The sequence below is a fragment of the Streptomyces sp. NPDC049915 genome (assembly GCF_040656475.1).
Classification (GTDB): Bacteria; Actinomycetota; Actinomycetes; order Streptomycetales; family Streptomycetaceae; genus Streptomyces.
This window is the reverse complement of sequence record NZ_JBFAMH010000024.1, coordinates 1-55,004: the sequence shown is the minus strand read 5'-3', so window position 1 is coordinate 55,004 and position 55,004 is coordinate 1. Positions and strand designations below refer to the sequence as shown.

Here is a 55,004-nt window from a genome sequence, read left to right as displayed (position 1 = left end):
GGCGCCACCACCGAAGCCGATCTCGTCGTCGGAGCCGACGGCGCCTGGTCGAATGTCCGTCGCCTGCTCTCCGGCGCGATACCCATCTACACCGGTGTCACGTTCGTCGAATCCGGCCTCGACCACGCGGATACCCGCCACCGCACACTCGCCGAACTCACCGGCGACGGCACGATGATGGCCCTCGACAACAACCGCGGTTTCGTTGCCCAGCGCAACAGCCACCAGCACATACGCGTCTACATCGGCATGCGCACCGACGAGCACTGGTACCAGAAGGCCAGCGTCGACCTGTCCGATGACCGCGCCGTTCGCGAAGCACTCCTCAAGGAGTTCACCGGCTGGAACCTCGACCTGCTCGGCTTCATCACCGACACTGACCGCGGGTACGTCAACCGGCCCCTGTACGCCCTGCCCGTGCCACACACCTGGCAGCACAAGCCCGGCATCACCCTCCTCGGCGACGCCGCGCACCTAATGTCCCCCTTCTCCGGCATGGGCGCCAACCTCGCCATGCTCGACGGCGCCGACCTCGCCCGGGCCCTCATCACCCACACCACCACCGACGAGGCCGTCCGCGCCTACGAGGCCCTGATGCTGCCCCGCTCAGCGGAAGCAGCCGAAGGCGCCGCCGAGGGAATCGACAGCGCCTTCGCACCCGACAGCGCCGCCCAAGTCCTTGCACACATAACCCGTTGAACGTCTGACAACACGAGAGTTGTCAGCCCCTCTACTGGCCGTATGTGCCTGATCGATCATTCAGGCTGCGGCCTGCGCAGATGACCGCGCGGGCCGGCCGGACCCCTCGGAACAGGCGACTCCGCCACTTCATTGAGTGAGCAACCAAGTGAGGAATCGAAGTAGCCCTGGGTAATTTCACGGCTCTGTCCGCAGTTCCGTGAACCCCCAGGTCAGGAGCGGGAACGAGGGATCGTTTAGGCAGGGTGTTTCCTGCCATGGCGAGCAATACGGTCAAGGATTTGCGCTTTCCCAGGATCGATGTGCGAGTGGAGCGTGTCAGCGACTCCACCGACGTCCTGGTCGTAAAGGTGGTGTCCACTGCTCCTCCGGGCCGGTGCCCGGACTGCCGGAAGCGCGCGAGGCGCGTGCACAGCCTGTACCAACGCAGCATGGACGAGCGGTCGTTGGGTCCTCGCCGCGTCATAGTCCGGTTGCGGGTGCGCCGGTTCTTCTGTGATCGGAGGACCTGTTCGCGTCGGACGTTCGTCGAGCATGTCGGCGGGCTGACCGAGCGGCATCGCCGGTCGAGCATCGGGCTGACTGGCTGGCTGCGGTCATCGCGGTGGAGTTGGGCGGCCGTCCGGCCGCGCGGTTGTGTCGCCAGCTGCGGCTGACCACGGGCCGGACCCGGCTGCTCAGGCTGCTGACGGCACCGCCGGTGCCGGACCGCGCCCCGCGGGTGCTGGGTGTAGATGAGTTGGCCTTCCGCAGAGGCTGCACCTACGGCACCGTGCTGGTTGACGTCGAAGCGGGCCGGATCGTGGACGTGCTGCCCGACCGCACCGCGGAGACGTTCGCGGCCTGGCTCAAGGACCATCCCGGAGCGGAGATCATCTGCAGGACCGGGCCACCGCCTACACCAAGGCGGTCAAGCAGGCCGCCCCGAACGCCCTGGAAGTGGCCGACCGCTGGCACCTGTTGCAGAACCTGTCTGCAGCTGTGGAGAAGACCTGCCATCAGCACCGCTACTGCCTGCGCAAACATGCCGAGGAGGAGATGGTGACCGAGGTGCCGGAGCCGCCTCCGATGCTGTTACCCCCGGAGCTTCCCCGCACCCAGATCAACGAACGGACCCGTCACCGTTACGAAGACATCCACCGCCTGCTAGAGGAACGGTGGACGATCAGCGCCATCGCCCGTCGTCTGAACCTCGACCGTAAGACAGTTCGCCGCTTCCGCGACACCGAGCTCGACGAACTGCTGGCCTCTGCCCGGGAGTAGGGCCGCGTGCCGACTGCGCGGCGGATGGCGTTGCCGAGGGCGGCCGGGACATGATTGCAGGGGCTCTCGCTCATCGATTTCGCGCCGAAGGGGGCGAGTTCGTCGAAGGTCTCGGCGAAGTAGACCTCGTTTCCGGGACGTCGTGCATCTGGGGGATCATGTAAGCGCGGAGCACCGGGGTGAGCAGGTTGCCCTTCTCGTCGAGCATGACCTCCTCGGACAGCGCGGTGCCGAGGGCTTGGGCGACACCGCCCTCCCCCTGGCCGCGGCACTGCTCGGGATTCATCACGGTGCCCGCGTCGGCGGCGTGCACCGATTCCAGGATGCGCACCGCGCCGGTGCAGGTGTCGACGGCGACGCGGACTCCGTGAACCTTCCAGGCCAGTGAGCGGAACTCGCCCAGTTCGTCACCGCGTGCGAATGCGCCGTCACCGCCCCGATGGGCCGCCGGGCAGGCGCGCATGGCCTCGGCGGAGCCGACGATCCGCTTCGGGCTGCGGATGCCGTCGGGGAACATCGAGCAGTCGGCGGGCTCGCTGCCAGTGATATCGGCAGCGACGCGAAGCAGCAGTGTGCGCAGAGCGATCGCCGCGGCATGCACGGCTTTGCCCGCCACGGTGGTGCCCGCCGAGGCGAATGCCCCGGTGTCGTAGATGGCCCCGTCGGTGTCCGAGTTCGTCAGGCGCACTCGTTCCAGCTCGGTCGACATGTCGGTCGCGACGATCTGGGCGTGCACGGTCGTGGTGCCATTGCCGAACTCGCTGGTCCCCACGCCGGCCACGTAGGTGCCGTCCGGCTTCACCGTCAGAGTGATCTTGGAGACATGACCGAACGGCGCCATCGTCGCGATCATCGCGACCGCCAGGGGCTCTCCCATGGCGGGTCCGTCTCTCCTTGTCGTCGTCGGTGGTAAGCGAGAGGGTGCCAGGCCCCTCCCCCTCATGGTAAAGGAGGAGCAAAGCACGCCGGTCAAGGCCATGACAGCCGCCACGGTGCGCCTGTTTTCGGACTTTCCCGCGCCAAGGGCCCGTGCGCCGCCGTCGCAGCGCCCGGCCACCCTATGCTTCTACTCGCCTGTAGAGAACGGCCGGGCGTCCCCGGTTGTCCCCACGGGCGTGCCAGACGTACGCACATGAAGGAGTGGACGCCCCGATGGTGTTCAAACGGCTGCTCGGCTCGCTCGGTATCGGCGGGCCCTCGGTGGACACGGTCCTCGACCCGGCACCCGCCCTGCCTGGCCGAAATCTGACGGGGCAGGTGCACCTGCAGGGTGGAGACGCCGACTTCGACATCGACCACATCACGCTGGAACTCGTGGCGCGCGTCGAGGCCGAGCACAACGGCGGCGAGAGTGAAGGCGTGGTCGCCTTCGACCGGTTCACGGTCGCCGGCGGTTTCCGGCTCACCGCGGGTGAGCGGCGGAGCGTCCCGTTCAGCGTGATGCTGCCCTGGGAGACCCCGATCACCGAACTGTACGGACAGCCGCTGGGGATCGTCGTCGGCGTGCGCACCGAACTGGGCGTGGCGGGAGCCAAGGACAAGGGCGACCTCGACCAGCTGACCGTCGGGCCGCTCCCCGCCCAGGAGGCGATCCTCGAAGCCCTGGGCCAACTGGGCTTCGGTTTCAAGTCCGCCGATCTGGAGTACGGCCGGATCGGGGGGACGGGCCAGCAGCTGCCCTTCTACCAGGAGATCGAGCTGACGCCCGCCCCGCAGTACGCACACCAGGTCAACGAGATCGAGCTGACTTTCCTCGCCTCCCCCGCCGGTCTGGAAGTCGTCCTGGAGGCCGACAAGCGCGGCGGCCTGTTCTCCTCCGGCCACGATGCGCTGACCCGGTTCACGGTCGGCCACCACGATGCCCGCGACTGGTACACCGAAGTCGACGGCTGGATCCGCCGGCTGGTCGAGCACCGAGCCGCATACGGCTCTCACTCGGCGTACGGGCACGGCGAGCCGTACGCCGGCGACCACGGGTACCGCGAGCACCAGCACCACGAGCAGCACCGCTCCGGTCCGGGCATCGGCACCGCGGTCGCCGCCGGTGCGGCAGGGCTGGCGGTCGGCGTCGTGGGCGGCATGGTCGCTGCCGAAGTCGTGGACGAGATCGGCGACTTCTTCGAGGGCGACGATGACGACGAGGGCTGAGCCCAGCGGCCGGACGGTGCGTCAGGCGCTGATCGCCTTGAGGAAGTGCTCGGCGTCCTCCCGGTCGGCCAGCCGCCCCAGGTTGAGCCACGAACCGTCCGTGAAATGCAGGAAGAAGTGACGCCGGCCCGGTTCCCGATGGATCCGGGTCCCGGCCTGCGCGAACTCCGCGACGATGTCGAAGTCGTCGGCCTTGGTCGGCGACAGCCGTCGCCCTGGCGAGGCCGCCAGGCAGATGCGGTCGTCGGTGAGCAGCAGCAGGCGCCTGTGGTTGGGCGACTGTCCGTACCAGCGCAGCAGCAACTGGCCGGCGGTGAGTTCCCAGTTCCCGTCGAAGACGTCGTCGGACGGCCGCTGGAGGCGGTGGCGCTCGCCGTCCCGGTGCTGTGTCGTCGCGTCCCGGTCACGCCGGCCCCGCGGCTCCCGCCGTCCAGGCTTGGGACCCAGGAGTTCGTCGAACTTTTCGACGAGGAACCACGGGATGATGATCGCCGCCGCCAGCACTAGCCCTACGTAGTACAACCAGTGCCGTCCTGGTTTCAGACGCTTCTTGCCCGCCGCCCGGTGAACGTCCTTGGGCGGCTGTGGAATGTCCTTGCGCAGGCCGCACCACACGAGGGTCGAGGGTTCCTCGCCCAGTATCGTGCGTGCTCGCCGGTGCACCTTTCGTTTCGCCATGGACCGGCGTTTCCCTGCCCGTCCGAGCCGCCCGGGGTGCCAAGGCTGCTCAGTCGGTGAACATCTGCGAAAGGCCCGGAAAGTGCGCCGCGTGCAGCCGGGAGGCCGGAGAGCCCTGCACGATCCGCCAGGGCCACCGCGCCCGCGTAGAGATGTATCTGGCGGCCACGCGGATGTGCAGCACCCCTGACAAGGTCGTAACGGCCGTGCAGAAGGGCGTCGAGGTCCGGAGGGAGAAGGCCGCTGTCCGCCGACGTCCCGCCCCATTGCAGGAACAGGCCAAGCGGGGCGCGCAGAAGGCGGCTGCCGCGGAGACCGACCGACTGGCTTTGTCCACGAGAACGGGTTCTGGCTCACTTTCCGTGGAGGGCTGACTGACCGTAATGTCATGCGCCGCAACGCTGGCCTGTATGGCCAGCAGGAAGGCGCCGCATTGAGCTAGTACTACGACATGGGTGACCAGACCCTGTGGAACCGTCCAACGGGGCCTCCCAGCTTTTCATGAGCCAGGTGAGCGTCTACCAAGCCGAGCTGGGTCTGCCGTCCGGCATCGGACCCATGCAGGCTGACGAGTGCCAGATCGCCCCCCTCGCGTTCAAGGCGCTCCGTGGAATTGCAAAGTCCCTATCCCGCCGACGGGCGACTGCCGGCCCAACCCATCGGCAGTCGCTGCCGCTAGAGGTAACCAAAGCCAGTGACGAGCGCGTCCCAGAGGCGTCATCTGGGCGTCACGCACCCGAGGGGACCGGTTTCGGCCATCACGTCGCTGTCGTACATTCTTCCGGTCACCATTCTCTGGGCGCTGGGGTTGTCGCGGATCCGATGGACGCCAGGGGTTCTCTTGGTGACGGCGAGACTCCGGTGGATAGAATGTCGCCTGCTGCTCGCGATGGCGATCGGTGAGGTCGATGGTGGGGGCGGGGGCGCCGTGATTGAGCTGCAAAAACACACAGCCCAGGGCGGTTCTGTACGAGGCCCTGAACGCGCGTTCGCTTTTCCTGGCCTGCGGCGTTTACAGCTCGCCCACAATCTCGAACGATCATCACAAAGTGGTCCACGCAACAGCCGTGGGCCCTCTCCCTTTCCCATTGCGTTCGCGACTGGCGTCCGCGTCTGAGGCCAGGAAGTGGACGGGCAGCGAAAAAAAGCGGGTGCTTCGTTTTTTCAAGACAAGAGAAGTGTGGAGTGTGATGCCATGAACCGAGTCGGCAGAGACCCGCGCCGGTCGGCCCCAAGGCTTGTGGAGCCGCTGGCGCGCATGGGGTTATCCCTTCTCTTACTGGCAGCCGGCGCCGTGGGAGCGACCGCTGGACCGGCCGCCGCTTCTGCCGCCGACGGCACGCTGACGGTTGAGGTCCTGCGCGACTTCTTCGGCACCGGCGTGATCAACGCGACGATGGACGTGCCCCAGCGGGGCATGAAGGTGGAGATCTCCGACCCCGCCGGGCACCATGTCACCGGCGTCACGGATGCCACCGGAAAGGTCGTGGTGTCGCGGTCGACCATGCTGAGCGGCGGCCAGTACCGCGTCGACGTCAGCATCCCGGCACCGTACAGCGACTATCTGCAGGCGGCGCCCGCGTCGACGGCGGGGAACCACTTCGACAGCTTCACGTCGTTCGTGGATGTGTCGGACGGAAAGAACGCCTCGGTGGTGACGGGGGTGTGGGATCCGGCCGACTACACGCTGCCGGACTCGCGGTATTTCGTACCGGTCCATAATGGCGCCAACGGAACCGACAACCGGGCGTTGGTGGCGTTCGGGACGAAGACCCGGGGCACGTGTCCCACCGATGTGTCGTGCCCGGCCACGCTGGCCACGCAGGCCCAGGTGGGCACGACGTTCGGGCTGGCGTACGACAAGTACCGCAGTCGGCTGTTCCAGAGCGCGTTCGCCCGCCGGTACGCCCCGTACGGGCCGAAGGGCGCCGGCGCGATCTACACGGTGCCGGTCAGCGGCTCGGGTGCGCCGGAGCTGTTCGCGCGGGTGCCGGGCGCCGCGGTGACGCCGCACGACACCGCCGACATGATCAAGGATCCCGGGTTCACCGACGCACCGGGCAAGGAGAGCATCGGTGGCCTGACCCTGTCGGAGGACGGCTCCACGCTGTACGCGGTGAACCTGCTGACCCGCAGCCTCGTGAGCTTCGATGCCACAGGGGCCACCGCCTCGGTGCCCGAGGCGACGGTGCCGATCCCGAACCCGGGGTGCGCGAGCCCCGGCGACTGGCGGCCGTTCGGTCTCTCCGTCCACGACAACACGCTGTACGTCGGCGGCGTCTGCAACGCGGAGAGCACGCAGCAGCGCGCGGACCTGAAAGCCGTCGTCTACACCTACGACGGCAAGCGGTTCACCACGGTGCTGAGCCACCCGCTCACGTATGAACGCGGCAGCGTCTTCGGTTCCGGCGACAAGGCCACCCACTGGAACCCGTGGAACACCTCCCTGGCCACGTGGGACGACCGGACGTCGGGCAACGCCTTCATCGATCCGCAGCCGGAGCTGGCCTCCCTCGCCTTCGCCCGCGACGGTTCGATGGTCCTGGGTTTCCGCGACCGGTTCATGGACGTGCTCAGTTGGGGAGGGCTGGACCCTCGCCCGGGGAACAACACGGCGGAAAACGGCATGTCCGGTGGTGACATCACCATGGTCTGCGCCACTCCGACCGGTGAATACCAGTGGGAAGGCACCGGGAGCTGCCCCAACCACGCCACCCCCGCCAACAATGGCGGCGAGCCCGCCGATGCCGTCGAATACTTCCCGGGCGACTTCTACGCCAACGCGCATCAGGAGACCGCGCTGGGGTCGGTGGCCTATATCCCACGGCAGCAGTGGGTCGTCAGCACGGAGTTCGACCCGGTCGCCGACGTCGCGACGTCAGGGACCGGTTACCACGACATCACGACCGGTCAGGGCCCGGGCAACGACCCGACCCACAACGGGTTCCAGTTCGTCAGCCGGTTCCAAGGCGGGTTCGGCAAGGCCGGCGGGCTCGGTGACATCGCGTTCGCGGCGGCGAACGCGCCGATCCAGATCGGTAACCTGGTGTGGTTCGACGGCGACCACAACGGGATCCAGGACCCGGCGGAACCGCTGCTGCCGGAAGCCACGATCAACCTGCTGGACGCGGGCGGCAAACAGGTCGCCACGACCAAGACCGACGCCGCCGGCGAGTACTACTTCGGTGGTGTGGGCGCCGCGTACGAGCTCACACCCGGGGCCAAATACACGGTGCAGTTCGATGTGTGCACCGCGGACACCAGCAAGGTGTCAAGCCAACCTCCGGCGAGCGCGCTGCGGTTCACGCTCCCGCGAGCCGGAGCCAGCCGTGCGCATGACTCCAATGTGACCCCGCCGACCAGCGGGCAGTTGTGCAACGGCTATGCGGCTGTCACGGCGCCGGACAAGCCGGGCGGGGTCGATCACACGATCGACGCCGGGGTGTACATCCCGACGGCAACACCGACCCCGTCCCCGACTCCGACACCGACACCGACACCGAGCTCACCACCGGCGTCGCCACCGGCCTCCACGCCGCCGTCACCCGCGCCGTCTGCCAACAACCCGGGCCTGGCCGGTGGGGACACGGGTTCCCTGGCACACACCGGTATGTCCGGGCTGCCAGGGATGATCTCCCTCGTCGGTCTGCTGGTGGGTGCGGGCGTGGTCATCGCGTTCGTGAGCCGGAAGCGTCGCGCCCAGAAACACTGAACGAACGGAACAACAGTGATCTGCCTGCCCGCCATCCGGATGGCGCGGTCGGGCAGATCACGTCTCGGCCGGTCCACGAGGGCCGGCCTTGGCGTTGTCTGTCCCTGGACTGCCGAGTGCCGCCCGAGACCGCATGGCGGCCGAGCAGTGCGGTGACCTGAGAGGGTGAATCAAAAGAGTGTCTGCGTCGAGCCGCGTGCGGAGCGTGAGAATCCAGCAAGCTTTACCGGGCCGTGCGGCCGGTCGGCGCCGATGGCTGCGTCCCCGCTGGGCGGCGGCCGTCATCGGCATGGTGGCCGTCGCCATGGGTGCCGCGTTCCTCCTCGTCGGCCACGGCTCCAGCTCCAGCGGTCCGCGCGCACTGACGTCAGATGAGGCGAACCGGCTGGCGATCACGCGGTTCCGTAACTACGAGGCGCGCGGCCGCGCGGTGACGATCACTATGCCAGGCACCACCGGTGGGCTGACCATCACCGGGGCCGTCGACTACCGAGGCAAGCTCGGCTACGGCGTGGTGCACGGCACCGGCCGCAACACATCCAGCGACGGGCTGATCGAGTGGACGGCCGCCTCGGTGTTCGTCCACCCGATGGCGAACGTCCCGGCGCACGCACCCGCGTCGCCGCCCCGCTCGGGCTGGTACGGCCGTCCGCTGCAGTCGTCCGGCAGCGCACTGGACACTTCGCTGACCATCGCGCTCAGCCTCGGCAGCGACCGGCCGGACAACGCCCAACTGCTGCCGCAGAACGGCGCCGCCTGGTGGGGACGAGACCAGGTGGACGGGCATCGGGTGGACGTCATGACCGGGCCGTCCTCCCGGGACCGCTCCGGTACGGCGGGCAACGTGCGCTACTGGGTCGGCTCGGACGGCACCATGTACCGGGTCCGTGTCAGCGTGGGTTCCGAGTCACAGCCGGTGGACATCGATTTCGACACCCAGAAGTACGTTCCGGTCAAGCCGGTACCCGGAGTCACCCCGACGCGGTAGCCGCTGCTTGGAATGCTCATGGCGTCTGCACCCGCGCGCCCGTCGCGAGTAGGGACGCCGACGGCAGCGGGATGCCTGCCGCGTCCGGTAGGGCCGGAACGGCGGGGACGGCGGTGGCGCCCGTCGTGGTGGCGCCCGGGAACTGCGGTTGTGGACCAGGCGCCGCGACCTCGGTGAACGGGATGCCACCGGGTGCCGTCGGCATCGCCCACCTGCCGGCCGGCGAGGGCGAGCTGGCCGGAAGCGGGCAGAACGCGGTTGTCGCGAGCCGGGCGGGCACTGTGGTGCGCAGCTCGTTGCCGCGCAGGCAGTTGCCCCGTCCCCGCGTGGCGGCGGGGAACGTCCAGCCGACGTCGACGCCGTTGCCGGTGAACGTGTTGTCCACGATCTGGTTGCCGACCGGAGGTATGTCGGCGGTTGCGGTGATCACCAGCCCGGCGTTGCTGTTGCCGGCGATGCGGTTGCGGATGAACTGGTTGCCACTGCCGCCGTCGATGCCGATGCCGGTGCCCCACCCGCCGTCGGCCTGCTCCGGGGTGGCCCGCTGCTGGTTGGCAGCGATCAGATTGCCCGCGATGAAGGCGCCCTGCTGCGGGAGCAACTTCTCCTGGTGGTCGGAGTCGGTGGTCAGGCCGACCCGGTTGCCGACCAGGCGGTTGCCGACCACGTACATGTCTCCGCTGGCGTTGGTGCCTTCGTAACCGACCGCGTTGAGTTCGGCGACGTTGTCCCGCACCACGATGTGACACGGCTTGCACTGCCCGACATAGATCCCCGAGTCGGCCCCGCCTGACGCGTACGAATGCTCGATGACACCGTTCTGCGCGGAGAACGCGTAGATGCCGTACAGACCGTTGCGGGTCGCGGTCACATACGAGACCAGGAACGACTTCAGGAAGGTGACGGGCTCATCGCCGGTGTCGTAGCCGCCACTTCGCCCCGGCAGCCCGGCGGCCGCCTTCGCCGAACCGGTGACCAGGACCCCGTTCTGCGTGTTGTTCTCCACGGTCAGGTTCTCCACGGCCACCCCGGGCGCCGCGACGACGACACCGTTCGGCTGCTGCAACCGCCCGTCGATGACGACCTTTTCCCGCGACTCACCTCGAAGAGTGATGCGAGCCGTGGAGATCTTCACCGACTCGTGGTACACGCCCGGCGCGACCAGCACCAGGTCACCGGGGTGAGCGAGAAACACCGCATCCGAGATCGTCGGGGCATCGCCAGGTACTCGGATCGTCACATGCGCACCGGCCGGCCGTCGGCCCTTGCCCGATCCGCCATCGCCGCTGCTGCAGCCAGCCACAAGTGTCAGCGTGCCCAGTACCGCTGCCAGCACGCGAAGAGCTAATCGAGGCATGATCCCAGTCTGGCATGACGCCCAATTCGACGCCAGAAACGCAAGGTTGACCGGCATCCGCGATGCCGGTGTGGCACCCTGCACACCATGCACCGAGCCGATCAACACCCGTCGCGCCGCTCGTTCCTCGATGTCACCGGCGCCATGGTGGCCGCCGGTCTGACCGCCGGGTGCACATCGGACTCCGCTCAGCCAGGCCAGCACGCCCCCACCGCATCGGCTACGGCCGTGCCGGTTTCGGCGACGGGCCGGCACCAGGCAGGCATCACGCTCCCTCAGCCGGCCCAGCCCAACCTGCTCGCCGTGGTGGCCGACCTCGGTGCCACCGTGGCCGCCGGCCCGTTACTGGCCGAACTCGGCCAGGCCATCCGCACACTCACCACGGGGACCGACCCGCGGCTGCTGGGCCTGCCGCCGGGCGACCTGACCGTGACCGTCGGCGTGGGCCCCCGACTGGTACGCACGGCCGGTGCCTCGCTGCCCGGCGCGACCGACCTCCCGCGATTCTCCCGCGAGCGGATCGCCCCACAGGCACGCGACGGTGACCTGCTGATACAGATCTGCGCCAGCGACGCGCTGCTCTTACCGGTCGCCGCCGCCGCACTCCTTCACCAGGCTGGCGACCGCATCCACGAACGCTGGCGGCAGTCCGCACGCCGCGGTACGAACGTGCCCGTCGGCAACGGTCTTACCGCGCCACGAAACCCGCTCGGTTTCATCGACGGCATCGTGGGCCCGCACACGACCGTCGAACAACAACGCGACCTGTGGCTGGCCGGGCCCCCCGCGGTCGCCGGCGGCACCCTTGCCGTAGTGCGGCGCATGGAACTCGACCTGCCGCGGTTCGCCGCCCTGTCCGTGGCCGAGCAGGAAGCGGTCTTCGGGCGGCGGCGGGCCAGTGGTGTCCCCCTTTCCGGCGGCCCGGTCGCCTCGGGCCCGGACCTTGGCGCCAAGACACCGGACGGACGCTATCTCGTCCCCGTGGACGCCCACGTGCGCAGAGCGAACCCCGCCGTCGTCGGCGCCGGCCTCATGCTCCGCCGCTCCTACAGCACCGACGAGCCCGCCCCCGGCCTGCTCTTCATCAGCTTCCAGAACGACCTGCGGACCTTCACCGCCACCCTCACCCACATGGACACCTCAGACGCACTGCTGCAATTCACCACCACAACCGCCAGCGCGACCTTCCTGATCCTCCCCGGCTTCGACCGGCAACGCCCCCTCGGCTCCCAGCTGTTCGGCTGATCAGGCCGTACTCCTGGTTTCGGCCTGATCAGGCGGCTGGCCGGCGGCGGCTCGACTAGGAGGGAGTCGGCTCCCCGATTGCCACCGGGATTACATCCGCGACGTGACCTTCGCCGAAGACGCCTCCCAGCTCCGGACAGGCACCGCACCCCGCGCTATGACGACCTGTCGCATGCCTCCCCGGCCTGACCCGGTCGCTGCACGTCGACGCCGTCTCTCCCGCATCCGGTGGGTGGGCCGGAGTTGCCGTACGTGGTCAACTGCGGCGACGGAACAGGCCGCAGCGGGGCCTGCCCAACTCCTGGTCGTCCTCCGGCTCCGGTGGCATGGCGGCCTGGAGACGAGCGGCTTCGGCGGTGGCTTTCTCACGGGCGACGTCGCCGGCGTGGCAGTCGCCGCACACGGACACGTCCCCGGCCTTCCAGGCAGTCCTGTGCGCGGTGGTCTCTTCCCAGCGCTGGTCGGTGAACTTCTGCCCGCACCGCTTGCACACGGGGCGCTCCGCCTCCCGCTCAGCGGCACGGCGCAGCTTGTCCTCCGCTTCGGCGCGGGCCTCCTGATCGCGGGAGAGGGCATCGCCGTCGGGGTTGTCGAGCGCGGCCGTCAGCGTCTGCTCGCCCGTCCGTCCCAGCCGCCGCCACACCGCCGCGTCCGCGCCGTGCTCCTGGAGCTGCTCCAGGGTGGTGACGACGACGGGCACCGCCTGGCTGTAGTCCTTCGCCGTGATCGCCCCGCGGTAGAGGCTCTGGTATCGGCGCGGCGCCCAGTAGCGGCGGCAGGCCTCCTCGAGGACCTGCACGGTGTTGGCGACCTTCGCCTCGGTGGTGTCCGCGAACACGAACGCACCGGCACCAGGCCCTCCCGGCCGGTCGGCGGGTAGACCCGCCGCCATAGCCGCTTCTCGTGGTCGACGTGCTCGATCGCGTCCGGCCGGGAACGGACCAGGTCCATGGTGTGCTTGTCCGCGTCCCTCGGCAGCAGCCGACCCCACTCCCAGTAGCGGCGCAGCTTGGTAACCAGGTCGTGGGCGTCCTCGGTGCGGCGGTTGATCTCCAGCAGCAACACCGGCACCCCCGCCGTCGGTGCCCGCACCACCAGGTCCGCCCGCTGCACGAAGCCGTCTGCGAGCCGGTGACCGATCTCCGTCTGGAAGCCGAGCCGGTGGCCGATCCCAGCACGGTGGAGTTCGGCGGCCGTCGAGGTGACCGCCGCGGCGTGGTCGTCGTAGCTGATGCCGACCAGCTCCCCGGTGACCGGGTCGTACTTCTCCTCGCGCAGTGACGAGACCCGTATCCCCTCCGTCTCCAGCAGCTTCTTCGCCTCGCCGAGCCCATGGCCCAGGAGCTTGGTAAGAAGCCCCGTGGCGGCGAGGTGGCCGTGATCGTCGGAGACATGACGGCCTCTCGGGCTCCAGGCACGTTCAGTCTGGTCTATCTCGTCTATAACGCCATCACCTGCCTGCTCTCCCAGGATGAACAAGTCGCGTGCTTCCGCAACGCCGCGAAGCTCGTTGAGCCGGGCGGCCGCTTTGTGCCCGAGGTATTCGTCCCCGAACTGCAGCGTCTGCCGCCAGGCGAGACCGCAAGCCCGTTCCACATCGGTGACCAGCACGTTGGCTTCGACACGTACGACCTGGTCAACCAGCACTTGGTCTCACACCACTACACGATCACGGACGGTCGAGGCTCCACATTCCTCTCGCCTCATCGGTACGTCTGGCCTTCCGAACTTGACCTGATGGCCAAGCTCGCCGGCCTGGAACTGTCCGAGCGCTGGGCCGACTGGAACGAGACGCCTTTCACCGCGTCCAGCAGATCGCACGTCTCCGTGTGGCAGAAGCCGCCTGTCTGTTCCGTATCTGTTTGATTACCGAACAGACCAGCCGAACGTCTTGCCTAGCTTGGTGACGAGTACGACCTCGTCGAGTACTGGCGCTACACGCCGGTAGTGCCATCGATGCGTTCCCGTACCAGGTCGGCGTGACCATTGTGGCGGGCGTACTCCTCGATCATGTGGACGTAGATCCAGCGAAGGTTGACGTCATGCTCCATGAAGCGACCCGTATCGGTCAGAGCATGCCCGGCGCAGTTCTCACGGGCCCGGGCGATCTCCGCGCGCCAGGTGGCGAGGGCGTCGCCCAGGGCGGCTCCCTCAGCCACATCGAAACCACCGTCGGGGCCATCCGGGTCGGCCTGCGGGTCGTAGATGGGCGGAGCCTGTTCTCCGGCGAACACGCGGCGGAACCAATTCCGCTCCACCTCCGCCATGTGCTGGACCAGGCCGGTCAACGTGAAGCCAGACGGCGGCACGGATGCCTCGGCGGCCTGCTCGTCGTCCAGCCCCTCGCACTTCATGGCCAGTGTGGTGCGGTGAAAGTCCAGCCAGCTTTCAAGCGTCGTGCGCTCGTCGGCGTTCAGGGGCGGCATAGGGCGATCGATGGCACTCATCGGTCGATTATCGCCAGCGTCCGAAGCCGTCAACAGGCGGGGCCTCACTACAGGGCGAACGTTGCCTGATGCGGCACTAAGGGCTTGCAGATCATTAACACGTTGTCTTGATCATGCTGCTGGGGTCGCCGCTCAGGGCTTGAACCCGAGCCTGGAGGGCTGTGAGGGCGGAGGGCGGGGTGGCTGCCGGCGGGATGACGATGCCGTGTGCCTTGAGCAGTGTCCTGATCTTCAGCAGGGTGCGGTGCATGGCGGTCCGGCTGCTGTCGAACAGCACGGCGAGGGGTTCCGCGGCCAGGGCGACCCGCAGGTGAAGGATGGCCGCCAGGACCTGGTCGGGGAAGGCGAGTCGGGGCGGGCGTCCGCGCTTGACGTCGCCATCGACGGCCAAAGTGTCGGTGAGGTCGCCGAGTTGCTGACGGGACATGCCGGTCAGGGCGGGATCGCACAGGAGAGCCTGGTCCCACTCCGGGGTCGGCTTCTGCGGAGTCCGGGGTGCTGGGATGGCAGGGCACGGCTGGGGGTGTACGGCATAGTTCCAGTCGCCGTGGAAGGGGTGTCGTGTCAGTGGCAGGGCCGCCATCTCCGCGTCGCCGATCTGGATTCCGGTGGGGTAGATGTTGGTATCCAGCTCGGCCATGACGCGCAGTCCGGTGCGGGTGGTGGTCGCGGCGATGGACTGGACGATGACTTCGTGGCTGGTCAGCGGGCGGCCGCGCCAGTTCAGGGTGATGTGCGAGAAGAGCCGGTGCTCGATCTTGTTCCACTTCGATGTGCCCGGCGGAAGGTGGCAAACGGTGATCGTCAGTCCTGTTTCGGCCGCGAGCCGGGCGAGTTCGAGCTTCCAGGCCCGGGTGCGGTAGCCGTTCGAGCCGCCCGCGTCGGCGGTGATGAGCAGTCGTGTCGCCTGTGGGTAGGCGGTCCGGCCCTGGCCGGACCACCAGCGGCGGATCGATTCCACTGCGAACGCGGCGGTGTCGTGATCGGTGCCCACGTTGACCCAGCCGATGTTCGCCGCGAGATCGTAGATCCCGTACGGGACGGCCTTGCCCAGCTGGGGGTCGGCGAAGTCATGGACGTTCACCGGCATCGGATCAGCCGCAGGCCGCCACTGGCGGCCGTTGTTCTTGAACGGCATGACCGTCAACTCGCTGACCTCCGTCTCCCTCGAACCGCCGCTCCTGCTGGTGTGCCTGACCACCGGCGCACGCACCACCGAGGCCGTCACCACGGCCGGGACGTTCGCGGTCAACATCCTCTCCGCCCGTCAGGAACACCTGGCGATGCGCTTCGCCAAGCGCGGCGCCGACCACTACGCCGGCCTCGACGCCGTCCACGGACGGCACGGCACCCCCATCGTCCCGGACGCGTTCGCACACCTGGAATGCCGGGTCGAGCGGTCCTTCGAGGCCGGCGACCACATCGTGGTCATCGGTGAGGTGCTGGACGTATGGGAGCGCGAGGGCGAACCCCTCGGCTTCCTCGGCGGCAAGTTCAGCGACATCGTCGCACGCGGGCACGAGCCCGAGCACTGGTTCTTCTGACCGAACCGCTCCCGGTCCGTCTTTCGAAATCCCCGTACCAAGATCCCTGGTCAGTGGGCCTCGGTGACTGTTGCAGCAGTCGCCGAGGCCCCGGGGATCGGCCTGTGCCCCTGGTCAGGACATCTGTCCTGCCGCCTTGGTCTCTCGGCTTCAGGAGTCGACATGGCACATACCCCCGCTCAATCTAGTGACCTGAGTCGGAGATTCGTCGTTGGTTCGGTATGAGTCGTCCGGGTCCGAAGATTCCGCCGTTGTCGGTGACCGATGCCCAGCGGGCCGTGCTGGAGGGCTGGGTGCGTCGCCGCACGACGGCTCAGGCGCTGGCCCAGCGGTCGCGGATCGTGCTGGAGTGCGCCGACGGGCACTCGATCATGGAGGTGTCGCGCCGGCTGCGGGTCACTCCGGACACGGTCCGCACCTGGCGGCGGCGTTTCCTCGAACGGGGCCTGGACGGCCTGTCCGACGAGCCGCGGCCCGGTGTCCCGCGGAAGATCACCGACGCGGACGTCGAGCGGGTCATCGTCAAGACGCTGGAGGAGAAGCCGAAGAACGCGACCCACTGGTCGACGAGGTCGATGGCTGCGGCCACGGGCATGTCGCAGTCCGCGATCTCGCGGATCTGGCGGGCGTTCGCCCTCGCGCCGCACCGCTCGCAGACGTTCAAGCTGTCCACGGACCCGCTGTTCATCGACAAGGTCCGCGACGTGGTGGGCCTGTATCTCGACCCGCCGGAGAAGGCGCTTGTCCTCTGCGTGGACGAGAAGTCGCAGATCCAGGCTCTCGACCGGTCCCAGCCCGTGCTGCCGATGGTGCCCGGCGTTCCCGAACGCCGCAGTCACGACTACGTCCGCGCCGGCACCACCACCCTGTTCGCCGCACTGGAAGTCGCCACCGGCAAGGTGATCGGCTCCCTGCACCGGCGCCACCGAGCCGTCGAGTTCAAGAAGTTCCTGACGAAGCTCGACAAGGAGGTCCCCGCCGACCTCGATGTCCATCTGATCCTGGACAACTACGTCACTCACAAGACGCCCGCCATCAAGCAGTGGCTGCTGGCGCACCCGCGCTTCCATCTCCACTTCACACCGACGAGTTCGTCCTGGCTGAACCTGGTGGAGCGGTGGTTCGCCGAGCTCACGCAGAAGAAGCTCAAGCGAGGCGTCCACCGTTCCGTCCAAGCCCTGGAACGGGACATCCGCAGCTGGCTCGCCGACTGGAACGAACACCCCAGGCCGTTCATCTGGACGAAGACCGCCGACGAGATCCTCGACAAAGTAGCCGCCTACTGCCGACGAATCTCCGACTCAGGTCACTAGCAAGCGCACGGCCCATACCCGTCTCCCCGTGATCGCCGCCTCCAGCCTGGTCGGCACCGCGATCGAGTGGTACGACTTCTTCCTCTACGGCACCGCCTCCGCACTGGTGTTCAACACCCTGTTCTTCCCCGCGGCGGACCCCGTCGTGGGCACCATGCTCGCCTTCTCCACGTACGCCGTCGGCTTCGTGGCCCGACCGGTCGGCGCCGCCGTCCTCGGCCACTACGGCGACCGCAAGGGCCGGCGCACCACGCTGATCGCCAGCCTGGTCCTAATGGGCATCTCCACCTTCCTCATCGCCCTGCTCCCCGGCTACGACACGATCGGCGTGGCCGCACCCGTCCTGCTCATCCTGTGCCGGCTGGTGCAGGGGTTCGCCCTCGGCGGTGAGTGGGGCGGCGCAGTACTGCTGGTCTCCGAACACGGCGACAGCAAACGGCGGGCATTCTGGGCCTCTTGGCCCAACGTCGGCCCCCCGCTCGGCAACCTTCTCGCCGCCGGCGCCCTGGCCCTGCTCAACGCGCTCATGCCGCAGCAGGCGTTCCTCGCCTGGGGCTGGCGCATCGCGTTCGCGTTGTCCGCACTCCTCGTCCTCGCCGGCCTGTGGCTGCGCCTGCACGTCGCTGAGACCCCGCTGTTCGAGCAGGCCGCGCGTCAGCAGCCTGACAAGCCGCAGCGCATGCCGATGGGCGTCGTGATCCGCGACCACTGGCGCGCCGTCGTGCTCGCCGCGGCCACCCGCTTCGGCGAGAACGCAGGCTTCTACATCTACTCCCTTCTGGTGATCACCTACGTCACCAAGATGCTGGAGCTGCCCGATAGCGTCGCCTTGACCGCCGTGATGGTGGGGCAGGCCGTCGCGGTGGTGGCCATCCCGCTCTTCGCCATGCTCGCGGACCGCATCGGGCGCAGACCGATCTACCTGACCGCGTCGGCGGCCACCATCGTGTGGGCCTTCGTCTTCTTCGCCCTCCTCGACACCCGCAACACCGCGGCCATCGTTACGGCAGTGGCCGGCGGCCTGCTGATCTTCGCCGCCTACAGTTCGGTGATCGGTGCCTTCTTCTCCGAGCTCTTCCCCACCGCGATCCGCTACACAGGCGTATCCCTCGCGTACAACCTCGCCTCCGTCCTGGCCGGTTCGCTCGCGCCGATCATCGCGCTCGTGCTAGACGCGAGGTTCGCCACCGGCTACGCGATCGCCGCCTATCTCGCGGCCATGGGCATGGTGTCGCTGATCGCCGCGCTCATCGCGAAGGAAACCCCTTCCACCACACTCGACACGACCGAGAGCATCGACGAGAACAACACACCAAGCGCGCAAACCGCACCAGCACAGCCCTGAGACGCGATCAGGCACCGTGACATCAGCGCGCTGAAGGCCTGGTCCGACGCCACCCGGTAGTGGCGCCTGGACCAGGCCTGTTCCGCGGTGCCGCAGGTGAAACATGTGCGCATGATCTCCGGCCGAGGTGGGGCGGCTGGTGCTGTTGTGCGGCCGGTGGGGCGGCGTGAGGAGGTGGATCGATCCGAAGAACCACCCACAGCCCCAGCTCTCCGGCCAGATCGGCGACGGACTGCGCCTGGGCGCGCATGACATTCCAGTCGACGCGATTCCAGTCGGCGGCCGCGAGCGTGCCGGCAGGCGAGGAGGACATCACGTACTTGCCCGGCTAGGTGATCGCGCCTTCCGGAACTGCACCAACCTGGCGCCGGCACCGCCGGCCTCGCGCATCAGCCGGCGGATCTCGTCACCACTCGCCCGCAGGTTCGCGGAGTCGGTCGGGTCCTCCGTCACCGTGCTCTGCGCGACGGCGAGCCGTAGCGCCCTACGCATTGGGGCCACAGCAGCATCGTGACTGATCGCTTCAAATGGCGAATGAGTGCTTGAGTTGGCGGGCAGAGCGGTCCTCCTTCCCCGTGCCAGGGTGAAGCCGTGCTGGTGGCGCCGATTGCCACGGAAGGGTGTGCCGGTCAGGGAGCGGGGACGGGGCCGCCGGGCCGGAACCGCTCCACCCCGACGATGTGGCGCACCTTGACCGGGCGCACGATCACCGCGACCCGCTGCTCCCCCGGCATGATCCACTCGAAGCGCTCGCTGCCCAGGTACTTGCGGGCCAGCCGGTCCATCCGGTCGTGCGCCTCCTCGCCTTCGATGAAGCGGGCCACCACGCCACTGATCTGCACTCGGTCGAAGGGATCGGTGGCGTCCGCGTGCGCGAGATAGACGCGGGGGTCGCGGCGCAGGTTTTCCTCCTTCACCCGACCCACCGAGGTGTTGAACGTCAGCTCCGCCTCTCCTTCCAGATCCACCCACATCGGGCTGACTTGCGGTGCTCCGTCGGCGAACACGGTGCCGACGTACCAGATGTTGGGGTCTTGCAGCCGCGCGCGGACGGCTTCGTCGAATATCGCAGTCATCCCGGGAGGCTACCAACCAAGATCGGCGGGACAGAGCCGTGGATTCCGGCGGGTGAAGCCGATGCCGGGAGCCGTCCCCGCGCTCCTGCCCTTGCTTGTCGAGACTTCGCAGCCCGCTGGTCACCGGCGCTCGTACTGTGCCGGTCGACTCCGCCAACCGAAATGCTCAGCCTTGCCAAGTCTCGCGTGAGCCGGAGCGCAGGAGTTGTCATCGGTAGAACCGGGTGAGCGGGCGTATGGGAAAAGTCGAAGCAGTCTGGTTGTCACGAACGAGGCACTCGACTGCTCACGAGAACTCATTCAGCAGGCCTTCTGTCACCAGAACGACGGTCGGGACGCCCTGGCCAACGGCAGACGTCTGGCGCGTCACAGAAGACGCGCCAGGGCCGCTTCGGACGGGTTCCCTGCCGTCGCCTGATACACGATGATCACCTGTTGCTCGGCGCCGCCGACGGTGAGCGCCTGCCTTCGCAGGGCGAGGCTGCCGACGACGGGGTGCGCGAAGCGCTTGAGTTCGTCCCGGGCGGGCCGCGTCTCGTGCCGCATCCACAACTGACGGAACTCCTCGTGCGTCTCCAACTCGGCGATCAGGCGGAGGGTTTTGGGGTCGCGTGGGTCGGCTTCGGCGCGCAGGGCCGCTGCGGTCTGCGCGGCTACCTCGGCCCAGTGGGGGAAGAGCCGGCGGGACGCCGGGTCGAGGAACACCGCTCGGACCAGGTTGCTGCCGGGCTCATACATCGGGGCGAGCGCACGGGCCTGCTTGTTCGCCGCCAGCACGTCGAAGCACCGGTCGCGCACGTACGCAGGGCGGTCCGCCCACGCGTCGAGCAGCCGGTGCACTTCCGCGGAGACCTCGGTCCGCGACGGCGGCACGGGGGCGGGGGTGGCGAGGGCGTGCAGGTGAGCGGAGGCGTCAGCGTCCAGTTTCAGCGCCCGCGCGAGGGAGCGCAGCACCTGGGGCGAAGGGTGCCGGTCGACGCCCTGTTCTAGCCGGACCAAGTACGGCTCGCTGATTCCGGCGAGCCGGGCCAGTTCCTCCCGGCGCAGTCCTGCCACCCGGCGACGTCCGCCGGCGGATACCGCCGCATCCGCCGGAGCAACCCGTCCGCGCCGGGCCTTGAGGAAGTTTCCCAGGAGATTGTCGGCCACCATGCCGCGAGGGTAACCCTGCAAGGGTGCTGGCTGCCGAGGTGCAAACGACGCAGGCTCGATGCCATGAAGACCTGGTTCATCACCGGCGCGTCCCGCGGCTTCGGCCGTATCTGGGCCGAAGCCGCTCTCGACCGCGGCGACCGCGTCGCCGCCACCGCACGCGATCCCGAGACCCTGCGGCCCCTCCTTGACGCCCACGGGGACGATGTCCTCCCGATCCGCCTTGACGTGACCGACCGCACCGCCGCGATCGCCGCGGTGCAGCGGGCCGCCGAGTTCTTCGGCCGCCTGGACGTGGTCGTCAACAACGCGGGCTACGGCCTGTTCGGCATGGTTGAGGAAACCACCGAGGAAGAGGCTCGCGCGCAGCTCGACACCAACCTGTTCGGCCCGTTGTGGGTGACGCAGGCGGCCCTGCCGTACCTGCGGGCCCAGGGCAGCGGTCACATCCTGCAGGTCTCCAGCCTCGGAGGCCTCGCCGCCTTCCCCACACTCGGGCTGTACGTCAACTACCCTGCTTCGGCTCACGGATACGTTTCTAGCAGGTCTGGAATGCGGCCGGGTCAGAACCGGGGGCCGCTTGCTGTACCCCGTGCAGGCCGGGTGCCGCCACCCCGGCCCAAGGTGATGCTCGTCAGCCCGCGGGGGTGCCAATCTGGTTGCGTTCGAGCACGGAGCGCAGCTTGGAGAGGGCCTGTGCGGCGGCCGTCGCTGAGGAGTTGTCCAGAGTGCCTCCGATCAGCTCGGCCACGTTGGCGGTGAAGGTTTTCTCTGCTGCGTCGACGAGCTGGGTGCCGTGGTCGGTCAGGGCCAGCAGCGAGGAGCGGCGGTCGGCTGGGTTCGGCTGTCGGGCGGCCCAACCCTGCTTCTCCAGGCGGTCGATGGTTTTGCTGGTCGCCCCGATACCGATGGCGAATTCGGCGGCGAGGTCCGCCACTCGGGACCCGGGGTGGTCGCGCAGGTAGCGCAGGGCCTCGTACTGCGAGGTGACGATCCCGTGCTGCTCGCGGAGACGGTCGTTGAGGGCGTTGTACAGACGCGTCTCGCATCGGACCAGGTCGGCGAAGAAGCCCGGGAGGTCGGCCGTCTCGCCGCTCGATGTGGATGCCATGGCATATAGAGTACGTTAGATTCCAAGGCATATAGTTCCATGGAAGTAACCAGTGGCGGGAGCGTACCTATGAGCAAGGAACAGCGCGCGAAGGTCGACGCGATGCTGCGGCAGCCCCGACCCGAGGGTCCGCGGTCGGTCGAGGCGATCCGAGCCGGATTCCGTGAGCTGATGGCCCGGATGATCGTGCCCGACGGCATCCGCACCACGCGGACGACGCTCGGCGACCGACCCGCACTGTATGTCGAGCCGGACAACGGGCCGCGCGCCGGGACGATCCTGTACTTCCACGGCGGCGGCTGGGTGTTCGGCTCTCCCGAGACCGCCCTGTCGCTGACGGGACACCTCGTGGCCAAGACCGGCTTCGGGGCGTACTCGCTGGACTACCGGTTTGCCCCCGAGCACCCGTTCCCGGCCGCAATCGAAGACACGCTGAGCGCCTACCGCGCCCTCCTCGACAGCGACAAAGACCCTTCGACCATCGTGTTCGCCGGCGACTCCGCCGGCGGCGGACTCACCGTCACCACCTGCCTCGCCGCCCGCGACGCGGGCCTCCCACTGCCCGCCGCCATCGTGGCGTTCTCCCCGGGCCTCGACGCCACCCGAACCGGCGAGAGCATGGACACCAAAACGGGCATCGACCCGATCTTCACCCGCGAGGCCGTTGAACACACCGGAGCCATGTACCTCGCCGGAGCCGACCCGCATCAGCCCCTGCTCAGCCCGGCCGTCCTCGCCGACCTGACCAGCTTCCCCCCGATGCTGATCCAGGCAGGCACCAACGAGATCCTGCTGGACGACTCCACGCGCCTGGCCGCGCGTGCGAGGGCAGCCGGAGTGGACGTCATCCTGGACATCACCGCCGACGTGCCGCACGTGTTCCAGTCGTTCGCCGGCGTCCTGGACGAGGCGGACGAGGCACTGGACCGCGCAGCACTCTTCCTCGGCCAGCGCATCCGCGCCGCGGGCGCAGCGCACACGTCAGCAGGGCAGGGCCGGCCCCGCCCTCACTCGGGCCGCGACCTCTAAGTGGGCGGTTCGTAAGGCGATGTCCGTTTCTGGCTGAGGTGGGGGCAAGGATGCTGGTGGAGGTTGTGTCGGCTATTGCTTCCTGGCGAAGTTGCCGGTGTCGGCCTCGGTGAGGATGCCGAGTTTGACCAGGCGTTTCAGCTTGGCGCGGGTGCCCTCGACGTTTTTCGCCACCAGTTCGTGGCCGAGGGCTGCGCAGACGTCCTTGGCTCGTAGCGGTCCGGTCGCGTGGTTGAAGGCGGCGAGGATGCGGGGGTAGTCCGGGTGCTCGGGCAGGTCCGGCGCGACGGCCGGGAGTCGGTCGGCGAGGCCCGCGACGGTCTTGCGGGTGATCGCGAGGTGCTCCAAGTGCGTCTCGGCCTCCCGCAACCGAGTCTGCAGGTCGTCGATCTGTGCGCGGAGGTCGTCGGCCAGGGCCCGGGCGGCTTCTTCCTGGAGGTCCAGGGCATCGAGCAGCGGCCGGATGTTCACGCTGCCACCGCCTGCGCCGCGCGCCAGGTGGGGGCGTTCGCGCCGGTGAGGCGTCGGGTCATGACGTGGGTCATCGCCCAGTAGACGCGGGAGGCGGAGGAGGAGGAGCGGTGCTCGTAGTCGCGGACCAGGCGCCGGTGCAGTATCAGGATCCCGTAGGTCTGCTCGACCCTCCACCGCTTCGGCTGCGGCACGAACCCCTTGTACTGCGGGTTGCGTGCGACGATCTCGACGTCAATTCCCAGGCCGACGCCGTGCATGACGACCTGGTTCTTGAAGCCCTGGTCGACCAGGGCCTTGCGGACGGTTCCGCCGGCGTGCTCGGCGACCTGGTCCAGCAGGACGATGCCCGCGGCGTTGTCGTGGGTGTTCGCGGCGAGGACGACGACCGCGATGACCAGGCCGAGGACGTCCACGGCCAGGCCGCGTTTGCGGCCGGGCACCCGCTTGGCCGGATCATGGCCGGTCGTGGAGGCAGGGACTCCGGCGGCCACATGGACACTCTGGGTGTCCAGCACCACCAGGGTCGGGTCCTCTAATCGGCGAGCGCGTTCACGAACCTGGCAGCGCAGGAGTTCATGGATGACCTGGTCGGTCCCGTCGTCCCGCCAGGCGGCGAAGTAGTAGTAGGTCGCGCTCTTCTGCGGCAGGTCGTGCGGGAGGTAGGCCCACTGGCAGCCGGTCCGCCCCTGGTAGAGGATCGCGTTCACGATCTCCCGCATGTCGTAGGCGCCCTGGTGGCCACTGACCGAGCGGTGCCGGTCCTTCCACGCGGTGATCACCGGCTCGATCAACGACCACTGCTCGTCCGGTAAGTCACTCGGATACGGCTTGCGTTCACTCACCCGAACACATCACCAGATCAACCACCGCGGGCCGACAGATTCCGCCCCGCCGCCACACCATCAGGCGACAGCAGATCCACTCAAAGACTCACGAACCGCCCACTTAGGCTGCCCGCCCTGACAGCGCGGTTGGCTTCTCAGAGGGCGGTATGTGACGTGATGTCGCATCTGTAGTCACCGGAACGTGTGGAGCGACGGCATCAGTGCTGACCAGAGAGCCCGGCCGCGCCGGAGTGTCTGCGTGAGCGAGCGCCAGCCACCCGCCGGCCGTGAACACGGCGAGCCCGGCCGCCGTAAATCATAGAACCGGAGGCCTTCCGGTGCCCTGACGATCCTTGGCCTCCTCCGCTTCCGGCGTGAGTGTTCGAGCTGGAGCGGCGGTTGCTACGCGAGGTGTGGACGATGCAGAGGTTGACAGGTGAAGCACAGCGGGCGCACTGACGCAAGATCCATGGTGTGCACGTCCAGGATGCGCTCAGGTTGACCTTGTCAGGGTCGAACGGAGATCCACCCCCCACAAGCACAGGAGCACCCTTTTGACGTCGACGAAGTCTGTGATGAAGAAGCTGCCCGAGGTCACGCTGGCGTTCTGGATCATGAAGATCGCCGCGACGACCCTGGGCGAGACGGCGGGCGACCTGTTCTCCCAGACGCTCAAGTTCGGCTATTTCCTCACCACGATCGCCCTGTTCCTGATCTTTGCGGTGACGCTGGTGGTGCAGCTGCGGTCCTCGCGGTACAACCCGTTCTTCTACTGGACCGTGATCCTGTCGACCAGCATGGCCGGCACGACGATGTCTGACTTCATGAACCGCGACGCCAGCGACAAGTACCTGTCGGGCGGCGCCTCTTCGCTGGGCTGGGGCCCGCAGGGCCTCGGCCTCGGCTACCCGGAGGGAGCCGCGATCCTCGTCTCCATCCTCCTGGCGATCTTCCTCGCCTGGAGGATCAGCGGGATGACGTTCCAGATCCGCGACATCGTCACCTTCAGGGGCGAGGCCCTGTTCTGGGCGGCGATCCTCGTCTCCAACACCCTTGGTACCTCGATGGGTGACTTCCTGTCCGACAGTTCCGGACTCGGCTACCTGGGCGGTGCGGCGTTGGTGTCCAGCGCGCTGGTCGTGCTGGTCGTCCTGATGAAGGCGCCCGCCGTCCCGAACGTCCTCCTGTTCTGGATCGCCTTCGTCCTCACCCGCCCCCTCGGCGCCACCGCCGGCGACTTCCTCACCAAGCCGGTCGCCAAGGGCGGACTGAACCTCGGCACCGCGGGCTCCTCGGCCGTGCTGTTCGCGGTCCTGTTCGGCCTGATGGCCTACACCCACATCCAGGAGCGCAAGGCCCTCACACCACGCCTTGAGACTGTCAGCCCGGAGGGCGCAGCGGCCCGCCAGGAAGCAAGTCAACGGTAAGGCTATGGCCGCGGCTGGGTGAACAACCCCTGCTCGGATTCGACAAGAATCCCGCGCTCGGCCAGCCGCTTGAGCTTCAGGCGGACGTTGTTGATGTTGTTGGGCGCGATCTCCACGTCCATCGCCTCGCACACCGCCCGTGCCCGCAGCGGGACATCGGCCGCAGCGACCACCGCCATGAAGGAGCCGGTGCTCCGCCGGGTTGCGGCGAGCCGGCCCGGCTTGCCCGTAGAGCTCGTCGGGACACTGGCGCTGGATGATGACGAGGAGGCACGGATCCGGCTGGCCTGCCACCACGGGCTGGCTCCGCCGTATCTCCTCCTGGACATCTTCGTGACCCGGCCGGCCCACCGCCCGCACCTGCTGACCCTGCCCGCGTTCCCCCGCACCGGCCTGACCCACCTCATCGGCCACCCGGACCCCGTCCTCCTCTGGCTGATGAGGAACCCGTTCCTCGTGACCGCGTGACGTATCTGACGGTCGCGGTCCAACTCGCCCTGATCCCGGCCGTCCTGACCCGGCGCCGGTGGATCCGCGAAGCCGTGCTGCTGTTGATCGCCGGCATGCACATCGGCATCATGTACGGCATGGGGCTGGTCTCCTTCGGCCTGTTCATGCTGGCGGCCGACGCGGCCATGCTCACCGACGCCGACTACCGGGCCGCCGCGCGCCTGGTACGCGGTGCTCGCCGCCGCCTGCGGCAGCGACGGGAGAACACCGCGCCACCGGCCGAGCCGCCGTCCGGCCAGTCACCTCCGGTACCGCCGCAGCGCGACGCCACCGCCGGCGACCGCGTCACCGCAGCCAAGGAGGAAGCGAAGGTATGAAAGGCCGCTTCTGGTGGGGTGTGGTGGCCGCGTTGTGCGGGTGGAACGCCTACGACCACCTGACCGCCGGAAACGAGCACCTCCGCGGCGCGTCGGAGGCCGTTGTCGCCCTGTTGCTGGTCATCGGGCTCATACACGACGCGTACACGGCGCGCGCCGCCCGCAGGCTGACGGACGACTTCGGCGCCTACCTGCGCGCACGGGAGGACCGGGCGGGTGTCACCCTCGTCCGCCGGGGCACGGACGGGACCTGGCTCCCCCAGCACGCGCACAACGCCGACGAGAAGTTCCCCCTGGCCTCCACCCGCAAGGTCCTCATCCTGTGCGCCCTGTCGGAGCGGATCCACCAAGGAACCGTCTCCGCCGACGAGCGCCTCCCGCTGCGCGAGGTCAGGCGCTTCCACCTGCCGGGCACGGACGGCGGCGCGTTCGCACAGGCCTACCCCGACGCCGGCCGCCGCACCGAGATCAGCATCCGGGACTGCGCCGACGCCATGATCCACCGGTCCTGCAACGCCTCCGCCGAGTATCTGTGGCGCCGTGTCGGCGGCCGTCCGGCCCTCGCCGCTCTCGCCCGGCGCCACCACATGGACGCGCAGGGTCCGGTGTACTCGGGGTACGGCGAGTTCGTCGCCGCCCTGGCCCCCTTCCTGCCGCGAACCTGCGCTGCCCCGACGACCGGCTCGCCGACTACTACGACCGTCTGGGGGCGCGCCCGCACCGCTGGTACCGGCCGCTGCTCCTGCTGCCCACCGCGGGGCTCCAGCCGCGGGTCTTCCGCCGCAGCTGCTCGGGCACACCCAGGGACTGGGTCACCCTCTTCCAGGCCGTCACCGACTCCCCGGCCGGTGACAGCCCGCTGGCGTTCGCCCGCGAGGTCCTGCGCTGGCCGATGCGGAGCAACCCCGCGAACACCAACGTCTACCACGAGGTCCTGGCCAAGGGTGGCTGCCTGCCCGGCGCCGTCACGCAGGTCTACGCCCTGCACTCCCGGACATCCTCGGGCCCGGCCATCATGGCCTGCTTCCTGAAGGACCTCCCCTCCGCCCAATGGAAGATCCTCTCCGGCACACCTCGCCAGGACCGGTACATGGTCTCCACGATGAATCGCACCGGAGCGTGAACATGAGTACAGCGACCCCCTCGGGTGCCATGCTGCTCTACGACGGCGACTGCGGCCTCTGCCACTGGTCGGTCACCCGCCTACGGAAGCTGACCGGCACCACGGTCCGTCTCCTGCCCTGGCAGGCGGCGGACCTGGAGGCCCACCGGCTCACGGAACGCGATGTCACCCGGGCCGTGCAGTGGATCCCCGCACACGGCCCCGTCCGGGCGGGACATGCCGCTTTCGCCGCCTGGCTGAGCACCGCGGCCGGCACCGGCTGGCGGGCGGTCGGCCGTCTGCTCACGGTGCCTCCGATCAGCTGGACGGCCCGTGGCGTGTACCGGCTCACGGCCGGCAACCGCGGTCGCATCCCCGGCCCGTGGCGCCAGGGCGCCTCCTGCCGGATCGACCGGTAACCAGGCCGCGAGGGACCCGGGCGCTGGGCCCGCCGGTCCTCGGCCGCCGTCCGCGCCCGCCACCCGGGTCGGCGCCACTCGTGCGCACACCGGACGCGGTCGGCCACCGGCTCGGGCTCGTCGCGGGCGACCTCCTCATCGCCCTCCCGCCGCTCGCGCTCGGCCCCGACCGGCCGGAGGAGGTGGTCTCTTCGTCGTACCCGAGGGACCAGCGTCCGCAGCCCGCCTACTAAGACCGTGTCCTACATGGTCAGTTAGTCGTTGACCGGGTCATGGGGAGTGGACGATGGGGATGGATCGTGCCGGACGGCTTGTGGGAGTTGGCAAGGCCGTTGCTGCCGCCCGCGCGGGTTCGCCCGCAGGGTGGCGGGGTCGCGAACATCGATGATGAGGCGGTGTTTGCCGCGATCATCTACGTCCTGGTCAGCGGCTGCGCCTGGCGGGCGTTGCCGCCGTGCTTCGGAGCGTCGAAGTCCACCGTGCATCGCCGCTTCTCCATCTGGTCTCGGGCAGGAGTATGGGGGCGCTTGCATCAGAAGGTTCTCCAGCTCCTTAACGAGCAGGACATGGTCGACTTGTCTCGTGCGGTCCTCGATTCAGCCCACGTGAGGGCTAAAAAGGGGGCGAACTCGCAGGTCCGAGCCCCGTGGACCGGGGTAAGCCCGGTTCCAAGATGCATGTCCTGTCCGACGCGAACGGACTGCCCCTACGGGTCGGGCTCTCCGCGGCCAACACCCACGACAGCCTCGCCCTGAAGCCGATGGTGTCCCACTTCCACATGGGACACGAATCCCACGCGGCCGACTCCAAGCCCGTGCGCCTTCATGCAGACAAGGCGTACGACATCCCTCACCTGCGGCGATGGCTATGGGGCAAACACATCGGCGTCCGTATTGCCCGCAAGGGCATCGACTCCAGCGAGCGGCTCGGCCGACGCAGGTGGGTCATTGAACGCACGATGTCCTGGCTGACCGGCTACCGCCGTCTCAACCACCGTTACGAGCGGAAATCAGGCAACTACCTGGCCTTTCTCGGGCTGGCATCCGCCCTCTGCTGCTACAAGCGGTTCCTCAAACTGACCATGTAGGACACGGTCTAAGAGCCGTCTTGACCTGCGAATAAGAGCCGTCTTGACCTGCGAAAACGCCCTCTGAGGGTTTCCGCCTCGCCCGGAGAGACGGCATGCCCACTCCTACAGCCCCTCCTCCCCCAGCCCATCACCGCGAGCCACCAAGCATCTCAGTCAGGCCAGGCAACGCACCCGGGGCGAAACTGCGGGTCTGTCCGTCGCGCGAACCATCCCAGCGGGCCGCCCCGGACGTGCGCACACCCCCGCCTGCCGGCCGGAGGCGAGACGATCCTGTCGCTTGCGGCCATGTGCCGAGGACCTCATGGCCCGCGGCGCAGGAACGGGTGCCGGCGACAGCGTTGACACGGGAGGCGAACTGGGAGGGGTTTGGCTGCGTGGCGGCCACGACCGGGGTTGGACGGTCTGCCTGATTACTTGCGTCCGACTGGGCGGTTTCCGTGACGTATCTTCAACGGAAAGTGACATGTGGGGTTAGCGTGACGGCTGCCGTCAAGTGATCGTCGGCCCGAACCACGCTGGTCGTTGCCACGGAGCGGGCTGCCACGCCGAAATGAGTTCGCTTATGCACCTCGCTTTCCGCCGCACTCTCCTCAACAGGGCCGTCGTGACGGCGTGCGGGCTGTCGGCACTGCTCGCCGCTTCCGTGACGGCCGGCTCCCCTGTCGCCGGCGAGCCGCGTCCTGGCGGGACGGACCCCTTGCCGGGGGCCGCGGTCGTCACCCTCACCACCGCCAAGGTCGGCGCGCCCGGTAATCCCTCGGTGGGCGTGGTGCCGTTCCAGGACGCCCTGTACCGCTCGTGTGCCGACGCCCCCTCCCCGCAGGAGTGCCTGCGCGTCGGCGGCGTGCGCCACCGATACGAGATCGGGCAGCTCGAAGTCACCGTCGAACAGTGGGTGGCGTTCCTGAACACTGTGGATCCCGACGGGCGCAACCGCCTTCGTCTCTATGACGAGAGCGAGAGCTCGGCGGCGTGGCCGAAGTACGGCCAGATCAACCTCTCCCCCAGTGCCGGCAGGGGCCGTCATTATTCGGTGGCCTTCCCGCAGTGGGCTCACAAGCCCTACGGCTTCGCCGACTTCCTCAGGGCGGCACGCTTCGTCAATTCGCTCTACAACGGCCGACTGATCTCCAAGCGGTCCGCCAGCAAGGGCGGCTTCAACTACGTCACCTACCAGGTCCGGCTGTCGCCACGGACCGAGCGCGGGATGTACGACCTGGCCCGGCCGACAACGACCCGAGTGCAGCGCACGGGGTTCGTCCTGCCGAGCCAGGACGAATGGATCAAGGCGGCCTACTACGACCCGCGCGGCGGCGGTACATACTCCTACTGGAAGTACCCGACCAACCCGGGAGTCTTCGGAGACGGAGCCGCCACCGCCCCCAGCCCCACCGTTCTCAACCCGGCCACCGGCGACGTCACCAATGCCGCGACCCAGCCCCTGGCCTCCTACCTCGCGGACGGCAAACCGGCACCGAGCTGGTGCCCCGGACAGCTGACCCCCCAGGTCTGCTCGACGGTCAACCCGTTCGGACTCGACCCCACCCTCTACGCCAAGGCCTACCAGGGCAGCCTCAGCACCGTCGGCGGCGCGAGGACTCCCTCACCATGGGGCACCCTCGACCAGGGCGGCAACGCTGTCGAATGGACCGACACGATCACAGCGCCCCCCGCCGGGCAAAGCTCCGCGCGGGTCTGGCGACGCCTCCACGGCGGAATCTCCAACGCACCGGCCTACCAGATGTGGCCCTCCGCCGTCGGCCTGCAACCCCAGGACAACGTGTTCTACAACCACACCTACCCGTGGCTCGGCATCCGCATCGGAGTGATCGGCGACCTGAAGCCCGGCTCGCCCCAGTAAAGAGCCCTGCCCGGGCCCTTCCGGCGAGGGCCACCGCGACCGCCGTCACCACGGCCTGCAGGGCGGCGGTCTGCCGCCGGTAGCGCACGGTCGGGCCAGCCACCTGCTCGGCGAACATCGTCTTAGATCGTGGCAGTTGACCAGGACTGCCTTGAGCCGGAGTGGTTCGGTCTCGGTGAGGGATTCCGGGCGGCTGAGAACCCATTTGGTCACCAGGCGGGGCGCCGGTGACTGCGCAGTGACCGGCCGGGGTGAGGTGCGCTTCTTCCTGATGTAGGCGCTGACGATGCCATAGCTGCCTTTGTAGCCGAGCGGGACGATCTCCTCCCAGTGCTTCCGGGTGGTCGGGACCTGGGGGGGCATCGCCCCGAATCGGGTTGCTGCGGACGTCGCGTCACGGCTATGACTCCTGACGTGACGACGAGCCCGAGTGAATCCGTGTCCTCCTGGACCCACGTCGAGGACTTCCTGCGCGACCACGGCGCCGACCGCATCACCCACCCCGGCGGCACGCTGCTGGCCCATCTCATGCGCGTCACACGACTGTTGGCCGAGTGGGGTGCCGATCTCGACGTCCAGGCAGCTGGGCTGTGCCACGCCGCCTACGGCACCGACGGGTTCGGCCAAGCCCTCCTCCGGACCACCGAACGCGCCACACTGGCCGACCTCATCGGCGAGCGCGCCGAAGCGCTGGTCCACCTCTACGGCAGCTGCGACCGGGACGCCGTATATCCGCTCCTCGGCGGGGATGCTCCAGTGGTCCTCCGCGACCGCTTCACCGGAGACGAGCACACCCCCTGCGACGCCGACCTGCGTGCCTTCATGGAGATCACCGCCGCCAACGAACTGGACGTCGTCGCGCACAACAAGGACCTGGCCGCCCGGTACGGCGCCGCCCTGTACGGCCTCTTCACCCGGTCGCGCGACCTGCTCTCCACCGCGGCATGGGCCGCCTGCACCCGGCAACTCGGGCCCGGCGCCCGCCCGTAGCCGCGCCGGGCCTGTGCGTCACGGGCATCGACCGTCTGGCCGGCGTTGATCTGCTCCATCCCGGCGGACAGGCCCCTCGTACGCGGTGCTGGACGGTGCGAATTCACTGGTCGGCAGAGGCGCCGGTACGGAATGCTGCACACGTGATCGCGCGAGAAGCCGCAGTTCGGGCCGTCGAGGAACAACTGGAGCGCGACTGTCAAAGGTGGCTTGCCGGGGGTGCAGAGGCACTGCGCATGGCTGTGACGGACATCGAAGAGCACGAATGGGTGTGGTTTGCCTACTGGACTTCCGAGGAGTCCGTGCGTACTCGGAATCCGGAGTTCATGCTGGGAGGCAAGCGCATCATGTCGACGAAGTCGGCGTTGGCGTCGAGTCCGCCGAACGTGTCGTCGACGAAGTCGGTGATCAGGCGTCGGCGTTCGTCGTCGGAAAGCTTGGCGAGCTTGCGCATGAGGTCCATCTCCTCAGGGCTGGAGCCGCGTTTGGCCACCGCGCGCAACACAGCGCGCCGCAGTCGCAGCGTGCGGATCCGCACCTCCAGGGCATCGGCATGTGCGGCCGCGACCTCGGGCACCGAGACCTCCCGGTCCAGCACCTGCAGGATGACGGCAACAGCGCGCGCGCAATTCCTCTGCTGCTGCGCCGGCCTGGGCCCTGCCCGCCTGGTAGGTGGCCTCCCACGCTTCAGGGTCGCTCTGCTCGGCGTCCAGGAGGCGCACCGCGGCCGGATCGGAGGCCAGGATCTGGGCACCGTCGGCCGCGGGGTGTGGGTGGCCGTGGGCGAGCGGGTCGACCACCACCATCGTGCGGGCATCGGCCGCCAGGTCGGTGTTGGTGCCGGCGCGCAGGGCGCCGTCCAGGTAGCGGCGGCCGTCGACGGTGACAGGGGGCTCAATCCCCGGGAAAGCGCTGGACGCGGCGACCGCGCGGACCAGTGGGACGCCCGCGGCGGCGTCCCATACGACTGGCTCGCCGCTCTCGGCGTCGACGGCCGGGATCAGCAGAGGGCGTCGCGGCCAACTGTCGGCGGCGATCAGTGCGGCACGCTGGGCGATCAGCTGGTTCTCCGCCTGCGCGTCGACCGTTTCCAGGGCGATGCGGCCCACCCGACGACGCGCATCGGTGCAGGATCCAGGCCCGGCTCGCCGAGGACGGCGAACACCGCGCCCGTCACTGCCGGGTCGGGGCGGCGGTAGAGGCGCGGACGTAGCGTTGGCGGAGCGCCGCACGGTGGCGAGGCGGGCCGGGTCCTGCCCCGTGGCGATGACAGCGCCGACGATCGCCCCGGCTGAGGTGCCCACGATGAGGTCGGCCTCACCCAGGTCGACCCCGAAGCTCCGTCGGCCCGCCGTCAGTCCGGCCGTCCGTGCGGTGCCAAGACGCCCGTGATGCTCAAGGAGATCCGCCGCCACGACGTGCTCTCCCCGCTGGACATGGCCCGCAGTGCCTCCAGGCGAAGACACTGGCTTGCCGGCAACGCGAGCTCCGCTTCTGATCGCAGGAGCATCCCGGCTTCTGCGCACAGAACCCGCAGGGAACGGCGTTGCCGTCTTGGCGGCCGGCATCGGCTTTGCGTTGCCCTGCTTCTCGCAGGCGGTGCGGATGCCGGCCAAGCATCGTTGGAAATCCGGCGCTTCCTGCTACAGGCCGCAGGATCCGCGGTCGAGGTGGAAGTAGCGGGCGTTGGCCCAGCGGCACAGCCGGATGCCGACGGTGACGCCGATGATGGTGACCAGGGCGGGCAGGTATCCGCCGGCGACCTGGACGATCGGGATGGCCGGGCATCCGCCGGAGATCGCCCAGCCCGTCCCGAAAAGCACCGCGCCGGGGATCACACCGGCGTGGATGCGTCCCGGTGTGCGGCGGACGCGCAGCAGGGCGAACGCGCAAATGATGATCACGACCGCGCCGGCGAAGGAGAGCAGCATGCGCAGGTCCTGGAAGGTGAACATGCGGTTCAGCTCGGCGTAGTCGCCGAACCCGATATTGGAGACGGTGAAGCCGAGGGCCAGGCCGGTGATGATGTTGGCCAGCAAAATCGCGCCTCTGGTACGCATCAGATCACCTTCCACAGCATGAACGACACCGCGACGGCGGTACCGAAGAACACGGCGGTCGCAACGAGGCTGACCGGGCGCAGGCGTCCGCAGCCGTTGAGGCCGTGGCCGGAGCTGCACCCGCCGGCCAGCCGGGTGCCGAAGCCGACCAGGACGCCACCGACGAACAGCAGGACGAGCATGGTGATCGGATCGGCCGTGACCACGTCCCGAAATCCCGGGCCCATGTCGAAGCGGAGGTGGAAGCGTCCGGAGGTGACCGCGGCGATGAAGCCGCCGAGGAAGATGGACACCAGCAGGGCAGCCTGGGTCACCAACGGGGCCGGACCAGTGCTCGTGGCCGGTGTGTCCTCACTCACCGTCGGTTCGGGGTCCGTTGCGAGCGGTTGTGGTGCCCCGTATGCGGCCGGCGGCGCCGTGGGGACGCCGGGGCTGGTGCCGAAGTGCTCCGCCGTTGCCGCGGTGAGGGCCTCAGCCAGCGCACGGTCGTCGGTGAACTCCTCGTCCATCTGCTCCAGGCGCCGTTCCCTGCGCCAGTGCAGTACGCGATCCCACGCGGAGGACACGCCGAAGGACCGGTCCGTGGTGAGGGCGTAGTTGATCGTGATCAAGGCGAGCCCGGCGGCGCCGGCCCACCAAGGCCAGTAGCCGCTCATGCGGGGCCTCCCATCCATTCGGTGAATCGAGCCCACCAGCCGCGCTTCGGACGGGGGTCTTGGCGCGCGTGCCGTGACGGGTGGTTCGGGGGCTGGGGAAACTCTGGAGACGGTGATGTCCGGTGGGGCGGGACCGGGGCCGGCGCGGTTGCCGGCGTCGGCTCGAACCAGGTGCCGGCATGTGGTTCCGCGGCGGCAGGTCCTGGCGGCTGTGGTGGCCCAGAGGGTGCCGCCCGCTGCCAGGACGCGCCCTGCTCCGACCACGCAGAGTGCTGGGTCCGCCCGGGTCCCTGCCCCGGGTCGGTGGCGCCGGAGCGTCCCGTGTCGGTGGCCGGATCTTCGAGGTGCCGCGCGCGGGCGCCGTTGGGTAGCAGGCTGAGCGGCACACGCTCACCGGTGAGCGACATCTGGTAGCGCGCACAGCCCCGCCAGTGATCCTCGCTGTCGCAGTAGTAGTCACGCCAGCCCTGCAGACTCGCCCTGAGGAAGGGGAAGAGGGGGCATCCTGCGGCGTGCGAGCAACCCACGTTGCTCCCTTCTGACCGGCGCACACCACCTGTTCTGTGAGGCGGTTGCCGTTCTCGGTTCATGCCTTTGCCGCGCCGGGCCGACGATTTCAAGAGTGACGCGGTGATGGCCTGTCAATGTCGCTGTCAAGGACCTCCGTTTCTCGGCCGGGCGTGATCGAAGCATCGGTTCGGTGTCATGAGCAACTTCCCCTCCACATCCGACCGTGAGCACGTGGCATCGCAGGGTGACAATGGCCATGCGGGGTTTAGGTCCTCATATCGCTCATGGTTGGATATATCGACACCGGCGACGGGGCTTTCCTGAGTACTGACTCAGCCTCACGAACGGACTTTTTACTGACGTCGGTCAGCTGTTCGTGGAGGCCATGTACATGCGGGCACCCTTTGTGGCGAGTGTGTGAAGTCCAGCTGTGACGAAACTGTTGATATTACTGATCCGTACATCGGGATCAGCGCCAATGGAGGAAACCATGTGTCAACGTGCTGTCTGCGGGTCGTGCCGGAAGGCGACCTACGAGGGCTGTGGACGGCATGTTGAGCAAGTGCTCGCCGACGTCCCGACGCCTGAACGGTGCACGTGCGCACCGGCGCCGTGCGCAGACGCACGCACAGCGGAGCCGACGCCTCGAACGAAGCCGGTGCCGGTCCGTCCGGGTACGCAGAACGGCTGGCGGGCCCGGCTCACCGCTTGGCTGAAAAGCCCGGCGTGAGGTCAGCAGGAGCTGAGCGTTGGCTCACTGGACGGGCGGCGCGTCGTCGTCCGCCCCTCAGTCCGTAGCGCGGCTCCAGGACGACGGTCCCGTCCAAGACCTGGCCGCGGCGCGGGCCGGTTGCTGCTGCTCGTCATCGCTCATGCGACCAGTCGGCCATGGGAGCCTGTGGACGGAGGCCGGTGTCCGCGAGGTCGCGCCGGACGTCGGTGTCCCGATGTCCGTCCGTACAGTGGGGGCATGACGACGTCCTCCGTCCCCGATCCGGTGCCGGTGCCGACCCGGGTGCTGCTGTCCGGGGACCAGGAGGTCGTCGCCCATCTGTGGTCCCGGCGTCAGGCGCCTGACGGCTGCAGGTACGAGGTCGGCCTACCGCATCTTCGTCCTCGAAGTAGGTGCGGAACCACATCGTCATGCCGCCGTCCTGACCCACCACCTTGACCAAACTCAAGCCCATAGGGGCCCCCGCTGTCCTTCCCCGGTCAGCTTCAGCGTCCGCGCCAGCGGGTTCCACGACCGCTCGGCGTAGAGGGCTCGGCCCCATCCCCCTCCCCCGGTGTCCGCCCGTCATCCACACGGCCGTCGCCCTGCGCCGACCGTGTCAGGCGCGCTGGAAGAACTCGACCTCGGCGAGGGCGAGTCGGCGACCCGGCGCCCGGCCGGCCGGGGAGCGCAGGGTCAGGCTGACCGTATGGACCTCGCTGAACCCGGTGGGGAACGTCTGCGGGCCCGCCTTGTCGGCCAGGGTGAGCTCGCTGCGGTGCTCCTCGCCGTCGTGGGTCGTCACCACGAGGTCCATGCGCAGGGCACGCGCCTGGCCGGCGTACTCCTGCGGGTCCGGGGAGGAACCGTTGGTGACGATGACGTCGACCAGCCGGAACGGCGTGCCGAAGGTGTACGTCACCGTCGCGCCCGGCGCGGGTGCGGCCCAGTAGCTGTTGCTCACGCCGTCGGTGGTGTTCGTCGCCGGGTGCCCCGGGGACTCGGCGCTCGCCGTCGTCCGTTCCGGGGTGACCTGCCGGGCCTTGCCCAGCTTGTCCCGCGCGTCCTCGAACAGGGCCCGTCCGGCCGGGAGCAGCAGGAGACCGCCGGCGCACAGGGCCAGGACCACGGCCAGGACCACCAGCAGCCGCACCGCCCTGCCCGAACCCGACCGCACCCCCCGGCGGAACGGCCACACGGTCCGCCACCAGGGCAGCGCCTCGGGCGGCGCGACGGGGTCCAGCCGGGCCGCGCAGCGCCGGCAGAAGCGGCGGCCGGGTGGATTGGGCGCCCCGCAGGAGGGGCAGGGCGGCCCCGTCACGTCGTCGGCCGCCGCCACCGGCCGTACGACGGGACGGGGGGCCACCGCCTTGGCGGGGAGCACCGGCTGGACCGGGGCGGGGGCCGGGTCGGGAGCGGGCGCGGGCGCGCTCGGTGCCACGGGTCGCGGGGCGGGCGGCGCGGGCGGCGTCGGCGTCACGGGGTGCGGGGCGGGACGCGCCGCGGGCCCCGTCGTGCGAGGCCGGGCGGGACGCGCGGCGGGTGCCGGGTCCGCGGCGGGGAGCGTGGTCCGGTCCCCTGCCCCGGCGGTGCCGCGGAGCCTGCCGCGGGTGCGCGACGGACTGGCGTCGGGCGGCGCGGAGGCGGCCGACGCGGCGGGCGGGGCCGGTTCGGACGGGGCGGAGGCGGGCGGCTTGGCGGGCGGGTCCGGTTCGGACGGGGCGGTGCGGCCCGCGCCGGCGGATGCCGTGGACCGGTCACCGGCCGCGAGCGGCGCGGCCCGGTCGCCGGTCGGCGGCAAGGTGGCCTCCGGCGCCGTCGCGGGCCCGGCCGGGGACGGCCGCGGCACGGACCCGCCGCGCGACGGCCCGGCCGCCGGCGGCTCGTCGGGGTCCGGCGACGACGGCTCGCCGGGAGCCGGTGCGGGCGGCCGGGCGGTCGTGCCGCGGGCAGCCGTGCGGTTCGACCAGCCCAGGTAGGCGCCGCAGTTGCCGCAGAAGTCGTCGGTGGGGTCGTTGGACGCCCCGCATGCCGGACAGGCGCGCACGGCGTCACCTCCCTTCGTCGTCGGTGGGCGGGCCGGGCAGGACCTCCAGTCGGCAGACGGTGTGCACGGGGCACATGACCGTGACCACCTCCTGGACCCGGTCCGGGTCCACCCGCCCGCCGTCTTCGGGCCACACCCGGACCAGGACCTCGGCGGGGGGCGGCGGCGGCAGGTCGGCTCCCGGGGTGGCCGACCACACCGCGGCGCCGTCGCCGCCGACCTCGGCGTACACACCGAGGGCGAGCCGCAGCGCCTCGACGAGGCCGCGCCGGGTGCCGCGCCACCGGTGCAGTTCCACCGCGCGGCCGACTGCCTCGCGGCGTCGCTCCACCGGCCACGCCGGATCGTCGGCGGCGCCCACCCAGGACCCCAGCCAGGTCAGGAAGTCGGCCGGGGTCACCCGCGGGTCCAGATACGCGGGCAGGTTGTCGAGCGTGGCGAACACCGGGGCGAGGACGGTGTCCAGTCCGGCGGTGAAGCGCTGCGCGAAGTCGTCGTCGGCGTACAGCGCGGGCAGGTGTCCGCCGATCGGGTACCGGCTCGGCAGCCCGGGTATCGCGGCGCGGCTCATCCGCGGGCCCCCGTCCGTGCGGCGGTGGCGGACGCGCTCATCCTCGAGGTGGCTGACGTGCTCATCCCCGCACCTCCCCCCGGTCCTGCGGTTCCACCGCGGTGACCGCGACCTGGTGCTGGTAGGAGAAGACCAGTGCGCCCGCGGCCACGTCGATGCGGTCCGTCGGCGCCCCGCGCCGCCCGGTGACGGGGTCGGCGGGGAACAGCAGGATCTCCTCGATCAACGCGTCACCGGCGGCGCGTTGCAGCACGCCGAAGACGTCGCCGTACTGGACGGGCCGGCCGAAGGGCCAGCCGGCGCCGTCGGGGCCGCCGGTCAGCGGGTTGAGGTGGCGGTACAGGGCGGCGAGACAGGCGTCGCGGACGCGGTCGGTGGCGGCGGGCGCCGCGGCGAGCCGGGCGACGACGGTGACGCCCTGGTAGACGGGCGGTTCGACGACGAGCCGGGTGCCGATCAGCCGGCGTTCGTCGAGCTGCGCGGTGACCGCCCGCAGGACCTGGTCGGACGGGATGAGCTGCTCGAAACGGAGCCGGTCGTCGCCCTCGTCGGCGACCGCGTCCGGCACGACGAGGACCCGTACCGCGCCCGCGCCGCCGGCGGGCAGGCAGCGCACCCGGCGCAGGGAGGGGGCCGCCTGGCGGGCGATGGTCTCGTGGTCGTCGGCGGTGACCGCGCGTTCCTGCATCCGCAGCGCGTCCGGCGCCCGCAGTCTCGCGTTGGCGACGGTCTCGCCGGCGACGCCGCCGCTGGCCGCCTCACGGTTCACGACCCGGGCGATGTACGGGACGGAGCTGCGCAGGACGGAGATCGCGCCACGGGCGACATTGCCGGCGGGGCCGCCGCCGGTGCGGTAGCGGGCCACCCGCACGACGGCGCCCTTGGGCGGCACCGCGCCGCACTGGCGCAGGGTGCCGTCGGCTTCGCGCAGCGCGGGCGGGAACGTGAACTCGCCGGTGGTGGCGTCGATCCGGACATGCCGGTCGGCCGGTTGCGAGCGGCCGAAGTGCTCGACGCTCTCCCAGCGTTGCCAGCCGTCGACGGAGGACACCTCCACCACGGGCGGCTCCCGGTCGAGGAGGACGGGTGGGCGGCCGATGCGGAACGTCTGCCCGGCGACCCCCTCGGAGGTGCCGAGCGGCACGTCGGTCTCGGTCTCCGCGTGCTCGACCGTCATGGTGCCGCCCACGGTGAACACCGACGCCTCACGCACCGTCGGGGACTCGGAGTAGAACGGCTGGCCGGGCTCCGGCTCGGTGACCCGGCAGCGCAGCCAGCCGGCGCGGACGCCGCCGATCACGGACGCCGTGTGCCCGGCCGGCACGTACACGATGACCTCGCCGGGGCGGTTCAGGCCGCCGGTGGAGTCCTCGCCGGTCTCGCAGATCCGCCAGCCGGAGCCGTCCCACGCCTCCCACACCAGCGGGGGCTGGCGCGGGTCCACGCCGATGCCCTCGACGCGGCTGTCCAGGCGCACGGCGACCACGCACCGCGGCACCGCCGCCGGCAGGCCGAACAGCAGCGCGTCGCCCGCCTCCGGCGCCGCCTGGAAGGCGGGCACGTCGCGGCCCTCGGCGAGTTCGCCGGTGCGGTCGCTCTGCTCGCCGGTGCGGGGCGCGGTGACCAGCCGGACCAGTTCGCTGGGCACGATGCGCAGTTCGTCGGTGGTGGTGAACGTGACGGCCGCATCCGCCTCGCCGCCGGCCGTGGTCACCTCGGTGCCGGCGGGCAGCGTCACCGTGTCGGGCTGCGGCGCGGACAGCCAGAAGTCGACGTCGGCGACGGCCGCCGCAGGCGGGAACAGGCGGATGCCGAGCAGGTCGAGGAACGCGGTGTAGTTCTTGTCCGGCACCCGGTTCAGCCGGTACAGCAACTGGTCGACGAGGTAGGCGAACGTCTCGATCAGGGTGACGCCCGGGTCGGAGACGTTGTGGTCGGTCCACTCGGGGGCGCGCTGCTGCACGTACCGCTTCGCCTCGTCGACGAGCTGCTGGAAGCGCCGGTCGTCCAGGTTGGGGGAGGGCAGGGCCATCAGGCGGCGCCCCATTCCTCGGCCCCCTCCTCGGAGGGGATCGTGTAGAAGGGAAAGACCAGGTTGCGCCGGTCGTTGGTGGAACGCAGGGTGTAGTGCACGTCGATGTACAAGGTCCCGGCCTCGACCGCGTCGTAGGCGACCACCACGTCGTCCACCGCGATGCGCGGCTCCCAGCGCTCCAGTGCCTCGCGCACCTGCCGGGCGATGCGCCCGGCGGTGGCGCCGTCGCCGGGCGCGAAGACGTACTCGTGGATGCCGCAGCCGAACTCGGGGCGCATCGGGCGCTCGCCGGGCGCGGTGCCGAGGACCAGCCGGATGGCCTCCTCGATCTCCCGTTCCCGCTCGACCATGGCGATCCCGCCGGTTGGTCCGACGCGCAGCGGGAACGCCCAGCCGCGGCCGATGAACCGCTCGCTCATCACTGGCCCCCGATCAGCACGGTCGGGTGGCCGGCCGAGATCATCGCCCCGCACGAGGTCTTGTCGCCCATGCGCGCGGCCGGCAGCCCGCCGATGAGGACGCCGCTGCGGGCGAGGGCCGCCGGGTCCGGCGTGACCACGTTGCCCGGGCCCAGCGCCAGGTGCGGGGGCACGGCGCAGGTGTGCAGGCTGCCCGCCACGGCGGCGGGTCGGCCACCGATGAGTACGGTCACGACCGCCCTGGCGGCGCCGGGCGGCGGGGTGGCGATGACGCCGCCGTGGTTGGTGGGGTCACCGCTGCGGGCTGCGGCCGGCATGCGGCGCTCCTTTCGTCGGTCCGACCGTCCGGACGGTGCACGGGATCGGTCGAGGGGTGTGCGGGCTCAGTCGAGTCGAGGGGTGTGCGGGCTCAGTTGATGCGGATGAGCTTGGCCTTGAGGACGCCCAGCAGGCCGCCGTCGACGGTGACCTCCGAGCTGCCGGACACGCGGACCTTGCGGCCTGCGACGTTCACGCCGACCCGGCCCTGGATGTCCACGTTGCGGCCGGACACACTCACGTCGCCCCGGCCGGCATCCAGCGTGATGCCCTTCCTGTCGAGCCGTACGGAGGTCAGTACCTGCCGGGTCCGGCCGGCGTACACGGTCAGCTCGATGCGGTCCCGCCGGTCGTCCAGGAACACCTCGAGGCGCTCGTCGGCACTGCGCAGCCGGACGCCGGAGGGACCCGGCGCCCGGGCGTCGAGGAGCTCCACCCGGTGTCCCGAACGCGACACCAGGGAGCGGCGGTTGACCCGGCCGCTGGTGCCGTCGACGAGCGGCACGTCGTGCGCCGAGGGGGTGTCCACGCCGTTGTACAGGCCGCCGATGACGTACGGGGCGTCCAGCAGCCCCTGTTCGAAGCCCACGAGCACCTCGTCGTTGACCTCGGGGCTGACGACACCCCCGCCGCCCTTGCCGCCCCACTGCACGGTCCGCACCCAGTCCGTGACGTAGGTGTCGTCCAGCCAGGGAAACTTCAGCCGTACGGCGCCGCTCTGCGAACCGCCCGGCTCCCGTACGTCCGTCACCACGCCGATCGCCAGACCGGGCATGCGCGGGCTGCGGGCCGGGGCGTTCGCCCCGGTCACCAGGCCGGCCAGGGAGCGGTCCGGGCTGGCGCTGACCCAGACCGTCGTCCGGTACCCGCCGTGCGGCTCCAGGACGTGGTGGACGGCCGTCGCCGTATACCGGCCGGAGAACGCCTGCCCGACGTTGCCGAGCGCGACCGGCAGGCCCGCCCGCAGCCGCGGGTTGCCCTCCACCACGGCCTCCAGCTCGCCGAAGGAGGCGCTGACGTGGGCGGCCGTCGCGTCCGCCGCGGCCGTCGTCTCCGCCTGCGTCCGGTACGGCGTGTCCGTGACGGTGAGCTTCGACGACCTGCCGAACCGCGCACTCAGCGCCGGGCTCAGCCCCGGCACCACCGTGTCGCTCTCCACCGACGGCGCGCGGGCCACCAGCGGCCGCTTCGTCGTGACGTCCCAGCCGCGCACCTCCACCTGCGAGGCGCCGTCCGCGGCCGACAGCGAGGCCCGCAGCGCCAGCAGGTTGCGCCCGTACTCCAGCACCATCGGATCGCGGGTGGCCGGGGTGGACGGCGCGGGCGCCCCCGACGCCTTCCGCGGCGGTGCGAAGTGCAGCAGCCCCTTGTCGTCGACGTGCACCTGCGCGCCGCTCTCCTGCGCCAGGTACTGCAGGAAGTCCCAGTCGGAGACGTTGGCCTGCGAGAGCTGCCGGTAGGTGACGGGCGCCGCCTCTACCCGGCCGCACGCCAGCCCGGCGCCCGCGGCCACCTTGCGGACGATCGCCTCCGCCGTCATGTTGCGGTACGCCACCACCTTGCGGCCCCGTTGCAGACGGTGCGCCCGGGAGTAGGCGCGCACCACCGTGAACGAGCCGGTGCGGTCGCGGTCGACCTCCAGGCCGGTCACCTCGCCGTCGAACAGCCGCTCCCGCGCCTGCCCGGAGACGGTCACCACCGACACCCGCACCGGCGTTCCGATGGTGATGCCGGTGGCCCGGAGGAATTCGTGGTCGGGGTCGCGGAAGGTGAGCACCGCCGCGTCCGGCAGCCCCATGTTCTCGTCGACCACACAGCTCACCAGCTGGGCGGCCCAGATCCGCGGGAGTTCGCCGGGCGTCTCGATGACGGGGTCCGCCGCGAATGACCGGCCGCCCCGGGCCTCGGGTGTCGTCACTGCTCCTCCTCGGCGCCGGCGTCGCGCAGCCCGGGCACCACCAGTTCGGTGCCGGGCACGAGCGCCATCGGGTCGTCGATGTCGTTGGCCTCCGCGATGACCCGCCAGGCCGTCGCGTCGCCGTACTCCCGCCACGCCAGCAGCGCGAGGCTGTCGCCGGCGACCACGGTGCGCGTGCTGCGGGCGGTGCGCGCCCCGGACGTCGGGTTCTGGCCCGGCGGGTCGACGCTCGCCTCCTCGATGGACAGCGCGCAGGTGGCCCGCAGCGGTTTGCCGTCCACGTCGAAGAGCGTGTACGTCACCGACAGGCTCGACAGCACGCCGTCGAACGAGGTGGTGCGCGCCGTGCCCCACTCGAACCGCACCCACGGGCTGGCCGGCTTCTTGCGGCCGAGGCTGGCCGGGGTCGGCACGCACGCCTCCATCAGCGTCTCCACCGCCAGCTCCACGGAGTTGTCGTGGGTGGCGGTGGCATCCAGGAACACCTCCAGGCTCAGCTCGCGCGGGCCGCTGCCGACGAACTCGGGCAGCGCCGACTGCCCGGCCATCCGGGACGGGGTGCGCCGCCACTCGGTGGTCTTGCGCAGCTGGAGCGTGGACGGGTTGAACTGGAGGTCGAGCTGGGCGATCGTCCCGCCCGGCTTGGCGCCGACGGAGGTCGGGGGCTCCTTCAGGGTGAGCTGGGCCCGGGCCCGGCTGGAGCGGACCGCTGAGAACATGCCGTGGCTTCCTTTCCGGGGGCGGGCGGCGGTCGGGTACGGGTGGGACGGCGTCCCGGGGTCGGGGGCGGGTCAGGAGGGGCGCAGTCCCTGGTGGGCGATCTCCAGGGTCTCGATGGCCGCCTGGGAGCTGGCGGGGTCGAAGGAGGGACCCTGCCAGCGCACGGGGACGATCCCGAGGACCTGCCAGCTGATGATCCGGCTCAGATCCGGTCTCAGCGCCACGATCTCGCCGTCCTTGGGCTCCACTCGTTTCAGCGTCTCGTCGAGCCAGCGGGCGATCTTCGCGGTGTCCGCGGTGACCGGACGGGTGAGCGTGATGTTCGACCAGGACACACGGCTCGGGAGCTGCCAGGTGAAGCCGTTGTTGCCCCCTTCGGCGTACGTCTCCATCTCGACCTCGGCGCCCATGCCGGAGCAGGTGTTGAAGGCGCCCAGATCGCTGCCGCCGATCGCGAGCCGGAAGAACACGCTCGTTGCGAAGATGCTGTCGGTCATTCCTCGTCACTTGCCAGTCGGGGGTCGTCGGTTGTGCGTCGTGTGGTGCATGTCGTGCGTCGTGTGGTGGGTGGGGTCTGTCGTGTGTCGCGGGCGCTTCTCAGCGGCGTCCGTCATGGGGGCGGCCGGTGCGCTCCCGGCCGCGGCGCAGTTCGGCGCGCAGCAGCCGGGCCACGGGGTCGATGAGCCGCCGCGCCAGGTCGTCCAGGTCGAGACCGGCCTCGGCCCGCGGGTTCTCGGGGCGACGGGCCGCCGCCTTGCCCGCACCGGTGGAGGCGGGGGCGGGGGCGGAGGACGGGAGTGAGCCCGTCGACGCCGACCGCGGCCGGCCGCGTGCCGGCGTCTCCTTCGCCGGTACGCCCCGGACGGACCCGGCGGCGCCGGTGGCGTCGCGCTGCACGGGCGCAGCCGTGCCCGGCGAGGCGACCCGTGCGCGGGCCACGGGAGCTGGCCGCACCGGGGCCGGCGGCGGACGGTCCGCGAGCGGCGGGGCCTGCGGGGCCGTCACCGGCAGAGGGCGCGCCGGTACGGCGACGGGCCCACCGGCCGCGGACAGCCCTGGCGGATCGGGACGGACGACGGGGACGCGCCGGACGGCGTCCGGGTGACGCGGCGACCCGTCGGACGGTCCACCGGCCCGCGGCCCCGCGCCCGGTACGTGCGGTGGGACGGCATCGGCCGCCGCCCGCTGAAGGTAGGGCACCGCGGGGGCCGCGGACCCGTGGTGCGCCGGGTGCGGCGCGACGGGCCAGGTTCGGTGGGCCGTCGACGGCGCCGGGTGTGCTGCCGCTCCGGCGGCCCGCGCGGGGGCCGGTGCGGACGCCCGGCCCGCGGACGCCCCGGCGGTGCGGCGCTGAACCTGTGGCTCGGTACGGCCCGGGGTCCGTCCGGCGTCCCCGCGCCGGGCCCGCGCCTCGGCGGGCCGAGTGGTGTCGCCGGGTGCGTCGGCCGGTGCGCCCGGCCAGCGCGCCGCCACCACTGGGCGGCCGCGGGCCGGGGCGGCGGCGCGTGACTCTGCGCCCTGCGGGGTCCGCGTGCTCAGGGTGAGCGGGCGGCCGGCGAGCAGCGGAACGGTACGGGACGCGGCCGGGACGGCGGAACGGGCCACGGTGAGCGGGAGGGCGCCGAGCGAGCCTGGCCGGGCCGCCGCTGCGGACGTCCGGCTGCCCGCGGTGCCGGGGGCGCCGTGGGCGGCCGGGGCGTGCGCGGTGCCGGCGTCCGGGCGCGCGGTGTCGGCTCTCGCCAGGGTGACGGGCGTGGACGCCTGGTCGACCGCGGGCGCGGGCGTCGGCGCCGTGGTGCGCCCGGGGCCGGGCGCCGGCACGTCCGGCGCCGGAGTGCGGGCGCTGCCGGACGCCTGAGGGGGCGTCAGCAGCGGTGTGACGGGGCCGTCGAGTGGTCCGGCGACGGGCACGGCGGGCGGCGCGGCCGGGGTGGCCAGGCGGCGCTGGACGTAGGCCGTCCCGAGCAGCGGTGCGTCCCCAGCCGGTGTGCCGGCCGCGGAGGACGGCGCCGGAGCGGTCGCGGCGCCCCCGTCCCGACGTGCCGGAGCCCGCTGGACGTCCGTGGCCGACGGCGCCGTGGCGGACGACGCCCCGGGGGACGAATCGGAGGAGGCGCCCCCGGACGAGTGCCCGGTGGCGGCGGGACGGGCGGCACTGGGCGGGAGTGCGGACAGCGGCGCGCCGAGGCCGCCGCGCACGTGGGCGCCAAAAGCACCCCGGCCGGGCGCGGTCCGGTCGCGCTCGGGCGCGGTCCGGTCGCGGGCGCCGGCAGGGGCGCCGGGTGCCGTGCCCGGCGCCCCGTCGTGGACGTCCGGCGTGTCCGCCCCCGCCGCACCCGGGCCGCCGGAGCCCGTGCGGGTGCCGCCGTGTGGCGCGGGGGCGTCGTCGGTCCGGCGCTGGAGGACGGGCAGCGCAGGACCGGGGGCCGTGCCGGCGCCGGCCCGTGCGGCGGCCGGCGGTTGCGGCTGCGGGATCGCCGTCGGAGGGAGGCCGCCCAGCGGCGCACCGAGCGGCGCCCGGCCGCGCGCCGCCGACGCGGTGCGCTGGCCGGAGGCGGCGGTCGGCGGGCCGGCGGGCGTCGGCGTCGCCGTTCCTGTGCGCTGGACGGAGGCGGAGGTCGGCGGGCCGACCGATTCGGGCGTCGCCGTTCCTGTGCGCTGGACGGAGGCGGTGGTCGGCCGGGCGACCGATTCGGGCGTCGCCGGGGCGGGGGTGGCGCCGGGGGCCGGGCGCACCGCTGCGAGGCGGCGCACTGGGGCAGCCGGGCGACGGGCGACGGTCAGGCCGACGCCCGTCGGGACGGCGCGGACGCGGGGGCGCGGCTCGCCGGTCCGGGGGGCGCGGGGCGTCTGCGGCTGCTCGCCGTCGCGTGCGGCTCGCGCTCCGGCCGTCGGGGCGCCCTGCCGGGCGGCCGGGGGCGCGGACGTACGGCCGCCGTCGTGGACGGCGCCGTTCGCGGCGGGACGGTTCAGGGGCCCCGGGGCGGCGGCCGGAGGGACCACCGCCACCCGGCGTACGAGCGGGGTCGGCGGGACGGCGGTGCCGTGGCCGGAGCCCGCAGCGGCATCGGTCGCGACGGCCGCCGTGCCGGCACCGGCGTCGTCCGGCGTCACGGCCCGGGAGCCCGTCGTGGCCGCCGTCGCGGCATGGGAGAGCACGCCGGGCGACTGCTGCGACGTGAGGCCCCGGGAGCGGCCGGGCCCGGTGTCCGATGACCCGCGAGCCCCGGCACGGTCACCGGCGGCACGGTCGGCGCCGGCGCGCGAGGCGGCATCGGCGGCACGGGCGGCGCCGGCGTCCGAGGAGGCGTCAGCGCGCGCAGAGGCGCCGCCTTGAGAACGAGCCCCGCCGGGCAGGGTGCCGCCACGCGAAGGAGCCCCGCCGGGCGTCGGAGTGCCGCCACGCGAAGGGGGCGGGCCGGGCGAAGGAGTACCGCCGGGCGAACCGGTCGCCGGCTGCCGTCGCGGTCCCGCCGGGGCCTCGCCGGGTGACGCCGGGGCCGTCCGGTCGGCGGTCCGGCTGCCGGGGGTCTCGGCGGCCCGGGAGCCCTGGCCCGGCATGGCGGGGCCGGGGGTCCGCGGGTCCGGGAAGCCGTCGGCCGGGGCTTCCGCCCCCTGCGGGCGCAGGGCCCTCAGCAGCAGGGGCCCCCCGGCTGGCTGCGTGGGCCGCGGGGTCGCGGGGCGGGTGACGCCGCGCACCAGGCCCGTGGGAGCCACGGGCGTCAGCGCGTGTCCGAGGCCGCGGTCGAACGACGGGTTCTGCCAGGCGGTCAGCCCGGCCCGGAAGGCGAGGCCGTCGCTGACCCCGAGCGGGGCCCGGGACAGGGTGAGGTCCGGCGCGGCGGTACGGCGCCAACCCCCGTCCCAGTCGCGCGGCACGAAACGGCCCGCGCTCGACGGCCCGTGCGCGCCGGCCGGAGCACCCTGCGCGCCGCCGGGCACGCCGGGCCCGCCGGAGGCTCCCGCGGAATCTGCCGCACCCGAGGAGCCCAAGGGATGCGGGACACCCGGGCCGCTCACAGGACGCGGGGCCTGCGGCGGGCCCGGGACGCGGGAGCGGGCCGCGAGGGTACGGCGACGGAGCCTGTCCCGCCAAGCCATGTGCTAACCGCCCTCGTTCATACGGGTGTTGATCCGAGCGATCTCGGCGACCCACTGCCGGCGTTCGTCATGGGTCAGGTCGAGGATCTCCTCACGCCGCCAGTGGAAGTGGTAGGCGATGTACGCGATCTCCTCCCGGAGCCGGGGAAGGGCGTACGTCACGATTCCCCCAGGCGCCCACCCGAGAGGTCGACCTCGAAGCCGCCCTCGCAGTGCGGGCAGGTCACCGCGGCGCGGGTGTGGCCCTCGCTGTTGACACGGCGGTAGAAGTCCTGGAGGAAGGCGACGTCGGTGGCGTACATCCGCTCCACGACCCCGGCGTGCACGTCGGTGATCGTGCCGATCCGGGTGATCACCTGGCTCAGCAGGACCACGCTCAGGTACGCCGGGTTCTCCTTCACGCGCAGGTCGATCTGCGGACGCAGCTCGTCGCGTGCCGTGGCCAGGCGCATGGCGCCGTGCCGGTGCACGGTGCCCGCCTCGTCGACGTACCCGCGCGGCAGCTCGAACTCGAACTCGGTGCGCAGCCCGTGCTCCTCCCGGCGCGGCGCGGCGGCCGGGGCGGGCGCCGCCGCCGGCTCGGGCGCGGCGGCGGGGGCGGGCTCGGTCGCCTGGAGGATTTCCTCCAGGCTGCCCGCCGTCACCGTACGGCGTCTCATTCGACCACGATCTCCTCGAACACGATCGTGACGGACTCGGTCGCCGCGGACGACTCACCCGCGCGCAGCGACGGCCCCTCCCACCGGGAGGCCCAGCCCTGCATGAGCTGGATGCGGCGGACGGTGCTGCCCTCGGAGTCCTTGATCTCGATGGTGAGGTTCTGCCGGGCCGAGTTGACCGCCCCGTTGTTGAGGGTCTCCTTGATCCACTTGGTGAACTCGCTGCTCTGGTCGAGTCCCCGGGTGATCGTGATCTCGCCGGCCTGCCGGGCGCCCGGCTGCTTGCGGATGATCTGCTTGCCCTCCGCGGTGACCTGCTTGACCTCGACGACCTCCTCCTCGACGGTCAGGCCGCTGATCTCCTGGATCGATTCGACCAGGTAGCCGCCGAGTTGCACGCCGAAGACGTGTGTGGACAGTGCGTCGCCCGTTGCCATGACTGTCTGTCACCCTTTCCTGTGGACCCGCGGGTCACTCGTCGATGAGGCTGGTGCTGTCGGAGAACTGGGCCAGCCGGAACACCACGAACTCCGCGGGCTTGACCGGCGAGACGCCGATCTCGCAGACGACGCGGCCCTGGTCGATGGACTCCTGCGGGTTGTTGTCACGGTCGCACTTGACGTAGAACGCCTCCTCGGCCGTGCGGCCGAACAGCGCGCCCCGGCGCCACTCCTCGGTGAGGAACGCGGTGACGTTGCGCCGGATGCTGGACCACAGCCGGTCGTCGTTGGGCTCGAAGACGACCCACTGGGTGCCCAGGAGGATGGACTCCTCCAGGTAGTTGAACAGGCGGCGCACGTTGAGGTAGCGCCAGGCCGGGTCGGAGGACAGGGTGCGGGCGCCCCAGACCCGGACCCCGCGCCCGGGGAAGGCCCGCACGCAGTTGACGCCGATCGGGTTGAGCAGGTCCTGCTCGCCCTTGCTGAGCCGCATCTCCAGGTCGACCGCGCCGCGGACCACCTCGTTGGCGGGTGCCTTGTGCACACCGCGTTCGGCGTCGCTGCGCGCCCACACGCCGGCGATGTGGCCGCTCGGCGGGACGGTGGTGTTGCGGCCGGCGGCCGGGTCGAAGACACGCACCCACGGGTAGTAGAGGGTGGCGTAGCGGGAGTCGTAGCCCGCCTCGTCGTTGCGCCAGGTGCGCACCTGCTGTGCGGTGAGGCCGGGCGGGGTGTCCAGGACGGCGACGCGGTCGCCCATCTGCTCGCAGTGCGAGATCACGGCGAGCTGCACGGTGCGCACGCCCTCGGCGTCGATGTCACCGCGCTGGTAGGCGCTCATCAGGTCCGGCACCGCGACCATGGTGATCTCGTCGATGCTCTCCAGACCGCCGAACCCGGTGCGGGCGCCCGCGTCTCCGACGTACTCCGCCGGGTCGAGGCGGGCCACGTCGGAGGGGGTCGCGGCGGGCGCGGCCGGGGCGTCGGGCACGGCTAGCGTCTGCGCGGGCGGCCGGGTCTGGGCGGCGCCCTGCTGCTCGGCGACCTGGATCAGCCTGGAGGCGCGGACCTGGTTGACGAGGTAGCCCTTGACGTTCTTGCGGACCGAGGCCTCGTAGGTCTCCGCGACCTGGTCGCCCTGGCGGACCAGGACCTTGAAGCGGTCCTCCGGCGGGTTCTCGCCGTCGGCGTCCGCGATCTCCACGGAGACGCCGGTGACACCGGGCCGGGCCGCGACGAGGAAGCCGCCGATTGCGACCGGCTGCGCCGCCGGGGCCGGCCGCCGAGCGGCGTCGCCCGTCGCGGGGGCCGAGGCGTCGTCGGCGCGGCCGCCGATGCGCACGATGTAGGCGGCGCCGCCACCGTTGGCGAAGTAGCCGTAGACGGCGTGCGGCAGATAGGCGCCCTCGGTGAAGCCGCCGAAGAGCTGGGTGTACTGGTCCCAGCTCGTGACCAGCGTCGGCGTGTGGAACGGGCCGTTCCCGGCGAATCCGACGAACGCGGCGACGGCGGTGCCGACCCCTTCGATCGGCCGGGCACCGGACTGCACCTCCTCCACGTATACGCCCGGGGTGAGGTACGTCGGCATGCTCGCTCCTTCGGGTCCTGCGGCTCGTCCAGCTGTGTCCAGGACGAGTCTGCGCGGCCGGTGGCCGCGACCGGCAGGGACGCGGGGACCATGCCGGGGGCAGCACCGCTGCCCCTCCCGCCCGCCGCGGCGGCCCCTTCGCCGCCCTCGCCTGCCCCCCGCGTGCCCGAACGTCCCTGGACGGCCCCGCGGGCCGGGCGGTCCACTGAGGGCCGCAGCAGGGGTGTGCCGACGAGGAGGCAGCGCGATGCGAAGGTCCGGGGCGCACGCCGAGCAGGACGCGGTGCGGCAGGACGCGGACGGCCCGGCCGCCGCCCGCCGCGAGACGGGCGCCGGCGCCGCCGTGCCGCCGCCGCTCACCGCCGACGGACTGCGGGCGGCGCAGGGCGACGCGGGCAACGCCGCGGTCACCGCCATGATCGCCCGCCGGGTCCGTCCGGTGACGGTCGAGGAACAGCCCGACCCGGGTGTGCACGAGGTGCTGCGCGGCTCCGGCAAACCCCTGGCCGCACCGGTCCGCCAGGACATGGAATCGCGGTTCGGGACCGACTTCTCCGACGTGCGCCTGCACACAGGGGCCGCGGCCGCGCGATCGGCCCGCGCCATCGGAGCCCGGGCCTACACCTCGGGCAGCCATGTCGTCCTCGGCGACGGCGGCGGCGACTCGCACACCCTGGCGCACGAGCTCACCCATGTCGTCCAGCAGCGCCAGGGGCCCGTCGCCGGAACCGACAACGGGGCCGGGCTGAGCGTGTCCGACCCGTCCGACCGGTTCGAGAAGGAGGCGGAGGCCACCGCCCACCGGGTCATGAACACAGCGGCCCCGGCCCAGGACGCACACATGCACGCCTCCGGCGACCTCGGTGTGGCCCGCGCGCTGGACCACCGGGCGGCGGCTGACGGCCCGGCGGTGCAGCGGGCCGTCGTGGACGTCCAGCGTCTGGAACTCGACATCCAGGGCGGCGGCAGCGAGGGTCCCACCACGATCCGTTCCGCGTCCGACCTGATGGTGTGGCTGGTGGGCCACCCCACCCGTCCGGCTCCGCTCAACTGGGCGGAACCGGCGATCCTTCAGCGCGTACTCGCGCAACTCCAGCGGCTGGACGGCCCCGTGGGCGGCGACGCGGTGTGGGGTGCGGTGCGGTCCGTCGTCGAAGCCCGGGCGCGGGCCCAGGAGGGAAGCGATTCCAGCAGCGATTCCAGCAGCGACAGCGAGAGCGGCGGCGGCTTCTTCCGCCCCACCCGGACCCGCGGCGACAGCAGCAGCGAGAGCAGCAGCGACGAGGAGTCGGACAGCACCAGCGTCGCCTCCTCCCCGTCCGTCACCGGAGAGGACTGGGACGAGGGCCAGTGGGACCAGGACGACATCGGCCTGGCGCAACCGCACGAGTTCCGCCGCGAGATGTCCGACGAGGACCGCACCCGGCGCCAGGCCGAGACAACGCAGAGCCTGTCCGGCTACCGCCTGGTCGGGTTCCACGGCACCCACGTCGAGAGCATCGGCAGTCTGATCGCGCACGGACCCGACGCGGAGAAGTTCGGCAAGGGAGCCGGCACAGGCAAGGGGAACGGCTTCTACGTCGCACCGGTCGTCGCGCCCGCCGGGAAGTCGGCGTCCGGCTCCGGTGCCGCGAAGAAGGAGGCACGGCAGTGGGGCGGCTTCCTGGTCGCCGTCTATGTGCGCGAGGACGTCGAGGTGGTGGAGGCCGCCGGCGGTTCCGACGACGGCTTCGCGTTCGAGAGCGGAAGCGAGAGCGGCGCCGCCGACGCCGCCGGGCCGGTGATGACGTACCACGGCTCCGACGAACTGGTCATCCCCGAGGAGCTGTTCGGCAGCGTGCGGCTGGTCCGCAACCCGGACGACTTCGCGATGGTGTCCGACCCCGGCCTCGAGGCGGTGCCGTACGAGGACGGGGTGAGTGAGTACGACAAGGCCAAGAAGAAGAAATGACCCGGCCGGCGGGGACGGCCGCGGCTCAGGCGCCCACGGCCGCCTGGAGGTAGGGGCCGAACTCGCCCTCCAGGACCAGCCGGCCCAGCTTGCGGTACTCCTGCGCGATCGCCGTCACCAGCCCGTGCATGGTGAGCGGCGCGCCGGACTCGGCCGCGAAGTAGGCGGCGGTCACCGCGCACGCCCGGATGGAACCGCCGGCCAGCTCGAAGCGGTCGGCGCAGAAGGCGAGGTCCAGGTCGGCGGCGCGGGGCAGCCGACCGCCCAGGCAGCGCTCCCACAGCGCGAGCCGCTGACCGGCGTCGGGCACGGGGAAGTCCGCGACCACGTCCAGCCGCCGGGTGAACGCCTCGTCCAGGTTGGCCCGCAGGTTCGTGGTCAGCACCGCGATCCCGTCGAACGACTCCATGCGCTGGAGCAGGTACGCCGACTCGATGTTGGCGTGCCGGTCGTGCGCGTCCTTCACCTCCGAACGCTTGCCGAAGATGGCGTCGGCCTCGTCGAAGAGCAGCACGGCGTTGACCGCTGACGCCTCCGTGAAGATCCGCTCCAGGTTCTTCTCGGTCTCCCCCACGTACTTGTCGACGACCGTGGACAGGTCCACCACATACAGGTCCATGCCCAGGTCTGCGGCGACGACCTCGGCGGACATGGTCTTGCCGGTGCCCGACTCGCCGGCGAACAGGGCGATCACGCCACGGCCCCGGCCGCCGCCGGGCCGCATCCCCCACTGACCGAGCACCTGCTCGCGGTGGCGGGCGCGCAGCGCGAGTTCCCGCAGCCGCCGGTGGGTGGTCGGCGGCAGCACCAGGTCGTCCCAGCCCACGCCCGGCTCCACCCGGCGGGCGAGCCGGTCGAGCCCCGCGCCGTTCTGCGCCCGCACGGCGGCCCGCAAATCGTCGGGGCCGACCGGGCGCCCCGCGGCGGCGGCCGTGCGCACCGCCACGTCGGCGGCGCGGCCCACCTGCCGGGCGTCCAGGCGGTGCGCGGCGACCGCCTCCGCGAGGTCCGGCACGTCGTCCGCCGTGAGGCGCCGTCCCGGGCCGTGGGCGTCGTGCGCGGCGGCCCGTTGGAGGGCGTGCCGCCAGCGCGCGGCCTGCCGCTCGGGCGATGGCGCCGGCACGGCCAGGGTGACCGGCGTGTCGGCGGCCCATTCCGGGTCCCAGCCGATCGAGCCGTGCGTGATCAGGGGGATGCCGCGCAGCGCCGTGCACACCGCCCGTACCGCGCGGGCCCGTTCGGTCGGTTCCCCGGGGAGCGCCTGGAGGGGGCCGAGGACGACGGCGGCGCCGGTGAGCCGGGCTTCCAGAGCCACGAGACGGGCCAGTTCCGGTACGTCGCCCGGGCGGCGGGCGAGCGCGGCCGCGTCCAGGGCGAGCGGGTGCGGTCCGGCCGTGCGCAGAGCGGCGACGGCGAGCCCGGCGGCGTCGCCGCCCCGGCTGCGCAGATGGACGAGCCCGATACCGGTGCCGGCCGCGGCCGCCGCCCCCCGCACGTCCGCGGGATCGGCGGTCGGGTCCGGGTGGACCTCGTCGAGCACGCCGGCGAGCCGAGCGTCGGGCCGGTCGTGGCCAAGCAGGTGCGCGGTGACCCGGTCGGGCACGGTCACCACCCGGGACAGCGGGGGCCGTTCGGGCTCCCTGACCTCCACCAGGCCGCCGGCGACGAGCGGTGCGCCGGGGGCGAGCCGGAACCGCGCGGCGACCGCTCCGGCCGGCCCGCACAGCTCCAGGGCGAGCCCGACCGTGGGGCGGCGGCGGGTCAGGTCGTCGTTGAGGTAGCCGTAGAGGCGCTCGAACCGGGCGTCGATGTCGGGCGCGAGGGCGACCAGGAGCAGGTCCAGGTCCAGCGGGGACAGCCCGAACCGCCGGGCGAGACGGCCGAGGACGGATCCGGCGGGCGGCTCCCACGGCTCGTGCGGGGGTACGTCGAGGCCGCTCGGCTCGTCCAGGAGCCGGGCGACGGCCTCCGGCGCGAGGTACTGCCCGCGGTAGGGATCACCGGGATCGGGGTCGCCGGCCCGCCGCCCGGCCACGGCCCGCCGCACCCGCTCCTCGACGAGTGCCAACCGCCCCCACAGCACCTCCGCACCGCCGGACGCCGGCGGCACGGGCGGAACGGTCCCGCCGCGGCCGCCGGGGCCGTCGCGGGCCCCGCCGCCGCCGCGCCGGGCGGGCA

General features: G+C 71.2%; 52 protein-coding genes and 7 pseudogenes (1 of these 59 running past the window's edge). 29 read left to right on the top strand and 30 right to left on the bottom strand.

Annotation, left to right across the window (positions count from 1 at the left end; genetic code table 11):
- The 4 genes and pseudogenes from AB0J12_RS30835 to AB0J12_RS30820 all read left to right on the top strand — a co-directional run.
- On the top strand, nucleotides 1-699 hold the 3' portion of the coding sequence (locus tag AB0J12_RS30835) for an NAD(P)/FAD-dependent oxidoreductase (protein WP_363267850.1). It extends 534 nt beyond the left edge of the window; only the last 699 of its 1,233 coding nucleotides appear in the window; its start codon lies off the left edge, out of view; the stop codon is at nucleotides 697-699.
- Nucleotides 700-956: 257 nt separating this feature from the next.
- Nucleotides 957-1,355 carry a transposase family protein gene (locus tag AB0J12_RS30830; RefSeq protein ID WP_363267849.1) on the top strand — a complete coding sequence of 133 codons (399 nt, stop codon included), beginning with the start codon at nucleotides 957-959 and terminating at the stop codon, nucleotides 1,353-1,355.
- Nucleotides 1,304-1,546 (top strand): annotated as a pseudogene (locus tag AB0J12_RS30825) (transposase); the annotation flags it as partial. The gene AB0J12_RS30830 and the pseudogene AB0J12_RS30825, both read left to right, overlap by 52 nt.
- Entirely contained in the window at nucleotides 1,543-1,962 is a 420-nt protein-coding gene (locus AB0J12_RS30820) for a transposase (protein ID WP_363267910.1), read from the top strand. The pseudogene AB0J12_RS30825 and the gene AB0J12_RS30820, both read left to right, overlap by 4 nt.
- Nucleotides 1,963-2,032: 70 nt before the next feature.
- Here the strand turns inward: AB0J12_RS30820 and AB0J12_RS30815 are convergent, their stop codons facing one another.
- Entirely contained in the window at nucleotides 2,033-2,815 is a 783-nt protein-coding gene (locus AB0J12_RS30815) for a molybdopterin cofactor-binding domain-containing protein (RefSeq protein ID WP_363267848.1), read from the bottom strand.
- 299 nt (nucleotides 2,816-3,114) lie between these two features.
- Here AB0J12_RS30815 and AB0J12_RS30810 point away from each other — a divergent pair, with 299 nt between their 5' ends.
- Nucleotides 3,115-4,110 carry a sporulation protein gene (locus AB0J12_RS30810; RefSeq protein WP_363267847.1) on the top strand — a complete coding sequence of 332 codons (996 nt, stop codon included), beginning with the start codon at nucleotides 3,115-3,117 and terminating at the stop codon, nucleotides 4,108-4,110.
- A 21-nt stretch (nucleotides 4,111-4,131) separates the two neighbouring features.
- On the opposite strand, the gene AB0J12_RS30805 is transcribed toward AB0J12_RS30810, so the two are convergent.
- Nucleotides 4,132-4,788: a hypothetical protein gene (locus AB0J12_RS30805; RefSeq protein ID WP_363267846.1), complete on the bottom strand. Its 657-nt coding sequence runs from the start codon at nucleotides 4,786-4,788 to the stop codon at nucleotides 4,132-4,134.
- Between the two features lie 501 nt (nucleotides 4,789-5,289).
- On the opposite strand from AB0J12_RS30805, the gene AB0J12_RS30800 reads away from it, so the two are divergent.
- From AB0J12_RS30800 to AB0J12_RS30790, 3 genes are all read left to right on the top strand, one after another.
- Entirely contained in the window at nucleotides 5,290-5,691 is a 402-nt protein-coding gene (locus AB0J12_RS30800; protein WP_363267845.1) for a DUF6086 family protein, read from the top strand.
- A 355-nt stretch (nucleotides 5,692-6,046) separates the two neighbouring features.
- A complete protein-coding gene (locus AB0J12_RS30795; RefSeq protein ID WP_363267909.1) occupies nucleotides 6,047-8,500 on the top strand; it encodes an SdrD B-like domain-containing protein in 2,454 nt (817 codons plus the stop codon).
- Nucleotides 8,501-8,789: 289 nt separating this feature from the next.
- The gene (locus AB0J12_RS30790; RefSeq protein WP_363267908.1) at nucleotides 8,790-9,488 is read left to right on the top strand and encodes a hypothetical protein; all 699 of its coding nucleotides are present in this window, start codon (nucleotides 8,790-8,792) and stop codon (nucleotides 9,486-9,488) included.
- Nucleotides 9,489-9,504: 16 nt separating this feature from the next.
- Here the strand turns inward: AB0J12_RS30790 and AB0J12_RS30785 are convergent, their stop codons facing one another.
- Nucleotides 9,505-10,845, bottom strand: a complete 1,341-nt coding sequence (locus tag AB0J12_RS30785) for a NosD domain-containing protein (protein ID WP_363267907.1) — start codon at nucleotides 10,843-10,845, stop codon at nucleotides 9,505-9,507.
- An 87-nt stretch (nucleotides 10,846-10,932) separates the two neighbouring features.
- Here AB0J12_RS30785 and AB0J12_RS30780 point away from each other — a divergent pair, with 87 nt between their 5' ends.
- Nucleotides 10,933-12,090, top strand: a complete 1,158-nt coding sequence (locus tag AB0J12_RS30780) for a Dyp-type peroxidase (RefSeq protein WP_363267844.1) — start codon at nucleotides 10,933-10,935, stop codon at nucleotides 12,088-12,090.
- A gap of 256 nt (nucleotides 12,091-12,346) precedes the next feature.
- Here the strand turns inward: AB0J12_RS30780 and AB0J12_RS30775 are convergent, their stop codons facing one another.
- A complete protein-coding gene (locus AB0J12_RS30775) occupies nucleotides 12,347-12,928 on the bottom strand; it encodes a hypothetical protein (RefSeq protein WP_363267842.1) in 582 nt (193 codons plus the stop codon).
- A gap of 293 nt (nucleotides 12,929-13,221) precedes the next feature.
- Here AB0J12_RS30775 and AB0J12_RS30770 point away from each other — a divergent pair, with 293 nt between their 5' ends.
- Both AB0J12_RS30770 and AB0J12_RS30765 read left to right on the top strand, forming a co-directional pair.
- Nucleotides 13,222-13,371 carry a hypothetical protein gene (locus AB0J12_RS30770; RefSeq protein ID WP_363267840.1) on the top strand — a complete coding sequence of 50 codons (150 nt, stop codon included), beginning with the start codon at nucleotides 13,222-13,224 and terminating at the stop codon, nucleotides 13,369-13,371.
- 51 nt (nucleotides 13,372-13,422) lie between these two features.
- Nucleotides 13,423-13,956, top strand: coding sequence for a class I SAM-dependent methyltransferase (locus tag AB0J12_RS30765; protein WP_363267839.1), 534 nt, complete (start codon nucleotides 13,423-13,425; stop codon nucleotides 13,954-13,956).
- Between the two features lie 68 nt (nucleotides 13,957-14,024).
- Here AB0J12_RS30765 and AB0J12_RS30760 read toward each other — a convergent pair whose 3' ends face one another.
- On the bottom strand, nucleotides 14,025-14,537 hold the full coding sequence (locus AB0J12_RS30760; RefSeq protein WP_363267838.1) for a DinB family protein: 513 nt from the start codon (nucleotides 14,535-14,537) through the stop codon (nucleotides 14,025-14,027).
- A 94-nt stretch (nucleotides 14,538-14,631) separates the two neighbouring features.
- A pseudogene (locus tag AB0J12_RS30755) lies at nucleotides 14,632-15,708 on the bottom strand (ISAzo13 family transposase); the annotation flags it as partial.
- Between AB0J12_RS30755 and AB0J12_RS30750 the strand changes: the two are divergent.
- From AB0J12_RS30750 to AB0J12_RS30740, 3 genes are all read left to right on the top strand, one after another.
- Nucleotides 15,674-16,081, top strand: a complete 408-nt coding sequence (locus AB0J12_RS30750; protein ID WP_363267837.1) for a flavin reductase family protein — start codon at nucleotides 15,674-15,676, stop codon at nucleotides 16,079-16,081. The pseudogene AB0J12_RS30755 and the gene AB0J12_RS30750 overlap by 35 nt on opposite strands.
- Before the next feature lie 221 nt (nucleotides 16,082-16,302).
- Complete coding sequence (locus tag AB0J12_RS30745; protein ID WP_363267836.1) at nucleotides 16,303-17,394, top strand: IS630 family transposase; 1,092 nt, start codon at nucleotides 16,303-16,305, stop codon at nucleotides 17,392-17,394.
- 28 nt (nucleotides 17,395-17,422) lie between these two features.
- Nucleotides 17,423-18,739: an MFS transporter gene (locus AB0J12_RS30740; protein ID WP_363267834.1), complete on the top strand. Its 1,317-nt coding sequence runs from the start codon at nucleotides 17,423-17,425 to the stop codon at nucleotides 18,737-18,739.
- Nucleotides 18,740-19,368: 629 nt separating this feature from the next.
- On the opposite strand, the gene AB0J12_RS30735 is transcribed toward AB0J12_RS30740, so the two are convergent.
- Nucleotides 19,369-19,815: a TIGR03618 family F420-dependent PPOX class oxidoreductase gene (locus tag AB0J12_RS30735; protein ID WP_363267832.1), complete on the bottom strand. Its 447-nt coding sequence runs from the start codon at nucleotides 19,813-19,815 to the stop codon at nucleotides 19,369-19,371.
- A 366-nt stretch (nucleotides 19,816-20,181) separates the two neighbouring features.
- The gene (locus AB0J12_RS30730) at nucleotides 20,182-20,967 is read right to left on the bottom strand and encodes a helix-turn-helix transcriptional regulator (protein WP_363267831.1); all 786 of its coding nucleotides are present in this window, start codon (nucleotides 20,965-20,967) and stop codon (nucleotides 20,182-20,184) included.
- Nucleotides 20,968-21,030: 63 nt separating this feature from the next.
- On the opposite strand from AB0J12_RS30730, the pseudogene AB0J12_RS30725 reads away from it, so the two are divergent.
- A pseudogene (locus AB0J12_RS30725) lies at nucleotides 21,031-21,471 on the top strand (SDR family NAD(P)-dependent oxidoreductase); the annotation flags it as partial.
- Nucleotides 21,472-21,601: 130 nt separating this feature from the next.
- Here the strand turns inward: AB0J12_RS30725 and AB0J12_RS30720 are convergent.
- Complete coding sequence (locus tag AB0J12_RS30720) at nucleotides 21,602-22,078, bottom strand: MarR family winged helix-turn-helix transcriptional regulator (RefSeq protein WP_363267830.1); 477 nt, start codon at nucleotides 22,076-22,078, stop codon at nucleotides 21,602-21,604.
- A gap of 69 nt (nucleotides 22,079-22,147) precedes the next feature.
- Here AB0J12_RS30720 and AB0J12_RS30715 point away from each other — a divergent pair, with 69 nt between their 5' ends.
- On the top strand, nucleotides 22,148-23,107 hold the full coding sequence (locus AB0J12_RS30715; RefSeq protein ID WP_363267829.1) for an alpha/beta hydrolase: 960 nt from the start codon (nucleotides 22,148-22,150) through the stop codon (nucleotides 23,105-23,107).
- A 72-nt stretch (nucleotides 23,108-23,179) separates the two neighbouring features.
- Here the strand turns inward: AB0J12_RS30715 and AB0J12_RS30710 are convergent, their stop codons facing one another.
- Nucleotides 23,180-23,578, bottom strand: a complete 399-nt coding sequence (locus AB0J12_RS30710; RefSeq protein ID WP_363267828.1) for a hypothetical protein — start codon at nucleotides 23,576-23,578, stop codon at nucleotides 23,180-23,182.
- A complete protein-coding gene (locus tag AB0J12_RS30705; RefSeq protein WP_363267827.1) occupies nucleotides 23,575-24,423 on the bottom strand; it encodes an IS5 family transposase in 849 nt (282 codons plus the stop codon). Before AB0J12_RS30705 ends, AB0J12_RS30710 begins: the two co-directional genes overlap by 4 nt.
- A gap of 557 nt (nucleotides 24,424-24,980) precedes the next feature.
- On the opposite strand from AB0J12_RS30705, the gene AB0J12_RS30700 reads away from it, so the two are divergent.
- The gene (locus AB0J12_RS30700) at nucleotides 24,981-25,832 is read left to right on the top strand and encodes a hypothetical protein (RefSeq protein ID WP_363267826.1); all 852 of its coding nucleotides are present in this window, start codon (nucleotides 24,981-24,983) and stop codon (nucleotides 25,830-25,832) included.
- A 2-nt stretch (nucleotides 25,833-25,834) separates the two neighbouring features.
- Here AB0J12_RS30700 and AB0J12_RS30695 read toward each other — a convergent pair whose 3' ends face one another.
- Nucleotides 25,835-26,011, bottom strand: coding sequence for a hypothetical protein (locus AB0J12_RS30695; RefSeq protein ID WP_363267825.1), 177 nt, complete (start codon nucleotides 26,009-26,011; stop codon nucleotides 25,835-25,837).
- Nucleotides 26,012-26,054: 43 nt separating this feature from the next.
- On the opposite strand from AB0J12_RS30695, the gene AB0J12_RS30690 reads away from it, so the two are divergent.
- The 10 genes and pseudogenes from AB0J12_RS30690 to AB0J12_RS30645 form a co-directional block, all read left to right on the top strand.
- Nucleotides 26,055-26,300 carry a hypothetical protein gene (locus AB0J12_RS30690; RefSeq protein WP_363267823.1) on the top strand — a complete coding sequence of 82 codons (246 nt, stop codon included), beginning with the start codon at nucleotides 26,055-26,057 and terminating at the stop codon, nucleotides 26,298-26,300.
- A complete protein-coding gene (locus tag AB0J12_RS30685) occupies nucleotides 26,297-26,659 on the top strand; it encodes a hypothetical protein (RefSeq protein WP_363267822.1) in 363 nt (120 codons plus the stop codon). Before AB0J12_RS30690 ends, AB0J12_RS30685 begins: the two co-directional genes overlap by 4 nt.
- Nucleotides 26,656-27,189 (top strand): annotated as a pseudogene (locus AB0J12_RS30680) (serine hydrolase); the annotation flags it as partial. The gene AB0J12_RS30685 and the pseudogene AB0J12_RS30680, both read left to right, overlap by 4 nt.
- 2 nt (nucleotides 27,190-27,191) lie before the next feature.
- Entirely contained in the window at nucleotides 27,192-27,782 is a 591-nt protein-coding gene (locus tag AB0J12_RS30675) for a hypothetical protein (protein ID WP_363267913.1), read from the top strand.
- A 2-nt stretch (nucleotides 27,783-27,784) separates the two neighbouring features.
- Nucleotides 27,785-28,180, top strand: coding sequence for a DCC1-like thiol-disulfide oxidoreductase family protein (locus tag AB0J12_RS30670; protein WP_363267821.1), 396 nt, complete (start codon nucleotides 27,785-27,787; stop codon nucleotides 28,178-28,180).
- Between the two features lie 80 nt (nucleotides 28,181-28,260).
- Nucleotides 28,261-28,413 carry a hypothetical protein gene (locus tag AB0J12_RS30665; RefSeq protein WP_363267820.1) on the top strand — a complete coding sequence of 51 codons (153 nt, stop codon included), beginning with the start codon at nucleotides 28,261-28,263 and terminating at the stop codon, nucleotides 28,411-28,413.
- 39 nt (nucleotides 28,414-28,452) lie between these two features.
- Nucleotides 28,453-29,267, top strand: a protein-coding gene (locus tag AB0J12_RS30660; RefSeq protein ID WP_363267819.1) for an IS5 family transposase whose coding sequence is annotated in 2 segments (ribosomal slippage) — nucleotides 28,453-28,795 and nucleotides 28,795-29,267 — 816 coding nt in all. Because the reading frame shifts where the segments join, the coding sequence is not laid out codon by codon here.
- Between the two features lie 565 nt (nucleotides 29,268-29,832).
- Complete coding sequence (locus tag AB0J12_RS30655) at nucleotides 29,833-31,131, top strand: hypothetical protein (RefSeq protein WP_363267818.1); 1,299 nt, start codon at nucleotides 29,833-29,835, stop codon at nucleotides 31,129-31,131.
- A gap of 414 nt (nucleotides 31,132-31,545) precedes the next feature.
- Nucleotides 31,546-32,121: a DUF6817 domain-containing protein gene (locus AB0J12_RS30650; protein WP_363267817.1), complete on the top strand. Its 576-nt coding sequence runs from the start codon at nucleotides 31,546-31,548 to the stop codon at nucleotides 32,119-32,121.
- Nucleotides 32,076-32,393 (top strand): annotated as a pseudogene (locus tag AB0J12_RS30645) (hypothetical protein); the annotation flags it as partial. The gene AB0J12_RS30650 and the pseudogene AB0J12_RS30645, both read left to right, overlap by 46 nt.
- 95 nt (nucleotides 32,394-32,488) lie before the next feature.
- Here AB0J12_RS30645 and AB0J12_RS30640 read toward each other — a convergent pair.
- The 5 genes and pseudogenes from AB0J12_RS30640 to AB0J12_RS30620 form a co-directional block, all read right to left on the bottom strand.
- Nucleotides 32,489-32,737: pseudogene (locus tag AB0J12_RS30640) on the bottom strand (MerR family transcriptional regulator); the annotation flags it as partial.
- A gap of 217 nt (nucleotides 32,738-32,954) precedes the next feature.
- Nucleotides 32,955-33,689, bottom strand: a pseudogene (locus AB0J12_RS30635) (patatin-like phospholipase family protein); the annotation flags it as partial.
- Nucleotides 33,690-33,764: 75 nt separating this feature from the next.
- Nucleotides 33,765-34,181: a YeeE/YedE thiosulfate transporter family protein gene (locus tag AB0J12_RS30630; RefSeq protein ID WP_363267816.1), complete on the bottom strand. Its 417-nt coding sequence runs from the start codon at nucleotides 34,179-34,181 to the stop codon at nucleotides 33,765-33,767.
- Nucleotides 34,181-34,837, bottom strand: a complete 657-nt coding sequence (locus AB0J12_RS30625; RefSeq protein WP_363267815.1) for a YeeE/YedE thiosulfate transporter family protein — start codon at nucleotides 34,835-34,837, stop codon at nucleotides 34,181-34,183. The genes AB0J12_RS30630 and AB0J12_RS30625 overlap by 1 nt, the downstream gene beginning before the upstream one ends.
- A gap of 1,841 nt (nucleotides 34,838-36,678) precedes the next feature.
- Nucleotides 36,679-37,500 carry a zinc-ribbon domain-containing protein gene (locus tag AB0J12_RS30620; RefSeq protein WP_363267814.1) on the bottom strand — a complete coding sequence of 274 codons (822 nt, stop codon included), beginning with the start codon at nucleotides 37,498-37,500 and terminating at the stop codon, nucleotides 36,679-36,681.
- 169 nt (nucleotides 37,501-37,669) lie between these two features.
- Between AB0J12_RS30620 and AB0J12_RS30615 the strand changes: the two genes are divergently transcribed.
- Nucleotides 37,670-38,038 carry a hypothetical protein gene (locus tag AB0J12_RS30615; protein ID WP_363267813.1) on the top strand — a complete coding sequence of 123 codons (369 nt, stop codon included), beginning with the start codon at nucleotides 37,670-37,672 and terminating at the stop codon, nucleotides 38,036-38,038.
- A gap of 72 nt (nucleotides 38,039-38,110) precedes the next feature.
- Here AB0J12_RS30615 and AB0J12_RS30610 read toward each other — a convergent pair whose 3' ends face one another.
- From AB0J12_RS30610 to AB0J12_RS30555, 12 genes are all read right to left on the bottom strand, one after another.
- Complete coding sequence (locus AB0J12_RS30610; protein ID WP_363267812.1) at nucleotides 38,111-38,677, bottom strand: phage tail protein; 567 nt, start codon at nucleotides 38,675-38,677, stop codon at nucleotides 38,111-38,113.
- Nucleotides 38,678-38,738: 61 nt separating this feature from the next.
- The gene (locus AB0J12_RS30605; protein ID WP_363267906.1) at nucleotides 38,739-40,709 is read right to left on the bottom strand and encodes a putative baseplate assembly protein; all 1,971 of its coding nucleotides are present in this window, start codon (nucleotides 40,707-40,709) and stop codon (nucleotides 38,739-38,741) included.
- Complete coding sequence (locus AB0J12_RS30600; RefSeq protein WP_363267811.1) at nucleotides 40,709-41,131, bottom strand: GPW/gp25 family protein; 423 nt, start codon at nucleotides 41,129-41,131, stop codon at nucleotides 40,709-40,711. Before AB0J12_RS30600 ends, AB0J12_RS30605 begins: the two co-directional genes overlap by 1 nt.
- Nucleotides 41,131-41,448: a PAAR domain-containing protein gene (locus AB0J12_RS30595; RefSeq protein WP_363267810.1), complete on the bottom strand. Its 318-nt coding sequence runs from the start codon at nucleotides 41,446-41,448 to the stop codon at nucleotides 41,131-41,133. The genes AB0J12_RS30600 and AB0J12_RS30595 overlap by 1 nt, the downstream gene beginning before the upstream one ends.
- Nucleotides 41,449-41,540: 92 nt before the next feature.
- Nucleotides 41,541-43,367: a VgrG-related protein gene (locus AB0J12_RS30590; protein WP_363267808.1), complete on the bottom strand. Its 1,827-nt coding sequence runs from the start codon at nucleotides 43,365-43,367 to the stop codon at nucleotides 41,541-41,543.
- The gene (locus AB0J12_RS30585; RefSeq protein WP_363267807.1) at nucleotides 43,364-44,086 is read right to left on the bottom strand and encodes a LysM peptidoglycan-binding domain-containing protein; all 723 of its coding nucleotides are present in this window, start codon (nucleotides 44,084-44,086) and stop codon (nucleotides 43,364-43,366) included. Before AB0J12_RS30585 ends, AB0J12_RS30590 begins: the two co-directional genes overlap by 4 nt.
- A gap of 72 nt (nucleotides 44,087-44,158) precedes the next feature.
- Nucleotides 44,159-44,584, bottom strand: a complete 426-nt coding sequence (locus AB0J12_RS30580; protein WP_363267806.1) for a phage tail protein — start codon at nucleotides 44,582-44,584, stop codon at nucleotides 44,159-44,161.
- Nucleotides 44,585-44,684: 100 nt separating this feature from the next.
- Nucleotides 44,685-48,029, bottom strand: a complete 3,345-nt coding sequence (locus AB0J12_RS30575) for a hypothetical protein (RefSeq protein WP_363267805.1) — start codon at nucleotides 48,027-48,029, stop codon at nucleotides 44,685-44,687.
- 162 nt (nucleotides 48,030-48,191) lie between these two features.
- A complete protein-coding gene (locus AB0J12_RS30570) occupies nucleotides 48,192-48,350 on the bottom strand; it encodes a DUF6760 family protein (protein ID WP_361621922.1) in 159 nt (52 codons plus the stop codon).
- Nucleotides 48,347-48,847, bottom strand: coding sequence for a hypothetical protein (locus AB0J12_RS30565; RefSeq protein WP_363267804.1), 501 nt, complete (start codon nucleotides 48,845-48,847; stop codon nucleotides 48,347-48,349). Before AB0J12_RS30565 ends, AB0J12_RS30570 begins: the two co-directional genes overlap by 4 nt.
- Complete coding sequence (locus AB0J12_RS30560) at nucleotides 48,844-49,284, bottom strand: phage tail protein (protein WP_363267803.1); 441 nt, start codon at nucleotides 49,282-49,284, stop codon at nucleotides 48,844-48,846. The genes AB0J12_RS30565 and AB0J12_RS30560 overlap by 4 nt, the downstream gene beginning before the upstream one ends.
- A gap of 34 nt (nucleotides 49,285-49,318) precedes the next feature.
- Nucleotides 49,319-50,875 carry a phage tail sheath family protein gene (locus AB0J12_RS30555; protein WP_363267801.1) on the bottom strand — a complete coding sequence of 519 codons (1,557 nt, stop codon included), beginning with the start codon at nucleotides 50,873-50,875 and terminating at the stop codon, nucleotides 49,319-49,321.
- A 247-nt stretch (nucleotides 50,876-51,122) separates the two neighbouring features.
- Here AB0J12_RS30555 and AB0J12_RS30550 point away from each other — a divergent pair, with 247 nt between their 5' ends.
- Nucleotides 51,123-52,826: a DUF4157 domain-containing protein gene (locus tag AB0J12_RS30550; protein WP_363267800.1), complete on the top strand. Its 1,704-nt coding sequence runs from the start codon at nucleotides 51,123-51,125 to the stop codon at nucleotides 52,824-52,826.
- A gap of 25 nt (nucleotides 52,827-52,851) precedes the next feature.
- On the opposite strand, the gene AB0J12_RS30545 is transcribed toward AB0J12_RS30550, so the two are convergent.
- The gene (locus tag AB0J12_RS30545; protein WP_363267905.1) at nucleotides 52,852-54,936 is read right to left on the bottom strand and encodes an ATP-binding protein; all 2,085 of its coding nucleotides are present in this window, start codon (nucleotides 54,934-54,936) and stop codon (nucleotides 52,852-52,854) included.
- Between the last annotated feature and the right edge of the window lie 68 nt (nucleotides 54,937-55,004).

What these genes read in the sequence shown, in the direction of transcription:
- AB0J12_RS30830 (WP_363267849.1), top strand. Translation starts at nt 957, where the DNA reads ATGGCGAGCAATACGGTCAAGGATTTGCGCTTTCCCAGGATCGATGTG.
- AB0J12_RS30815 (WP_363267848.1), bottom strand. Translation starts at nt 2,815, where the DNA reads ATGATCGCGACGATGGCGCCGTTCGGTCATGTCTCCAAGATCACTCTG.
- AB0J12_RS30810 (WP_363267847.1), top strand. Translation starts at nt 3,115, where the DNA reads ATGGTGTTCAAACGGCTGCTCGGCTCGCTCGGTATCGGCGGGCCCTCG.
- AB0J12_RS30805 (WP_363267846.1), bottom strand. Translation starts at nt 4,788, where the DNA reads ATGGCGAAACGAAAGGTGCACCGGCGAGCACGCACGATACTGGGCGAG.
- AB0J12_RS30800 (WP_363267845.1), top strand. Translation starts at nt 5,290, where the DNA reads ATGAGCCAGGTGAGCGTCTACCAAGCCGAGCTGGGTCTGCCGTCCGGC.
- AB0J12_RS30795 (WP_363267909.1), top strand. Translation starts at nt 6,047, where the DNA reads ATGGGGTTATCCCTTCTCTTACTGGCAGCCGGCGCCGTGGGAGCGACC.
- AB0J12_RS30790 (WP_363267908.1), top strand. Translation starts at nt 8,790, where the DNA reads ATGGTGGCCGTCGCCATGGGTGCCGCGTTCCTCCTCGTCGGCCACGGC.
- AB0J12_RS30785 (WP_363267907.1), bottom strand. Translation starts at nt 10,845, where the DNA reads ATGCCTCGATTAGCTCTTCGCGTGCTGGCAGCGGTACTGGGCACGCTG.
- AB0J12_RS30780 (WP_363267844.1), top strand. Translation starts at nt 10,933, where the DNA reads ATGCACCGAGCCGATCAACACCCGTCGCGCCGCTCGTTCCTCGATGTC.
- AB0J12_RS30765 (WP_363267839.1), top strand. Translation starts at nt 13,423, where the DNA reads ATGGCCCAGGAGCTTGGTAAGAAGCCCCGTGGCGGCGAGGTGGCCGTG.
- AB0J12_RS30760 (WP_363267838.1), bottom strand. Translation starts at nt 14,537, where the DNA reads ATGAGTGCCATCGATCGCCCTATGCCGCCCCTGAACGCCGACGAGCGC.
- AB0J12_RS30750 (WP_363267837.1), top strand. Translation starts at nt 15,674, where the DNA reads ATGACCGTCAACTCGCTGACCTCCGTCTCCCTCGAACCGCCGCTCCTG.
- AB0J12_RS30745 (WP_363267836.1), top strand. Translation starts at nt 16,303, where the DNA reads ATGAGTCGTCCGGGTCCGAAGATTCCGCCGTTGTCGGTGACCGATGCC.
- AB0J12_RS30735 (WP_363267832.1), bottom strand. Translation starts at nt 19,815, where the DNA reads ATGACTGCGATATTCGACGAAGCCGTCCGCGCGCGGCTGCAAGACCCC.
- AB0J12_RS30730 (WP_363267831.1), bottom strand. Translation starts at nt 20,967, where the DNA reads ATGGTGGCCGACAATCTCCTGGGAAACTTCCTCAAGGCCCGGCGCGGA.
- AB0J12_RS30720 (WP_363267830.1), bottom strand. Translation starts at nt 22,078, where the DNA reads ATGGCATCCACATCGAGCGGCGAGACGGCCGACCTCCCGGGCTTCTTC.
- AB0J12_RS30715 (WP_363267829.1), top strand. Translation starts at nt 22,148, where the DNA reads ATGAGCAAGGAACAGCGCGCGAAGGTCGACGCGATGCTGCGGCAGCCC.
- AB0J12_RS30700 (WP_363267826.1), top strand. Translation starts at nt 24,981, where the DNA reads ATGAAGAAGCTGCCCGAGGTCACGCTGGCGTTCTGGATCATGAAGATC.
- AB0J12_RS30695 (WP_363267825.1), bottom strand. Translation starts at nt 26,011, where the DNA reads ATGGCGGTGGTCGCTGCGGCCGATGTCCCGCTGCGGGCACGGGCGGTG.
- AB0J12_RS30670 (WP_363267821.1), top strand. Translation starts at nt 27,785, where the DNA reads ATGAGTACAGCGACCCCCTCGGGTGCCATGCTGCTCTACGACGGCGAC.
- AB0J12_RS30655 (WP_363267818.1), top strand. Translation starts at nt 29,833, where the DNA reads ATGCACCTCGCTTTCCGCCGCACTCTCCTCAACAGGGCCGTCGTGACG.
- AB0J12_RS30630 (WP_363267816.1), bottom strand. Translation starts at nt 34,181, where the DNA reads ATGCGTACCAGAGGCGCGATTTTGCTGGCCAACATCATCACCGGCCTG.
- AB0J12_RS30625 (WP_363267815.1), bottom strand. Translation starts at nt 34,837, where the DNA reads ATGAGCGGCTACTGGCCTTGGTGGGCCGGCGCCGCCGGGCTCGCCTTG.
- AB0J12_RS30610 (WP_363267812.1), bottom strand. Translation starts at nt 38,677, where the DNA reads ATGAGCCGCGCCGCGATACCCGGGCTGCCGAGCCGGTACCCGATCGGC.
- AB0J12_RS30605 (WP_363267906.1), bottom strand. Translation starts at nt 40,709, where the DNA reads ATGGCCCTGCCCTCCCCCAACCTGGACGACCGGCGCTTCCAGCAGCTC.
- AB0J12_RS30600 (WP_363267811.1), bottom strand. Translation starts at nt 41,131, where the DNA reads ATGAGCGAGCGGTTCATCGGCCGCGGCTGGGCGTTCCCGCTGCGCGTC.
- AB0J12_RS30595 (WP_363267810.1), bottom strand. Translation starts at nt 41,448, where the DNA reads ATGCCGGCCGCAGCCCGCAGCGGTGACCCCACCAACCACGGCGGCGTC.
- AB0J12_RS30585 (WP_363267807.1), bottom strand. Translation starts at nt 44,086, where the DNA reads ATGTTCTCAGCGGTCCGCTCCAGCCGGGCCCGGGCCCAGCTCACCCTG.
- AB0J12_RS30580 (WP_363267806.1), bottom strand. Translation starts at nt 44,584, where the DNA reads ATGACCGACAGCATCTTCGCAACGAGCGTGTTCTTCCGGCTCGCGATC.
- AB0J12_RS30565 (WP_363267804.1), bottom strand. Translation starts at nt 48,847, where the DNA reads ATGAGACGCCGTACGGTGACGGCGGGCAGCCTGGAGGAAATCCTCCAG.
- AB0J12_RS30560 (WP_363267803.1), bottom strand. Translation starts at nt 49,284, where the DNA reads ATGGCAACGGGCGACGCACTGTCCACACACGTCTTCGGCGTGCAACTC.
- AB0J12_RS30555 (WP_363267801.1), bottom strand. Translation starts at nt 50,875, where the DNA reads ATGCCGACGTACCTCACCCCGGGCGTATACGTGGAGGAGGTGCAGTCC.
- AB0J12_RS30550 (WP_363267800.1), top strand. Translation starts at nt 51,123, where the DNA reads ATGCGAAGGTCCGGGGCGCACGCCGAGCAGGACGCGGTGCGGCAGGAC.